Source organism: Weizmannia acidilactici (assembly GCF_008974225.1).
Lineage (GTDB): Bacteria > Bacillota > Bacilli > Bacillales > Bacillaceae_C > Weizmannia > Weizmannia acidilactici.
In genome coordinates this window covers 1-57671 of record NZ_BKZR01000001.1, presented here as the reverse complement: position 1 = coordinate 57671, position 57671 = coordinate 1, and the positions used below count along the sequence as shown (strand labels likewise).

Sequence of the window (57671 nt, the reverse complement as noted above, 5' to 3'; positions counted from 1 at the left end):
ATTCCACAAGCGCCCGGATGGAAAAAATCCTCTTTAGGCCGGCAACCGGATTGATTTTGTTTAAGTTTGGCCTCAGTCCTTCTCCGGTAAAAAGGATTCCAGTCTGTGCCAGGCTGCCGATAGCGCCGGCAAGCATCGCCACCCCCATAATTGGTAAAAGCATTGCAGCCATTTGTTTTACGATCTCTGTGAAAATTTTGCGGATGCTTTGCTCAGTAACATCCTGCAGCATATATTTTGTAAACGAATAATGGAGAAGTTCCATCATTGGGCCGCCGATAGAAGATGCACCGAAAGATAAAAACAGAAACACCGCGAGCAGGCTGATGGCCGTTATCACATCCTGGCTTTTCGCCGCCTGCCCTTTTTTCCGAGCTTCCCGCCGTTTTTTTGGCGTTGCTTTTTCTGTTTTTTCACCGGCAAAAAACTGCAAATCCAGCCAGAGGTAATTCAAGCAGATCCCCCCAAAAGCTCCATCACATTGCGCATTGTGTAAAACATCGTTTCAAACAAATGCTCCACGACGATATATACTGTGCCCATTGTGGCAGCCATAACAATAAAACCAACGGCGATCTTAACCGGAAAACCGGCCACAAAAATATTCAGCTGCGGAACAGTCCTAGCCACAATCCCAAACGCAACATCCACCAAAAAGAGAATCGCGACAACCGGCGCTGACATTTGAAAAGCGATCAAGAAAATCCGCGCCAGCAAAAGCGCCAAATATTTTGCAAGATTGGCAGAGCCCAGATGGATCCAAGGCTGGTCAATCGGAATAAACTGATAACTGTAATAAATGCCGTCCAAAATTAAATGATGGCCATTTAAGGAAAGAAGGAGCAGCAGTGCAAAACTGTATAAATATTGACTGGTAAGCGACGTCTGCGCCGCTGTATGCGGGTCAATCACATTGGCCAGCGAAAATCCCATTTGAAAATCAATAAATGTGCCGGCCATTTGGATGGCTGAGATAACCAAATAAGCGGCAAAGCCGATCAGCAAACCGACGAGCGCTTCTTTTATAATCAGCAGAAAATAGGATCCATAAAAGTCAAACGGCCGGACGTGGATCGTATAAGCTATGATAAGCGACATGAAAAAGCCGAGACCGATCCGAAACGGCGCAGGCACGCTCCGGTTGGAAAACAAAGGCATCATGATGAAGAATGTCGTCACCCTGACCAAGACGAGCAAAAAGATGCTGAATGACGGAATCAGTTCGTTCATCTTTTAACCTATATACTGGGTTAAATTCGTGAAAATTTCTTTCGTGTATGAAAGCATATGGCTCAGCATCCAAGGGCCCAATAAAATCAGGCCAAGCAGCACCGCTACAATTTTCGGGATAAATGCCAATGTTTGTTCCTGGATTTGCGTAGCAGCCTGGAACACGCTGACGATCACCCCGACAACAAGCGCGATCAAAAGCAGCGGCCCACAGACCAATAATGTCACCATGACGCCTTTTTCAGCCAACGAAATGACCATTTCCTCACTCAAATGATTCACCTTCTTTAAAAACTTTCAAGCAGCGACTTCACAACGAGATACCAGCCGTCAACAAGAACAAACAACAAAATTTTAAAGGGAAGCGAGATGGTAACCGGCGGCAGCATCATCATCCCCATCGACATCAGCACACTTGCCACAACCATATCGATCACCAAAAACGGGATAAAAATCATAAACCCCATTTGAAAAGCCGTTTTCAGCTCGCTGATGGCAAAAGCCGGAACAAGTGTCGTAATCGGGATATCCTGCACCGACTTTGGCTGTTTCTCGTGCGCATAATCCAAAAACAGCTGCAGATCTTTCTGCCGGGTCTGTTTTGCCATAAATTCCTTAAACGGCACCTGCGCTTTGTCGTACGCCTCCTCAAGCGTTATTTTATCCTTAAACAACGGCGTAAGGGCTTCTTTATTCACCTGCGAAAACGTCGGAGCCATGATGAAAAAAGTCAAAAACAGCGCCAGCCCGATGATGATCTGGTTCGGCGGGGCGGTCTGCATGCCGAGCGAACTCCGGACAAAAGACAGCACAATGACAATACGCGTAAATGAAGTCAACAATATCAGAATGCTCGGTGCCAATGAAAGAACGGTCATCAATAAAAGGATTTTGACGGAGACGGAAACCGTGTCCCCCGAAGTGCTGCTCAACGCGTTCATCAAATCATTCATCTTTCCGTTTCTCCTTTAGTTCCAGCTCTTTCATCGCCGCCGCCCGCTCCTGCTTCATGGCAAGGATTTGCGATTTCAGCAATTCCCCGAATGGCGTCTGCACTTTTGTCGTTTTCTGCATGTTTTTCAAATAATTCAGAAGCTTTGTGGCCACATCCCTCGGCTCCAAAGTCTGTTCCAATTTTTGATTGTATTGGTCGACAAAAGTCTTGACCTCTTCCTGGTCGTCGATTTCTTTTATGAGATGCACATCCTCACCTACGCCCAAAATCAAAATCCTGCGCCCCGCTTTTACGACTTGCAGGGATTTATTGCCGCCCAAAGGCGTTCCTCCAAAGTTCTGGATCAGTTTGCTGTTTTGATAGGATCGGCTTCTTTTGTTTATAAACTTTAAAACAACATATAATAAACAAATGACAAAGATAAGTGCGAAAATCATCCTGGCAATATCCCAAATCGTTACCACCGGGCTCGCCGATTCTGATCCGCTGCCGGACTGTTTGGATGATGTTTTTGCGTCCGTTTGTTGTTTTTCGCATTGTTTCGGATTTTCAATGCATTCTTTTACATTTCCGTTAAAGGAAGCGGCATGGGCATAGCCGGGCGTATACAGCCCGTATAATAAATACAGGAGAACGCCCAGAAACGTTAGTCCTTTACTGAATTGGCTTTGCAAACTGTTGTCACCTTCTTGCCGGTTTAACTCAATGTTTTTTGAATTGCTTCAATGACGCGGTCAGCCTGGAACGGTTTTACGATAAAGTCTTTTGCGCCCGCCTGGATGGCGTCAATGACCATCGCCTGCTGCCCCATTGCCGAACACATGATGACTTTTGCGTTCGGATCGATTTTTTTAATTTCCTTCAGTGCGCTGATACCATCCACTTCCGGCATGGTGATATCCATTGTGACGAGATCGGGGCGGTATTCCCGGTATTTTTCGATCGCCTGGGCGCCATCAGCTGCTTCAGCGACAACCTCGTATCCATTTTTCGTCAAAATATCTTTAATCATCATGCGCATAAATGCGGCGTCGTCTACAATTAAAATTTTATTTGCCATATCGTCGTCTCCCCCATTATTTCAATTTTTTTAGCCTGTCTTTCTGGCTTACAATGTCTGTCACACGCACACCGAAGTTTTCATCAATCACGACAACTTCCCCGATGGCGATTAATTGATGGTTAATGAGAATATCGACAGGTTCCCCTGCAAGCTTGTCCAGTTCAATGATTGAGCCCGGACCCATTTCCAAAATTTCCCTCACTGTTTTGGATGTTCTCCCCAGCTCGACCGTAACCTGCAGCGGAATATCAAGCAGCATATCAAGGTTTTTCGTTTCAATATGCGGCTCTGTTTCTTCAAAACTTGTAAATACAGCAGGCTGCACATTTTGGTACGTTTCCTGCTTTATGCTGTCTTTATTGGCATCTGCCTCCTGAACGGGAGAATGGACATGACCTGTACCGGCTTCTTCCCCGCGTTTTTCCTCCTGCCCGTTGCCTCCGGCTATATCGTCTGGCTGAATGAGGTCATGGGCAAGTTTTTTCGCGAATGTAAGCGGCAAAAGCTGCATAATTTGCGAATCAATTAAAGATCCGATCATAATCCTGAAAGATACTTTGACAAGCAGATCCTGATCCGGAAGCTTGTCCGTTCCTTCCCCTTCCAAAATATTTAAAACCGATACCGTCGGCGGGGAGATATCGATCCTTTTGTTGAAAATCGTTGACATTGAAGTCGCGGCGGAACCCATCATTTGATTCATCGCTTCCTGGACCGCACTTAAATGGATTTCATCAAGGTCGCTGCTTGGATTTTCCCCTGTGCCCCCCAGCATTAGATCCGCAATAATCGCCGCATCCGACTGTTTAATGACAAGCACATTAATCCCGGAAAAGCCTTCTGTATATTTCACTTGAATCGCAACATACGGATGCGGGAATTCATCCGCCAGATTATCGTGCCGGACTATGCTCACTTCCGGCGTCGTAATTTCAACTTTTTGTGAAAGCAATGTGGACAATGCTGTCGCGGAGCTTCCGAAAGAAATATTTCCGATTTCCCCGAGCGCATCCTTTTCCATTGAATCCAAATAATCTCCAACATCCAGGGATTTTGCGGCGCTTGTATCTTCCAGACTGGCATTGCCATTTAGAAGGGCATCGATTTCCTCTTGAGATAGCATATCACTCATACTTTTCTACTTCCCCTTCCTCTATGATGTCCATGATCTGGACAGCCATTTTCGAGCCTGATTTGCCCGGCTGTCCGAGAAATTTCGGGATTTTATCGACTTTAACGACTAAGGGCTCTTCAATTGTTTGGTTTAATCGGATACAATCGCCAATCTCCAAATTCAGAAAATCTTCTATTTTAATTGTTGTCGTACCGAGCTCCACGGCAAGCGGGACTTTCGCGTCTTTAATTCCTTCTTCCAGCAGCCGGATATTCTCCGGATCCGCCTGTTTATCGTTCTGCTGCATCCAGTAATGCCCGGACAGTTTTGGCATCATCGGATCCAGTACGACTTGTGGCAGGCACAAATTAATCATGCCGCTTGTATCCCCGATCGTTGTATTAAGGGAAATCACCACCACGGTTTCATTTGGGGAAATCATTTGCAGAAATTGCGGGTTCACTTCCAATTCCGATAAAAAGGGGGAGATGTCCACAATTTCACTCCATGCTTCCCTCAACTGGTCGATCATCTGTTCAAAAATCCTTGTCATAAGCTTTTTCTCAATTTCGGTGAGCTTTTCGATTTTATTAATGCTGTCCCCGTAGCCCCCCAACATCCGATCCATCATGGTATAAGCGATATTCGGATTGATTTCCATAATGATACTGCCCTCTAGCGGCGGAACGTCATAAACCGTCAAAATGGTCATTTTTGGAATGGACCGGATAAACTCTTCATACGGAATCTGGTCGGCCGATGCCACTGTAATTTGCACATATGTCCGGAGCTGGGCGGACAGGAAAGTCGTCAAGATCCTCGCGAAATTTTCATGTATTCTTGTCAGGCTTCTGATCTGGTCTTTTGAAAAGCGGAGCGCCCGTTTGAAATCATATACTTTGACTTTCTGTGTCTCTTCTTTTTTAATTTCTTCGGCCTTCATCTCGCCCGTTGACAATGCGGATAGCAGCGCATCGATTTCAGACTGCGATAAAATCTCCTCTGGCAAAACTCACCCTCCCTCCTTTAAAAACACAGGCGCCGAACCGGGATATTGAACGGCCCCTTGTTTCCTGCACAGACGCCGGCCTGGCATTATTGGATGACGTAAGAAGTAATGTAGACATTTACAACTTGGCCATCCTGCATGATTTTATTTAACCGGTTTTTTAAATCGGTTTTAAATTTTTCTTTCCCCTGGACGCCCTGCAGATCCTGCATCGTCATGCTGGAAAGTTCATCAATCATAATGTCTTTGATTTGAAAATCCCTTTTTGTCAGTTCTTCTTTTGCCTTTTTATCGTTTCCTTCAATTTTGAGTGCGATTTGGACAATATGGTTATCCTTTAAATTGGTTGTCATCGTATCGATATCAACCGAAGAGTTTACAACATCATCAATACTTGGCGATGTTGCTTGCGTTGCCTGATTCGATTTATAAATGACAATGATGGCAATAATGCCTGCGAGTAATATGACGGACATCATTACCAGCATGATACGCACCATTTTATTCATTCCGGCCCCACCTCCCCGGTATTTCTTCCAAGCAAAGAAACGGACCGGTAAAATGCGGTGATTTTATGTTCAACTTCTTTGCTTGATTCTTTCACAATGTAAGAATGGCCGTTTGTTAAGGTAATCTTTGTATCCGGCATACTTTCGACGGTTTCGATTAAGAGAGCGTTAATCAAAAATGCCCTGCCGTTTAATTTTGTCACTTCAATCACAAAGTGCGGGCCGGGGCTAAAGCCCTGGCCCCTGCCCCCTATCGTTTCAGATTGACAAGCTCCTGCAAAATCTCATCCGATGTAGTGATGATCCGCGTGTTCGCCTGGAATCCGCGTTCTGCAACGATCATATTGGTCAACTCTTCGGATAAGTCGACATTGGACATTTCAAGGTAGCCGGATTCGATTGTGCCATTGCTGCCGGAACCTGGAGTAATATTCGTATTTGGATTACCTGAGTTTATACTTTGCCTAAATAAGTTTCCGCCTACTCTTGTCAAACCGGCCGGGTTCGGGAAAGTTGCAATGCTAATGGTCCCAATTGTAGCACCGTTTTGATCTGTGATTGTTCCGTCAGATGCGATCGAAAAATTTGAAACTGTTGACGAATTGATTTGTATTGGATTCCCATTTGTCCCTAACACGCTGTAACCATCGGAATTAACAATATTACCATTGCTATCCAAATAGAAATTTCCGGCACGTGTGTAATAAATCTGCCCATCGTTGCCTCTGACTCTAAAATACCCGTCCCCGCTGATTGCCAAGTCGAGAGTACGGCCGGTCGATTCAAAGCTTGTTTCCGTATCGATTGTATCTATGGAACCGATTTGGGAACCAAGCCCTACCTGCTGGGCGCTTGTTCGGGCCGTTGCACCTTGCAGCGTCTGGCTGATCGCATCTTTAAACGTGACGCGGCTTTTTTTGTAGCCGTACGTGTTTACATTAGCGATGTTATTGCCGATCGTATCCAATTTCGTTTGGAAATTTTTCATTCCGCTAACGCCTGAGTATAATGAACGTAACATAAGATAACCCCTCTCACTTTTTGATTTAGCTGCTTCCGTCATTCGGCAGCTGCGGCTTCCATTACGGTCCAGCCTATGATTCTAAAATAATCGCCCCGTTAATATTGCTGAATATTTGGGAACCTGCTTCATTTCGGCCCATTGCAGTAATGACGGTCGAATTTTTCGCGCTGACAATCAATGCTGCATCATTTACAAGAACAAGCGTTTCATTCAACCCTTTTTGTTTTGCTTCCGCTACTTTACTGCCGATTTGCTTCCATGTTGAAGCATCCAATTTAATTCCGCGCTCTTGCAGCCTTTCGCTTGCATGTTTACTAATTTTCAAAGAAACAGGATTGGATGGTTCCATCAGCGCCTGCTGCAAATACCCTGAAAAGCTGCTTGCCTGATTCTGATTCTGCGCGGTTCGGCTTGTTCGACTAAAAGAACGAAAAGGCTCGGATTGCTGCAGTGGAATGGATGGATGCCATTTATCCATTCAATCACTTCCTAGTTTGCAATTTTGGAGAACTGCGCGATTGTAATTTTCTCCCCATTATCCAGTGTGAAGACCGCCGTCCCGTTTTGGATGGAAACAGCGCTTACCGCAGCGGTTTCCTCTTCTCCCGCATCATTTTTATAGGTTACTTCTTTTCCAATTAAATAGCTTGCCTGGATCAAGGCTGATTCAGTGGAAGTACCGCCAATGATTTTCTTAATATTGGAAGAACTGATTTCCGTCCCGTCATTTAACGTGAACGTCACGGAATGATCATCACCGAATGTAACACCGGTAATGGTGCCAGTTCCCGAAGAAGTGGACGTTGTGCCGTCATCCGCAGTCACTGTCTTGCTCCAGGAAACTTCCTTGCCGATGTAAGTTTGCTGTTCCGCTTCAATCAAATTTTCCATGTAGGGCGCTAAATTCGTCATTTGTTCCAATGTTGAAAATTGGGCCATTTGCGAAACGAATTCCGTGTCGTCCATCGGATTGGTTGGGTCCTGATTTTCAAGCTGCGCGATTAAAATTTTTAAAAAAGCATCTTTATCTAATGTATTGCTTCCACTGCTAGTGTTTTTGGAAGTTGAATGAGCGCTACTCAATAGCAGGCTTGTGTCAATAGAGGTCAACATGTTCACCTACGCTTCCGTTTCGAATATATTGCTTTGTAAAACAGCTGAAAATCGGCCTGATTCCTTTGCTTTTTGCCGCTTTTGTTGTTGAGGCTGCCGCCTTTCCTGCTCCCCCTGCATTTGCGGCTGGCTGTTTGCATTTTGTGTTACCTGATCTCTATTTAGAACATCCATTTTTGTTAACTGCACATGCTGCACGGCCAAAGCCTCTTTAAGTTGCTGCAGCTGGGAGTCGAGCAAATCTTTTGCTGCCCCGGTATTTGTAATAATTTTTGCTTCCAACCTGCCATTTTGTTCCAAAAGCTCCACCCTTAATGAACCTAAATGCTCTGGTTCAAGCCGGATCAGCAGTTTGGTTGTGCCTTTCTGGTTTGAATAAGCCGCTTTTTGGATCATATTTGTAAATTCCTGGACAAACTTTCGGTACGAAACCGGGCTGTCTTTTTCGCCGGCGGAGATTGCAATGGGTTCGAATTTGCCTGTATTGTTATAAGTTTGGGCAACAGGATCTATTTCCGTTTTTAAATCTGAATGGGGCCGGGCAATTTCCCCAGAATGCAATTCATCCCCGTGACTAGAACTGGCGTTTTTAACTGCCGGCAATCCGTTGGGATCCTGTACCGTGTTTACCGGCTGCTGCATGCCGGTGCCCTGTATCGAATCCGGCATGGTTTCCCGTAAAAATTCACCTGTCATATTCGGCCGGCTACCCCCCGGCTGTGTCGTTTTAACCTGCCCGGTGTTCTGTGTAATTTCCGGCAAAGCTTTTCCTGAAAGATCATTGAACGGTTTCCCTATGGTTTCCTGCCCGCTTCCCGCAGATTGGATCCCATTGCCGATTTGCAGTACGGCCCTTTGGGTGGTATTCCCTTCACGATTTAGCCGCCCTGCAAGCGGGATTCTGTTGTTCACGGAAGCGTTTTGCTCCGTATTTGAACTGCCGGAAGCTGCATTACTTTTTTCCAGTATTGGCCTGTCCAAAGTTTCCTCTGCAAACGGACCGCTGGCAGGCTTTCCATCATCAAAATCAGACCCATCCGAAAATCCGCCGGTGGCATGCAAATAAGCCGTTTTTAAAATTTCTTCTTTCTCCTGCATGCCCAATCGCGGCTGTTTCCCGGAAACGGTTTGGCCTTGGTCGGCAGCATTCTCTATATAGGTTTTTAAATAGCTATCAATTTTTTGGGATAGTTGGCTTAACTGCTCAGACATTTTTACAATTTTAATGCCCATTTCGATGGTGATGGGATATTCTTCCTCAATAGATTTTGCTTGCTCAAGCAGTGCTTCTATATCGGGCAGGCTCAGCTTTTGCAGTGATGCAACAGGCAAAATTCCCATTAAATTGACCATACTCACAACTGCGTCCGCTGAATCATGATTTTCCATCGCAGTCTTCGTTTCTTGCAATAATTTTTTGCTGTTCCCGTCAGCCGGATTGGCTAATTTGGCAAGCAGGTTAGAAAGTTTGGAAATCATTTCCATCCTTTTCCCACCCCCGCTTTCGCTGCTATCCCCATTTGATGGTGCACTTCCAAGGTCGGCTGCAGTTTGATCTAAAAATTCAGTAATCATTTGCTGAAGATTTTGATAAAAATCAATAACGGACAAATCACCCGCCATTTGGCTGCTATTCGCGTTCTGTGCTGCATTGAACAAGTTTAAAACGTTTAAAAAACCTGTTGATGGTTGCAGGGCGGCATTTGCTCCCCCTTGCGCCCCAATTGTCGAAATTAGCATGATTTGTTGCGCCAGGCCCACGTTCATGTATTTCACCTCCTTTCAAGTTTTGCAACCTGCATTATGACCCTTTTTGGGAAAGCAGTTGCGTGTATTTTGCCGCCTTACTGGCACTCATTTTCTCAAGCACGCCGGCAAGCGTTTCAGAGCTGAGCTGCGAAAGAATCTGCGTTGCTTCCGTATCGCTCATTTTCTCAATAATCGCCGCTGCATTATCCGGATTCATATTTTCATATGTGCTCGCAATTTCTTTTAATTTTTTCTTGTTTGCCGCCTGGGTTTGCTGCGCTTTCTTTAACTGCGACCGCAAATCCAAAACAGTTTGTTTCATTTTCAAGTTGTTTTGCTGGCTTTTGTCGAGCTCGGATTGTAGTTTGCTGATCTCCTTGTCTTTTTGTTCCATCTGCTTTTTTAATGAATCGATCTGACCGACGTACTGCTTTGCGGAATACGTCCCGCCCTGGTTTTGATTCTGCTCATCTTCGCCCGAACCGAAAATCCCGGCCACTTTATGCCCAATGCCGGCTGCTTCGCTTATGACATTTACACCCGAGAAGGTTGCAACAATCAGCCCCACCGCAATCGCAAACAGCAGCGGGATCAGGACGACGTAAAAAAACCACTGTAATTTGCTGCCGCTTTTCTTTTCGTCGATTGCTTCAATTTCTTCTTGCTTTTTGCCCATGTCATCACCCCGTTTCAGGACTTGCGGAAAAATGCCTGGGTGGAGATCTCATCCGCCTGTTTTTCTTCCAACATTTTTAACTTCTCAAGAAAACGGCTGTAATCTTTATCTCTCATTTTTTCGTATTTCTTGACTTCAATATTTTTTTCTTGAAGTTTTTGCTGGTACCAATTCATCTGGTTTCTTGCTTTCACAACGAGCTGTTGATAGTGATTGATCGTTTTTTCCATATCATCAATAAACTTTCGGTAATGCCTGATTTTCTGGACGGATAAGCCCGATGCCATTTTTTCTGCCTGGTACGATTCGAGGTCTTCTTTCTTTTTCAAAAGCGTGTAGAGTTCGCGGGCCACGTTTTCAAAAGCCCGAATAGCATTTTGATAAGCAGAAAGCGCCTGATCTTTTTCCCTTTCTTTTACATCCAGTATTTTTTCAAATTTATATTGGTAGTTCATGCCCAGTCACCTGTTTCCGCCAATTGGATTAAATCTTGAATGCTTTCTTCCATGCTGCATTTTTGCCCTGTGCTTTGTTTAATGAAAGAAATGATTTTCGGGTAACGTTCAATTGCCTCGTCAATTTCTTTTGAGGCCCCCGGTTTATAAGCACCGATATTGATCAAGTCTTCCGAATTTAAATAGGTGCTTAACTGTTCGCGGATTTTTTCCGCCGCTTTTTTGTGCGCATCGTCCACCAGCTGGCCCATCAGCCGGCTGACGCTTTTTAAAATATTGATCGCAGGATACTGCCCTTTATTGGCCAAATCCCTGTCCAATACAAAATGCCCGTCCAAAATCCCGCGCACCGTATCGGCAATGGGTTCGTTCAAATCATCAGCGTCAACCAGCACAGTGTAAATGCCGGTAATGGTTCCGGATTCATTTGTCCCGGTTCTTTCAAGCAGTTTCGGCAAAATCGCAAAGACAGAAGGGGTGTACCCTTTTGTTGCAGGCGGTTCCCCTGTTGCAAGCCCGACTTCGCGCTGCGCCATCGCAACGCGGGTAACCGAATCCATCATAAACATGACGTCCATGCCGCGGTCCCTGAAATATTCCGCTATCGCGGTTGCCGTATAGGCTCCTTTTATCCGCATTAGGGCAGGCTGGTCGGATGTTGCTACGACAACGATCGATTTTTTCAGTCCTTCAGGGCCGAGATCCCGCTCGATAAATTCTCTTACTTCCCTTCCCCGCTCGCCGATGAGGGCAATCACATTCAAATCGGCGTTCGTATTGCGTGCGATCATACCGAGCAACGTGCTCTTGCCGACGCCGCTGCCGGCAAAAATGCCGATCCGCTGCCCCTTACCTACCGTCAGCAAACTGTCGATTGCGCGAACGCCGAGTTCAATCGGCTCCCTGATCGGCGGCCGCATAAGAGGGTTCGGGGGCATGCGGTCGATCGGAATCGATTTTAAACCGGCTGGAAGCGGCGACGAATCAAGCGGATTACCCAAAGGATCAATCGTTTTACCCAACAGCTGGGGCCCTGCTTTTACCTGCATCGGTTTCCCGGTTGCTTCAACCAGGCTCCCCGGCGAAATTTCCTGAATATTGGTATACGGCATTAAAATAACATTTCCATCCCTAAAGCCGACTACCTCGGCAAGAATTTTTTTCGGATTTTGTTTGGTTTCAACGTGGATATAGCATACATCTCCAATCGAACTTTTAGGCCCAAGTGATTCGATCATTAAGCCAATCACTCTTTTTACTTTTCCGTAATGTTTAAATGTATGGATTTCGGATATATAATTCACGAGTTTGGCAGCTTTCAATTCGCATCATCCTCAAGCAGTTCCATCAGCCTTGCCTTCAATTCCGCCAATTGGCTGTCAAGACTTGCATCAATTCTGCCACTGCCGCTCTCGATAAAGACTTGGAACGGTTCAAGCGACTCGTCCGGATATACATAACATTTCGTATCATTCGGGAAAATAGCATCAATGTCTTCTTTGTTGTCCATCACAAAAGCATACTGCCCTGGGTGGACATGGAGATCAACTTCTTTATACCCGATCGCTTCTTTCAAAACGGATTTTACGATGGAAAGAATTTTTTCCGGCGAGGTTTCAATCGTGTCGTGCAAAATATGGCCCGCTGCTTTCATCGCAATGTCCAAAATTTCTTTTTCGGACGCTTCCAAATGCTTTTTATAAGCCTGTTTCGAGCGGTCAACAATTTGAACGGACGCACGGATGTTTTCCCGGAAGCTTTCCAACCCCTCTTTGCGGCCGTCGGCATAGCCGGCTTCAAACCCTTGGCGCCTCGCTTCCTCGATCAGTCTGGCTTTCTCTTCTTCCCAGGTCTTTTTTTCTTCTTCGATCTGCCGGCGGATTGCTTCTGCTTCTTTTTGGCTGTCTGCAAGCAGCTGTTCCGCTTCGGATTGGTATTTTGCGAAAAGTTTCTGTCTCAGTGCATGATCTTCTTCAGCGTTTCTACCGCCCGCCGGAAAAACAGGCAGCGCGCGCACGCCGATCAGTCTGGTTTGGGAAACAACATTTGCATTGCGCTTTGTTTTAATAATATTAGACAATGATATCGTCCCCTCCGTTTCTCGCAACAATGATTTCGCCGCTGTCTTCGAGCCTGCGGATAATGGAAACGATTCTCGACTGGGCTTCTTCAACTTCGCGCAGGCGCACCGGGCCCATATATTCCATTTCTTCTTTGATCGAATCGGCCATGCGGGTCGACATATTCCGGAAAATAATTTCCTTAACTTCATCGCTTGATGCTTTCAGGGACAAAATCAAATCTTCATTATCGCATTCGCGGATCACGCGCTGGATCGAACGGTTGTCCAAAGTCACAATGTCTTCGAATACAAACATTCTCTTCTTGATTTCTTCGGCAAGTTCCGGATCTTTCAACTCAAGCGAGTCCAATATCGTTTTTTCCGTGGCACGGTCGACACCGTTCAGGACTTCAACAACAGATTCAATTCCGCCCGTCTGCGTATAGTCCTGTGTCACGGTGGCCGACAATTTTCTCTCCAGGATCGATTCAACTTCGCTGATAATTTCCGGGGAGGTGCCTTCCATTAAAGCAATTCTTCTTGCGATGTCCCCCTGCATTTCAGGCGGAAGCTCGGAAAGAATCTGCCCCGCTTTTTCCGGATCAAGATACGATAAAATCAGGGCGATCGTCTGCGGGTGTTCGTCCTGGATAAAATTCAGGATTTGAGCAGCATCGGCTTTTCTTGCAAAATCAAATGGCCGCACCTGCAGGGATGATGTTAATCGGTTAATAATAGAGGCTGCCTGCTCCGGGCCGAGCGCTTTTTCAAGAATCGTTTTCGCGTAGCCGATTCCACCCTGGGAAATATAGTCCTGCGCTAAAGCGATATGATGAAATTCGTTTAAAACTTGTTCTTTCGTCTCGCTGTTCACTTTTCTTACAGCGGATATTTCCAGCGTCAGCTTTTCGATTTCTTCCTCCGTCAAATGTTTGTATACGGAAGCCGCCACATCCGGGCCGAGCGCAATCAGGAGAATGGCTGCTTTTTCTTTGCCGGACAAAGGTTTCTCTTTCGTGGCCATATCATCCCCCCCTATTCAGAAAGCCATGACCGCAATAGTTTTGCAAACTCATCCGGTTTTTCTTTCGCCAGTTTTTCGAGCTGCTTCCTTCGTGCTGTTGCTTCTGTTTCTTTTTCCTCATTCACGTCCGGAATTTCAATTGGAGTTGTCGTTTCGGCTGCTTCTTCCACAAATTCTTCTTCTTCCTGATCCGCTTTTCTTCTGCCGCGGACCATAAAGAAGACGAGTGCCGCAATGACGAGAAGTAGCGCTCCGCCAATTGCGTAAACCCACCATGGAATAGCGGATGACTTTGCCGTATTGGCCGTTGCGTTCGCTGCAAATGGCTGGACGGAAACCGATATTTTATTCGCTACCGAACGATTTGATAAATTCGTGCCGCTTGATTTATCAATTGAGGTACGCACAATCGTCGATAGCATTGTTTTAATATCTTTTAAACGCGATGCAGGCAGGGAAGACCGCTTTGTCCTGACCGGCGGTTCCACCATAACTTCAATGCCAAGGTCGCGAATTTTGTAAGGACTCTCCACGATTTTCCGTTTGATCCGGTTCACTTCATAATTAATTGTATCGGATGTTTTTGAATAAGTGCCGTTCCCGTTTGAACCGGAAATGTAAGAAGATCCGAGCGAATCCGAACTGCTGGAAGTTGTTCCGCTTGCGGCGCCGGTACCTTTATACGTTTCCTGAATTTTTTTGGCGCTGATTTCAATGCCTTTCATATTGGTTTTGTCGACCGGTTCAACCAGGTTTTCCTCGCGTTTTTCCTGGGTAAAATCAATATCGGCTGTTACATTGACAACCGCTTTTCCCGGCCCCATTAAAGTGGAAAGCATCGTTTGGACCTGCTGCTGGATATCACGTTCAATCTGTTTTTTGATTGATTGCTGCTGGGTATAAGCATTGCCGGAAGAATTTGAGGAATTTAAGTCATAATACTCAAAATCCTGGTTCATAATGACGATATTATCAGTGGGAAGATTTGGCACACTTTTTGACACAAGATTATAAACAGCTTTTACCTGGTTTTGATCCAATTCATAGCCGTTTTTTAACGTCAGCACAACAGATGCGGAAGCTTTGGCCTGGCTGTCGGTGACGAAAACACCCTGGTTCGGGAGGTTAATCATCACTTTTGCTTTTTCGACGCCGTTCATTTGTTCTATCAAGTTCTCAAGCTCGGTTTGCATTGCATCTAATTTTACAACATTAAATTCATTATCCGTCATGCCGAAACTGGCATTTTGGCTGAAAAAGGAATAATCGATGCTGCCGGTCTTCGGCAACCCTTTGGCAGCCAATTTTACTTTTAATTCATCAACCTGGTCTTCCGGAACTTCGATCGTTTTGCCGCCGTCTGTAACTTTCGACGGAATGCCTTCGTGATCCAGTTCGTCCTTGATCGATCCGGTTTCGGAGACGTCCAGCCCGCTGTAGAGCGGCGAGTATTTCGTTCTCGTCATAAAATACGTTACACCCGCAGCAAGCAATAGAACAAGGATAACGGCTGATATGCCGAGTGTTTTCTGTTTTTTGTTTCTGCTGTTCCAAAACCCTTTAAGGTTTTGGAACGATTTTTTTAACTTTTCATTCATCATTATCCCCCGGGATAAAAAATTCGCATTGTTTCATAAATAGAACAAATGGATTAATAATATCACAGCCACCCGTAATTTCGCCCTGCTTGTAAAACAAGCAATAAAAGCAACTTCGGACATTTTTATATAAGACTTGCAATTCTGCGGAGACTGGTTGCGCAAAAATACTTAGGATGGTTTTTTCACACCTGCATCCGCATGATTTCCTGGTATCCTTCTACCGCTTTATTCCGGATTTCCAGTGCCGTCTGCATTGAAATGTTCGCTTTTTGGGCAGCGATCATCACCTGGTAAAGATCGACATTTTCCCCGTTTGCAAGTTTTGTAATCAGGCTGTCGGAGTTGTTCTGCTCTTGGTTAAGCGCCTCAATGGACTGTTTAAGCACGCTGGAAAACGAGGCGGATCCATTTGCGGACGAAGAAGCATTTGTTGTTTTTTGGGACGGTCCGCTGAAAATATTGGTCACTGCCGAACTTACATTTTGAACAGCCATTTTTGTATCTCCTTCCTTTTCGGATCTTACTAAGGTTTATCACTGGCCGATTTCTAATGTCTTCATCAACATCGCTTTGGAAGCGTCAAGCGCCGTGACATTCGCTTCATATGAGCGGGTGGCGCCGATCATATCGGTCATTTCCTTTAAAATATCCACATTTGGTTCCGTGACATAACCATTCGCGTCCGCATCCGGGTCATCCGGATTATATACTTTCTTAAAATCGGAATTATCCTCTAAGATTCCGGCCACCTGGACGCCACTTCCGGCATCGGAAAGGCCAAGCTTCGACAGGAAAATGGAAGAAAAAGAACCCGAGCCTGTTGAAAGCACGACTTCTTTTCTGCGGTACGGCTGCCATTTCCCATTCACATATGTATCCCTTGTCGTATCGGCATTCGCAATATTCGATGAAATCACATCCATCCGCAAGCGCTGGGCCGACAGCGCTGAGGCAGAGATGTTCATTCCAGAGAACATAGACATCCTATTGTCCTCCTTTCACAACATTTACCAAGGATGAAAGCTTGCCTTTCTCTAACTCTATCAATGATTCGTAATAAATCTGATTGCTTGCCAGATTGGCCATTTCAGTGTCAACGTCGACACTGTTTCCGTTGTTATTGTATGTAACGTTTGGTTCTGTTACGATACTGGCGCCCGCAGTGTCTGTGGAAAAATCAAAGTGCCGGGGATCCGTCCGGTACGTTTTGATGGAATCGACCGAATCCTGAAGTACATTTTTAAAGCTCACATCCTGCGCTTTATAATTCGGCGTATCGGCATTCGCAATATTGTTGGAAATAACTTTCTGCCTCAAGGAAGCATACTGGAGGGCATTTTCAAGCGACGTAAACGTGGTTGAAAACAAGTTCATCTTCTGCACCTCTTTACCAGCACATGACAATTTTTTCTTTTATACGACAAATTGTTTGCTAACATTTATTTTAATTGTTTCAAATCGGGCTGTAAATGAAGATATTTATAAAATAAGTGAAAAATTTTAATCAAAAGTTTAAAATAGGCCTTTTGGATTAAAAGATAGGAAAGAAAGTTTTTCTTTCAACGAATCGGAGGAGGATACGGCGCCATTGATAGGCTGGCAGGAGTGAAAATTTTACTCATTTTTCCAATTCCCATTCGCGCATATTTATGCATTTTTTCTTTTTAATTTTAAGAGTTGGAATATTTTTCGATATTCCATAGAATTGGCAGATATTTATAGGATTTAGCATTTCTAGGGGAATGATGTCCGATCATGTCAATGGCTCCCAGTAAAAAAGGGATACAATTATTGTATCCCTTTTTTACTCATCTATATCATTTTGCAGGCAGGCGCAGCGAAGCCCGGAAGCGTTACCTGCAGGATATGCTTATCTCCGCGCCTGCAAAGACCGACGAACGTAAACTTAATTGGAACGGACTTTTTCCAGTTCAACCAGGAACTTATCGTTCAGCACTTTAATGTAAGTTCCTTTCATACCGAGCGAACGGGACTCGATTACTCCGGCGCTTTCCAGTTTGCGTAAGGCATTTACGATAACAGAACGTGTAATGCCGACGCGGTCTGCGATTTTGGAAGCAACAAGCAGCCCTTCTTTGCCGTTTAATTCTTCAAAGATATGTTCAATGGCTTCCAATTCACTGTACGACAAGGAGCTGATTGCCATTTGGACAACCGCTTTGCTGCGTGCTTCTTCTTCAATTTCCTCCGCTTTTTCACGCAAAATTTCCATGCCGACAACGGTTGCACCGTATTCAGCCAGCACGAGGTCTTCATCGTTGAATTCCCGTTCAAGGCGCGCCAAAATTAAAGTTCCGATTCTTTCGCCGCCGCCCACAATTGGAACAATGGTTGTCAAGCCTTTTGCAAACAAGTCTTTGTTTTCAACCGGAAATGCGGTGTACTCACTTTCAACCGTTAAGTTTGGCGATGTTTCAGTAATGTTAAACAGGCTGTTCGTATATTCTTCAGGGAACTGGCGGTCCTCAAATATTTTTTTCGTACGCTCATTCTCAATATGCTGGTTCGCCGCAAGCCCCAGCAGCTTGCCGCGGCGGCTAACAACATACACATTCGCTTCAATCACTTCGCTCAAAGTTTCAGCCATTTCCTTGAAATTCACCGGCCGGCCAGCAGCCTTTTGCAACATCGAATTAATTTTGCGTGTTTTATCTAACAAACTCATTCTAATTCCTCCTAGATCGATTCATTATCATAAATTGAATTACATTGAATTGCAAAGATGAATGCGTACCGCAGGAAAAGCCCTTTTCAACACTTTCTACCCTTATCAGGTTATAAAATATATTGGCTTAAATCTTTGTTCTGTGAAATGGTTCCGAGCTTTTCATCGACATATTGCGGGGTAATGGTCACTTTTTCCAAATGGATATCCGGCGCTTCAAACGATAAATCTTCAAGCAGTTTTTCCATAATGGTGTGGAGCCTCCTTGCCCCGATATTATCCGTGTTTTGATTAACCTCATAAGCAATTTCTGCAATCCTGGTAATAGCATCGTCAGAAAATTCTATTTGTATACCTTCAGTTTCCAATAATGCAATATATTGTTTTACTAACGCATTGTCCGGTTCCACCAGAATTTTGACAAAGTCTTCTACCGTGAGTTTGCCAAGCTCCACCCTGATCGGGAAGCGCCCCTGCAGTTCCGGTATCAGATCGGATGGTTTCGCCATATGGAACGCCCCGGCCGCAATGAACAAAATATAGTCTGTCTTAATCGACCCGTATTTTGTTACGACTGTGGAACCCTCCACAATTGGCAGAATATCGCGCTGGACGCCTTCCCTGGAAACGTCCGTGGAAGAAGCATTGCCGTTTTTGCTGGCGATTTTGTCGATTTCATCGATGAAGATGATCCCGGTTTGTTCCGCCCGATAAATGGCCTCCTGAGTCACTTCATCCATATCGATCAGCTTCTGTGCTTCATCCTGGGTGAGCACTTTTCTCGCTTCCCTGACCGGAAGCTTCCTTCTTTTTATTTTTTTCGGCAGTAAGTTGCCAAGGGCGTCCTGGACATTCATGCCCATTTGTTCCATTCCGGATCCTTGGAACAAATCAAACATGGAAGGGGCCTGCTCTTCGACTTCCACTGTAACGAGTTCTTCTTCCAGCTCGCCGTTTAAAAGTTTTTCCCTGATGCGCTGCTTTTGTTCCCTTTTTGACAGTTCGTCTTCATCATCATTTTGGATGGCAGCATCCTGTGTACCGCTTCCGAAGAGCATTTCAAAAGGGTTTTTAAAATTCGACTGTTTTTTCCGCACGGGAACGAGCAGGTCGACAAGGCGTTCATTTGCGTTTTTTTCCGCCTGTTCCAGGACCCCATTCATCTTTTCTTCTTTTACAAGCCTTACGGATGTCTCAACCAGGTCGCGCACCATTGACTCAACATCGCGGCCCACATAGCCAACTTCTGTGAACTTGGTGGCTTCCACTTTCACAAACGGGGCACCCACAAGCCTTGCCATTCTTCTGGCAATTTCCGTTTTGCCGACGCCAGTCGGGCCGATCATCAAAATATTTTTTGGAATGATTTCTTCCCGCAATTTTTCTGGCAGCAAGCTTCTCCTGTAACGGTTCCGCAGCGCGACGGCAACTGCCCGTTTTGCCTCTTTTTGCCCTACAATATATTGGTCCAGGCGCTCAACAATCTGCCTAGGCGTTAAACTTTTTGCGTTTCTCAACGTATTTGCCAAGCCGCTCACTCCTTTATGGAAATCATGCCGCTTCCGGCTTTCGGTTTTCGCTGTTGTTACAATTCTTCCACAATAATATTCGAATTTGTAAATACGCAAATTTCGGATGCAATTTCAAGCGATGCCTGCGCGATTTCTTTCGCGGAAAGGCTGTCGGAAGCATACCGCTTCAACGCACGGCCGGCAGCCAGCGCGTAATTTCCGCCCGAGCCGATCGCAAGGATCCCGTCATCCGGCTCAATGACTTCACCTGTTCCGGAAATAAGCAGCAAATTATGCTCATCCATCACGATCAACATGGCTTCCAACTTACGGAGGACTTTATCGCTTCTCCACATTTTGGCAAGCTCCACGGCAGCGCGTGTTAAATTTCCGTTATATTCTTGGAGTTTCCCTTCAAACATCTCGGATAGCGTAAAAGCGTCAGCAACAGATCCCGCAAAACCGGCAAGGACCTTTCCATTAAACAGCCTGCGTACTTTTTTGGCAGTATTTTTCATGACGACGGAATTTCCGAGTGTCACCTGCCCGTCTCCGGCCATTGCGCTTTTGCCGTTATGCCGGATGGCAAATATCGTTGTAGCGTGAAAATCGCCCATTTCAGCACCTCCTATGTAATCGAAAGCTCAATGAACCACGCATTTGCTATGCTCTTGGATGGAATGACATATACGTTTGCCGCAAATGCTCCTTAGTGACATGTGTATATACTTGCGTCGAAGACAAGCTTTCATGCCCAAGCAGGTCTTGTACTGTGCGCAAATCGGCCCCATGATTCAGCAAATGGGTTGCAAATGTGTGCCGCAGCATGTGGGGGTGGATTTTTCCGGTAAGCGCCGCTTTTTTGATAATCCCGTTCAAAATATAGCGGACACCATTTTCCGTCAACGGCCCGCCGCGCGCATTTACAAATAAATAAGGATGCCTTTCTTTTCCGTGCATCAAAGCTTTACGCGCATGCTCCATATAATCGGAAACCGCATTACTGGCAAAATGGCCGAACAGAACGATCCGTTCTTTGCTGCCTTTACCTTTTACATGAATCGTTTCAAATTCAAAGTCAATATCCTGCAATTGAATATTCACGCATTCGCTGACACGGATGCCGGTCGCGTAAAGGATTTCAAGCAGCGCACGATTACGGGCAGATAAATCATCCTCCCCTTCACAGGCGTGGAACAACTGCTCCATTTCATCTTCATAAAAAAATTTAGGTAAGCGCTTATGTTGTTTTGGCTGGGATAAAAGTGCAAATGGATTTTCTTTGACAAGATGCTCCCGCAGCAGAAATTTAAAAAAACTGCGGATGCTCGATATTTTTCTCGCTACGCTTGCCCGGCTGTATTGGCGCTCGTAAAGTTTCGTTAAATACAGCCTCCCGTCCGGATATACGACTTCATCCAGCGAGGCAATTCCCTGTTCGGACATAAACGCAAAAAAATCTTCCAAATCCTGGCGATAATAACGGACGGTGTACGTCGAAAAGTTTTTTTCAACCTGCATGTACTCCATAAAAGAATGCAAATAGCCGGACAGTTCACCATTCATCTGTTTAACACCTCACAAGGGCGATTAAATCATAACATACTTTGCACCGGGATTGCAACAAATGTTACAAATTTTTCACAAAGTTTTGAATTATCTAAGATACATATGAAACATACCTACAAAAGCCCTTTGCAGGATTCGGAACGGCATTTAAACACCCCGCTGCAAGCCCTTGGCGTCTACTTTTAGGTGATTATGTCGTTTTTTGTCATCTTTGCCCTCTAGCATTTTACACCAGGATGCACAAGAAGTAAAAGAATAAGTTATATTTTCTCGTAAAAATTTAAATTTTCTTTTTTATAGACTCCCCAGTTGATTATGCAACGATTTTACCGTGGCAGGGGAGCGGACTTTCAGGCCCGTTCCCCCGTATAAAACATTTTCGTCAGTTAGGAAATGTCCTGAAATCGTGCATTCCCTTTATGATTCGGCAAAAACCCAAAAATATAAAGTGGTGCAGCCATTTTTATTCCACCGATTGTTCTTTATAATCACAATTAACGCACTGGATCTGCGTGCCTTTTTTCAGTTTTTTCTCCACGAGCATTTCACAGCATTTCGGGCATTTTCTGCCGACCGGCTTATCCCAAGAAACGAAATCGCACTCCGGATAACGGTCACAACCGTAAAAAATACGGTTCTTTTTCGTTTTTCTTTCAATGATTTCGCCTTTTCCGCATTTCGGGCACGCCACTCCGATTTTTTTGACAATTGGCTTTGTATTGCGGCATTCCGGGAAATTACTGCAAGCCATAAATTTGCCGTAGCGCCCCATCTTATACACCATCGGGTTTCCGCACAGCTCGCACATCTCCCCGGTTTCTTCATCCTTGATTTCAACTTTTTCCATCTCAGCTTCGGCTTTTTTCAAACTAACCTCGAAATTCTTATAAAACTCATCAATGATTTTGACCCAGGCAACTTTTCCTTCTTCAATACCGTCAAGGTCTTTTTCCATTTCCGCAGTAAATTCAACATCGATAATTTCCGGAAAAAATTCCTTGATCAGTTCCAGCACGATCTCACCAAGCTCAGTCGGTACGAATCGTTTGTTTTCAAGGGCAACATACCCGCGCTTTTGGATTGTATCAAGCGTTGGCGCATAAGTGGACGGCCTTCCGATACCGAGCTCCTCCAGCGTTTTTACGAGACGCGCTTCCGTATAGCGCGGAGGTGGCTGTGTAAAATGCTGTTTCGGTTCGATGTTTTCAGAAGAAATGGTATCGCCGTTTTCCAAATGCGGCAAATAACTTTCCCCTTCTTCCTGCTGGTCGTCGGTTCCTTCCACATATACTTTCATAAAACCGGGGAAGTTGATTTTCGAACCGGAAGCGCGGAATACAACCGTTCCGTTTGTGAGGGTCACACTCATTGTATCCAGCACAGCAGGCGACATTTGGCTTGCCGTAAAACGTTCCCAGATCAATTTATATAATTTATACTGGTCCCTGCTAAGGTATTGTTTTACCGAAACCGGATCGCGGAAAATGCTCGTCGGCCGGATCCCTTCGTGTGCATCCTGGGCGTTGGCCTGTTTTTTCTCTTTCCTTTCTTCCTGACGCAAATACTTTTCCCCAAATTTTCCAGAAATATATTGCTTAGCTTCTGCTTTTGCAATTTCCGATATACGGGTCGAGTCAGTCCTCATATAAGTGATCAGCCCGACACTCCCTTCTTTTCCGAGATCAATCCCTTCATACAGCTGTTGGGCCACCATCATCGTTTTCTTTGCCCTGAAGTTGATTTTACGGGCGGCTTCCTGCTGTAAAGATGAAGTCGTAAACGGCGGCGCCGGATTTCGTTTCTTCTCTTTATGGGTTAAAGATGTGACGGTAAACTGGTCGTTTTTGATCATGCCAAGTATTTTTTTTACATCTTCTTCAGATTTGAGCGGCATTTTTTCGCCGTCCACTCCGTAAAAGGAAGCCTGGAACGTATCTTTCCCTTTTTTGAATGTGCCCGTGATCGTCCAGTATTCTTCCGGAACAAATGATTTGATCTCATTCTCGCGGTCAATGATCAGACGGACTGCAACGGATTGCACTCTACCCGCGCTCAATCCTTTTTTCACTTTTTTCCATAAAAGCGGGCTGATGTTGTAACCGACTAAACGGTCCAGTATCCTTCTTGCCTGTTGCGCGTCCACCAGATCCATATTGATCGGGCGCGGATGTTTGAAAGATTCTATGATCGCATCTTTTGTAATTTCGTTAAACACAACGCGGCAGTCCGAATTGACATCAAGATCAAGGCTGTTGGCCAGATGCCATGCGATCGCTTCCCCTTCGCGGTCAGGGTCGGCCGCCAGATAAACTTTCTTTGCTTTTTTGGCCGCGCTCTTCAATTCTTTTAATACAGGGCCTTTTCCCCTTATCGTAATATATTTCGGTTCAAAATGGTTCTCAATATTGACCCCCATTTGGCTTTTCGGCAAATCGCGTACATGCCCCATGGAAGCTTTCACTCTATATTTTTTTCCCAAATATTTTTCAATGGTTTTCGCTTTTGCGGGTGATTCCACAATTACTAAGTAGTCTGACATTCAAAATCCTCCCCGGAGAGCATATACCCTCTCTTTGCAACAACTTTACGCGTATTTCTGTTTTTTAACTTAAAGGTTGTGTTCGTAAAACAATGTTGATGACCACGAAATCCGCTTCGCACATGTCTATCCCGCGGGACTTTATGACGAAGTCCCGGAAATGGGCTGCCACCAACAATGAAATTTAATAGAGTCAACTTAAAATCATTTGTAAATATTAGCCTTGAAGCCCGCATTTGTCAATTTTAACAGCGTTGTCGCAAAAAAACAAATATGGCAAACGGTTTCATTTGTAATATTTTATCTTTTCTTTCTCTATTTTATATACATCATATCCAAAAATCATGAGTTTTTTCATCGAAATGGAAAATTCTTCATCCATTTATGAATTTTTATTTACAATTTGCCCTTTGTACCCCGATACAGGGAAATTTTTTTCAGATGCGCAGTTCTTCCAAAATATCGGAGCTGTTAGCCACAAGTTTCGCTCCCTGCTGGATTAAATGGTTTGTGCCTTCCGACAGGCTGTCCAAAACGTTTCCGGGTATGCTGAATACTTCCCGTCCCTCCTGAAGCGCAAAATCAGCGGTGATCAGCGAGCCGCTCCGCCTTTCCGCCTGGATGACCACCACCCCTTCGGAAATGCCGCTAATGATCCGGTTTCGTTCCGGAAAATGCCATTTTTGCGGGCGTGTAAAAGGGGGGTATTCGGACAACAGCAAATGATTCTGCTTGATCTTTTCAGCCAGCACTGTATTTCCCCGCGGATAAATATGAAAAAACCCGCTGCCCAAGACTGCAATCGTTTTTCCGCCGAATTTCATGGCGGCTCGGTGGGCGATTGTATCAGCTCCCTTGGCCAGCCCGCTGACAATGACAAAATTTTTTTCGATCAGGTCCGGAAATAACCGGTCCACCACTTTTTCGGCATAGGTACCGGACTTTCTTGAACCGACAACTGCGAGGCACCTGCGTTTCAATAAAGAAATATCCCCCATGGAGTATAATACAATAGGCGGCTCGTACGTTTCTTTTAACAGCGCGGGATATTCCGGTTCAAAGGCTGCGGTGGCCCGGATTCCTTTCTTTTTATAAAGCGCTAAATATGGTTTGAGTTCAAGATGATGGAGATCATTATAAAAAGTGTCGAAAGCGTTACGATTCATGCGGAGCAGCGTGCGGAGGGCTTCGCGGGGCATCCGGTAGAGTTTTTCAAGCTGCGGGTCAAATTGTAGAATGTGCATTTTTTGCCTAAGGCTTAATCCCCGGCAATGGTCCAAATGGATATACTTTATTTTTAGTGGTTCCATATCACTCCTCGCTTCCTATAAAAACGGCTTTAGCCGAAAAAACATAAACCGAATAGACCCGGCCGGCACGTTTTACAGCATCGCATGGCCGGATCCGGTCCGGTTTATTTACACGGCATTATAGGTTTTTACATTTTTCGTATAAACCTCTTTCTTTGAGGACGCGGATCAGTGTTTCGCCAATGACAGCTGGTGTTTCCGCCACCTGGATGCCACATTCATTCATCGTGCGGATTTTTTCGGCTGCGGTCCCTTTGCCGCCGGAAATGATCGCGCCGGCATGGCCCATCCGTTTTCCTGGAGGTGCTGTAACACCGCCGATAAAGCCGACGACAGGTTTCTTCATGTTTGCCTTGATCCAGCGTGCCGCTTCTTCTTCCGCCGTTCCACCAATTTCGCCGATCATGATGACAGCTTCCGTATCCGGGTCGTTGTTAAATTCTTTCAAAACATCAATAAAGTTTGTCCCGTTAACTGGGTCGCCGCCGATTCCGATCGCATTGGACTGGCCGATGCCCGCCTGGGTGAGCTGATGGACAGCTTCATAAGTCAACGTGCCGGAGCGGGAGACAACGCCGACATGGCCTTTTTTATGGATGTAACCAGGCATGATGCCGATTTTACATTCATCAGGCGTGATGATGCCAGGGCAGTTCGGGCCGATCAGGCGGGTTTTCTTCCCTTCCATGTAACGTTTCACTTTGACCATATCCAAAACTGGAATATGCTCTGTGATGCAGATGACAAGGTCGAGTTCCGCATCGACAGCTTCCATAATGGCATCCGCCGCAAACGGGGCCGGGACGAAAATGACCGATACGGTGGCGCCTGTCGCTTTTACAGCTTCTTCCACCGTGTTAAAAACCGGTACGCCTTCCACTTCTGTTCCACCTTTTCCCGGAGAAGTCCCGCCGACAATTTTTGTGCCGTACTCCAGGCATTGTTTCGTATGGAAAAGCGCTGTTTTCCCCGTAATTCCTTGAACAATGACTTTTGTATCTTTATTTACATAAATACTCACTTTTTTCCCCTGCCTTCTTTATTCAAGAATGTTTGTTCGTATTCATAACACTGACATGCGCATTGAATCAGCTTACGAGTTCAACAATTTTTTGCGCGCCGTCCGCCATCGATTCGGCCGCAACAATTTTAAGCCCCGATTCATTTAAAATTTTCTTTCCGAGTTCAACATTCGTCCCTTCCAGACGGACAACGAGCGGAATGTCAAGGCCTACCTGTTTCGTAGCCGCAACCACACCGGCCGCGATAACATCACATTTCATGATGCCGCCGAAAATATTGACGAAAATCCCTTTTACTTTTTCATCGGAAAGAATAATTTTAAACGCTTCCGTAACTTTTTCTTCTGTTGCGCCGCCGCCGACATCCAGGAAGTTGGCAGGGTCGCCGCCGTAATATTTAATAATGTCCATCGTCGCCATCGCAAGGCCGGCGCCGTTTACCATACATCCGATATTCCCGTCAAGAGCGACATAGCTCAAATCGTATTTCGATGCTTCAACTTCTTTCGGGTCTTCTTCATCCAAATCACGATATTCCAAAATATCCTGCTGGCGGTACAATCCGTTTGAATCGAAATTCAATTTGGCATCGAGCGCCATGACTTTCCCGTCGCCAGTCACGACAAGCGGGTTGATTTCCGCAATCGAGCAGTCTTTTTCAACAAATACTTGGTACAAGCCCATCATGAATTTAACAGCTTGGTTTACAAGTTTAGCAGGAATATTGATATTGAAAGCAATGCGGCGCGCTTGGAACGGCAACAGTCCGACTGCCGGATCGATCGTTTCCTTGAAAATCTTTTCCGGTGTTTTGGCCGCCACTTCTTCGATTTCCGTCCCGCCTTCTTCAGACGCCATCAGCACAACCCTTGAAGAAGCGCGGTCCAGCACAAGGCCGACATAGTATTCTTTTTGGATATCGCATCCTTCTTCAATCAACAGACGTTTCACTTCTTTTCCTTCTGGGCCTGTTTGATGCGTAACAAGCGTTTTCCCAAGCAGCTCCTGCGCGTATGTACGAACTTCATCCAAATTTTTCGCTACTTTGACGCCGCCCGCTTTTCCGCGGCCGCCGGCATGGATTTGCGCTTTTACAACACATACCTCTGTACCGAGTGCTTTCGCCGCTTCCACCGCTTCATCCACGGTGAAGGCAACTTTCCCTTTCGGCACAGAAACCCCATATTTTCTGAGGATCTCTTTGCCTTGATACTCGTGAATATTCATGTTCCATCCTCCTATCAAACTGTTCAAAAAATTAACTGCGCTTTCATTTTAATAAACATCAGAAAATATGTCTACCATAATGAACTGAAACCGCTATTATTATTTAAAAATATTTTTTTGTTCGTTTTCAAAAGATTGGTCAAGCCTATAAATAAACGCAAACACCTCGGCAACGGCAGCATAAAGTTCTTCCGGTATCGTTTCATTAATATTGAGCTGCCCGAGCAACGCAACCAGATCCCGGTCTTTTTGTATCGGGACATTTGCTTCGAGTGCTTTTTCGATGATCCGCTCGGCAACTTCGCCTTTTCCTTTCGCCTTTACAACCGGCGCAGAATGAATTTCCGACCGGTATTGGAGCGCAACGGCTTCTCTTATCTCTTTCTCTTTTCCGTTCATATCCGTATATCCACCCCTTTATAGGAAGAATCCGCCTGATATGCCGCATTCCGCACGCTTTTTCCCTTCACTGTCCGGAAATGCACGCCGGACAGCTTATAATTGAGTTCATCCAGCCCTTCCTTTAATGCGGGGACAAACGGCGCACAAACCGCCTGCAAATCTTCTTTGGCGCTTGCAACTTGAACCGTGACAACACGGTTCTGCACATTCATCTCCACCAATGTTTCTTTTAAAAACTGCAAATTCAAATAAAAAATGATTTTACAATAATCGCTGTCAATTTTTCCGTTTTTTTTCTGCCTGCCCGACCACTGCATCACCGCGTTTGTTTGAAAATGAGGAAAAGACAGCGGGATTTCCATCCAGATGTGCTGGACCGCTGCATCCGGGACAGAAAGCAGCTGCTGGCCGTTCATTTTCTGTATAATTTGGTCCGCAATTTCTTTTGCTTCTGGGGAACCGCCTTCTTTTTGCAGAAATTCAACAAGAAGCGCCTTTAAAGGCAGTTCGCTTTGTTTTGTCAGCCCATCGTTTTGCAAAATTCTGCCTTCGTAAAAAATCCCTAATTTCTGTACCGTCTCCTGGATTTGCGCACGCAACATATCGCCTGTCACGTGATCCCCGCCCGTCATTTGAAGATCCTGAAGGCTGCTTAACAGCTGTTGGACGAGCGGTGTTGGATGTTCCGCCCCGAGCGCCGCCTGCAGACGGTTCAGGAGGTTTGTTGCCGGCTCGCCCTGCCCGGCCGAAAGAAGAGCGGTAAGTATTCTTTTTGTTACAGGAAGGTCTTTTGACAACATAAAACCCGCTGCTTCTAATCCTTTTTCAAGGTCCGGCACCTGTTTCAGCCAGCCGCCGATTTTAACGGCCATGTTTTTCGTAAACGGGATGCCCCGTTCTGCCAAATAGGAAACAAGGGATTGGTATGTTTTTTCGGAAGGCAACTGCATTTGCGTTAATAGGGCTTTTTCGTGTGAGCCTGCTGCGGCATCTTCCGCGGCAAGCATTTTCAACTGTATGCCGCCTTCCGTTGAAACAGTTTGGAACCAGTAGCCTTTCCCGGTTTCAAGCGGAATTTGAAGTTTGGCGGCAAAAGTGCGCCCGCCTGCCTGCACTAGAGCCGTATCATTCGGAAACAGTTTTTGAATGGTGCCGAAAAAAATCTGTCCCGTTTTAAATTCAAATGCGCGGATTTTTGAGCCGGAAAGCGCGGAAAGGGCCTGCTCCGTAATGGAAGAAAATTGCATATATGCCCCCTGCCTTATAACTGTCTCATTTTTTCTATATTTGTTATCGTCAAAATGCCGGCCAATTTTTAACCGGTGCAAACGTTTTTCTATGTATTGGGCATGGTCCGTGCCGTTTCAGGGCTTCCAAATGCTCTTTCGTCCCGTACCCCATATTTTTGGCAAATCCGTATTCAGGGTATTTTTTATCCATTTCCTGCATCAAACGGTCCCTTGTCACTTTGGCGATGATGGATGCGGCCGCAATTGAAACGCTCTTTGCATCGCCTTTTATTATGGAAGTTTGCGGATAAGGGGCAGGAATTTCCATCGCATCGATCAGCAAATGGTCTGGTTTTTCCAGCAAGTTTTCCACAGCCAGCATCATCGCTTTTTTGGCTGCCTTGTAAATATTGATTTTATCAATTTCATCCGCATCCACAATTCCAACCCCAATATAGCCGGCTTTTTCACAAATTGCGGAATAATACTTTTCCCTCTGCTTTCCGGACAGCTGCTTAGAGTCGTTCAAGCCGGCCAGATAAAAATCCTCTGGGAGGATGACCGCCGCCGCCACGACCGGCCCGGCAAGCGGCCCCCTTCCCGCTTCGTCAATGCCGGCGATCAGGCGATACCCTTCCAGTCGCAATGCATTTTCATAGCGCATCATTTCCCGGAACTTTTCAAGCGCCTGATGCTCTTTTTCTAATTTTCTCTTCCATTTTTCAAGTGCTTCTTGTGCGCCTTTCCTCCCGTCTTTTTGCAAGGCCAATATAAACGGATTGTCCGGGTCTTTGACAACCGCAAGCCGTTCTTCAATTTCACTGATTTTCACTTTCATCCACCCCTTAAAAAAATAAGCCCTCCAGAAAAGGGGAGAGCTTACAATGTATCGAATGTCAAAGGACCGAGCTTTTGCCCGCGGATATCGCGGATGATGATATCAGCCGTTTTGTCGTAATCAATTTCCCCCCCGGCTCTTAAGCACCCGCGCAGGCGCCCGATATGGTCAAAAAGCGCAACGATATCTTCAGGGATCTCATCCAGCTTGTAACGCGCCTTTAAGGCTTCAGTGTAATGTGCCTCAAGAAAGCGGAGACTGAATACCGCGACATCCTGCAGATTGAGAATCGTATCCTTAATCGCACCGGTCAGAGCAAGCTTGTAACCGACTTCTTCATCTTCAAACTTCGGCCATAGGATACCCGGCGTGTCCAACAGTTCCATCGATTTGCCGACTTTTATCCAAGCCTGCGCTTTTGTGACACCGGGTGTATTGCCGGTTTTTGCGATGTTTTTTCCGGCAAGCCTGTTAATCAAGGTCGATTTTCCGACATTTGGAATCCCGACAATCATCGCCCTGATTGCACGCGGTTTAATGCCCTTCGCACGCTTTCTCTCCCACTTTGGCTGCAAAATTTGTTCAGCGAGTTTCACCATCTTGTCCAGGCCCTTTCCGCTTTGCGCATCAATGGCCAGCACAGATGTGTTTTCGCCCGAAAACTTGTCAAGCCAGCGGGATGTCATTATGGGATCCGCCATATCCGCTTTGTTCAATAGTTTGATACGCGGCTTTTGCTGGATGATTTCATCGAGCATCGGGTTTGCAGATGAAACGGGGATTCTGGCATCAAGCAATTCAAAGATGATATCCACCAGCTTCAATTTTTCGGAAACTTCTCTCCTTGCCTTGGCCATATGCCCCGGAAACCATTGTATTGCCATCGTGTGTCAACTCCAAATCTCTCGTTCTTCCGCTTATAACGGCCCTGACCCCAGACAGCCATTGAAATGTCTAATGATTGACAACATGGGCATCTTTCAGCGGCCAGTAAACGAAATTGGTTTCGCCGACGACTTTGCTCAGCGGAATCGTGCCAATCTGGCGGCTGTCTTTGCTGTAGCGACGGTTATCGCCCATGACAAAGATTTGGCCCTTCGGCACGGTGTCCCTGCCAATGATGTCTTTTAACGTAAAATCTTCCGTCAGTGGTCCGTCGGCAACCGCTTTTTTATACTTGTCAAGGTAAGGCTCTTTATATGCTTTTCCATTAATGTACAAGACGTCATTCTTATATTCAATCCGGTCGCCGGGCAGCCCGATGACCCTTTTTATATAATCCTTGCCTTCGGGAGCATGGAAAACGACTATATCAAAACGTTTCGGCGTTCCGAGCTTATTGACAATCATCCGGTCCCCGTTTTTCAATGTCGGCATCATGGAAGAGCCGTCGACAATGATCGGGGCAAAGAAAAAGTAGCGGAGAATCCCGGCAAGTGCCACGGCAATCAGCAGCGCCTTCACCCATTCCCAAAGCTCATTTTTCGGTTGTTTCTGTTTTGCCATTCTCACACCGCCTCATCAATACAAGTTTCCATCGCGTGTATTCCTTATTATCATATTGCATTATAACTGGTTTGAATCATGTTTTAAAATCGGGTTTTGCGATGACCATAGCCATTAAAAACCGCACGGAAATTTTGTATAATATGAAGAAAAGGGGCCTTTGGAAGGAGCCCCTTTTCGAACCTGTCATTGCTGCATCAGCGGATTTCTTTAATACGGGCGGCTTTACCGCGCAGATTACGCAGGTAGTAAAGTTTCGCACGGCGAACTTTACCGCGACGCACGACTTCAATCTTCGCAATTTTAGGTGTATGGAGAGGGAATGTACGTTCAACGCCTACACCATAAGAAACTTTCCGTACCGTAAATGTTTCGCTGATCCCGCCGCCGCGGCGTTTGATCACAACACCTTCAAAAACCTGGATACGTTCGCGGGAGCCTTCAATAACTTTTACATGCACGCGAACCGTATCACCCGGGCGGAAATCAGGAAGATCAGTGCGAAGTTGATCTTTTGTAATTTCATCAATAATATTGTGCATCGTATTCAACTCCTTCCAACAGATGCTCTTGCAAACCTTTTAACATTTTGCAGCGGAACATCGTTTTACGGTGGTTTGCAGCAACAAACCACAAGTGAAATCATAGCATAAACGCCTTGTGATTGCAACAGCTAATCGCGGCTTTCTTCCCATTCTTTCAGCCATGCTTTTTGCTTTTCAGAAAGCGGATAACTGCGCAATAAATCCGGCCTTCTCGTATATGTTCTGTACAAGGACTGCTTTTCGCGCCATTCTTCAATCAGCTTATGGTTGCCTGACAGCAGCACATCCGGGACCTTCATGCCGCGGAAATCGGCCGGCCGCGTATAGTGCGGATATTCCAAAAGCCCGGTCGAAAACGAATCCGTAACAGGCGATTCTTCATTGCCCAACACACCCGGAAGAAGGCGGACAATGCTGTCGATCATCACCATGGCGCCGAGCTCCCCGCCGGTTAACACATAGTCACCGATTGAAATTTCATCTGTCACAAGATGTCCCCGGATCCGTTCATCATAGCCTTCGTAATGGCCGCAAATAAAGACAAGATGCTCTTCTTTTGCAAATTCCTCCGCTTTTTTTTGTGTGTATGTTTCGCCTTGGGGGCAGAGCAGAATAATGCGCGGTTTCCTTCCGTCCTCTTTTTTCAAAAGATCTTCAACCGCATCGAAAACAGGCTGTGGCTTCAGCACCATGCCCGCGCCGCCACCGTACGGGTAGTCGTCGACTGTTTTATGCTTATTGTCGCTGTATTCGCGGAAGTTTATAAGATGATAGCTAGCAATCCCTTTTTCGCTTGCTTTTTTCAAAATGGAAGAACCGAGAACGCCTTCAAACATTTCCGGAAATAGCGTTAAAATATCGATTTTCATGACAGCAAACCTTCCATTGGTTCAATCACAATTCTTTTTTCAGCAGGATCCACTTCTTTTACCACATCTTCTATAAAAGGGATCAAATACTCTTTTTGGTGTTCCGCCTGCACAACCCAGACATCATTTGCACCCGGCGTTAAAATTTCTTTGACGACACCAACTTTGTCACCTGCAACAGTCCAAACTTCACATCCGATGATTTCATGGAAATAATACTCGTTTTCGCCGAGCTCCCCCAGCTGTTCTTCAGAAACTTTCAAAATGCCGTCTTTCCATTTCTCGACTTCCTGAATCGAATCATACCCTTCAAATTTGAGCAAATCAAATTGCTTATGTGGGCGGCTCAACTCAATTTGTAGCTTGAGCGGCTCCTTTTCGCCGGGAAGGAATAAATAAAGCGTATTGCCGGGTTTGTAGCGTTCCTCCCTGAAATCCGTCATCGATATGACCCGCACTTCTCCGCGGATGCCGTGTGTGTTGACAATTTTTCCGACGTTAAACCATTGTGCCATGTTCTCACCTCTCGCGAATTTCGTGGATGATGCCATCTTTTACGATAATCGTTTTTTCTTTTGACACCGCGTCCCAATCATCGCCTTCATGGATATCCACGACGGCCTGGATTTCTGTTTCTTTCAGTTCCGTACCGAGCGGCAGCAAAAGCAGCTGTTCGATTTGGAAATCGACAAGCTTTATTTTTTCCTGCCTGCTGTTGATTTCTTTCTCAAAATGCATTTTTAAGCTCGTTCCGGAGTACTTTTTTGTTTTTTCCAGCCTTTTCGATTCAAACCGCAGCTGGTCGCATTCTTTCTGCAGCTGCTGTTTTGTTTGTCGGTATGTACTCAGCAACGCTTCCTTGCTCTTTTCGGTAAGGATTTGCTTTACCGTGACTTTCTGAAGAATTTTCAAATTTTCCCGCCCCCTTTGGCTAATCGATTTATCACTTAAAAGAGTCTTTGTTCCATAAAACTGTACCACGTCCAGTACGGGTTGCCTGTATCAGATAAGGCCGACAGAAAAGAAAGCAGCCGGAAAGGAGTATGTAAATCAGTTTTTTGTGCAAGCTTTTTCAAAAGAAGTTATGTAAAAAGGGAGGCATACTCCTCCCTTTCTCCGGTGTTCTATCACAAGTCTGTTTTTTAATCGGCAATTTCGAGATGGATTTTCTTATGTCCATGCGCGCCGGCCGCAGCATAAACGACCGTTCGGATGGCTTTTGCGGTGCGCCCTTTTTTGCCGATTACCTTACCGATGTCATCCGGGTGGACAAACAGCCGGTAAATGGTTTCTGTTTCCTCTTCATTCCATTCCACCCGTACATCATCCGGATGGCCGACAATAGGTCTGACGATCGCCAAGATTAATTCATCCATATTGCCCACGATTATTTGACGTATTTTTCGTTATGGAATTTTTCCATAATCCCTTGCTTCGAGAACAAGTTGCGTACCGTATCAGACGGCTGCGCACCGTTTTTCAACCATTTGAGTGCAAGTTCTTCATCAATTTTTACTTCGGCAGGATCTGTAACCGGGTTGTACGTTCCTACTGTTTCAATGAAACGGCCATCTCGCGGTGAGCGGGAATCAGCTACAACGATACGGTAAAATGGGGATTTTTTCGCACCCATGCGTTTTAAACGAATTTTAACTGCCATTAAAAATAGCACCTCCGATTAAGTTTCTCACAAGACAGTATCATATCAAAAAAACAACATGGTGTAAAGTCTTTTTTCTTAACACCATATTTTTCTTACATAAACGGGAACCTAAAGCCTTTTTTTCTGCCTTTCTGCGTCAGCCCCTGCATTTGCTTCATCATCTTTTTCATTTCTTCAAACTGCTTTAAAAGCCGGTTTACTTCCTGCACCGGGCGGCCGGAACCTTTCGCGATCCGTTTTTTCCGGCTCGCATTGATGATTTCGGGATGCAATTTTTCCTGTTTCGTCATCGACTGGATGATCGCTTCGACATGGGTAATCTGTTTTTCGTCAATCTGGAGATTATCCATCCCTTTAATCCGGTTTGCGCCCGGGATCATTTTCAGCAAATCGCCGAGCGGCCCCATTTTGCGCACCTGGCCAAGCTGCTCCAAAAAGTCTTCCAACGTAAAGGACAAATCGCGCATTTTCTTTTCCAGTTCGCGCGCTTTTTCTTCATCAACCGTTTCCTGTGCCTTTTCGATGAGCGAAAGGATATCGCCCATGCCAAGAATACGCGAGGCCATTCTTTCCGGGTGGAACGGCTCGAGCGCATCCATTTTCTCGCCCATCCCGGCAAATTTAATCGGTTTATTGGTTACAGCGCGGATAGACAATGCCGCCCCGCCGCGCGTATCACCGTCGAGTTTCGTCAATATAACGCCGGTAATGCCGAGCTGGTCGTTAAAGCTTTGCGCGACATTGACAGCATCCTGCCCGGTCATAGCATCGACAACAAGAAAAATCTCATCAGGATGCACAAGTTCCCTGATTCCTTTTAATTCATCCATCAGCTCGCTGTCAATATGAAGGCGGCCGGCGGTATCGATAATCACATAATCATGATGGTCTTCTTTAGCCTTTTGGATGGCTTCTTCGGCAATTTTCACCGGGCTGACCTTATCCCCGAGCGAAAAAACCGACATACCGAGTTGTTTGCCGAGCGTTTCAAGCTGTTTAATTGCAGCCGGCCTGTATATATCGGCCGCGACAAGCAACGGATTGCGGTTATATTTTTTCCGCAACAGGTTCGCCAGCTTCCCGGTTGTTGTCGTTTTCCCGGCACCCTGCAGCCCGACCATCATAATAACTGTCGGCGGGCGTTTCGCAACGGCAATCTGGCTCTGTGACCCGCCCATCAAGTTGGTTAGTTCTTCCTGAACGATTTTAATGACCTGCTGCCCCGGCGTCAAGCTTTTTAGCACATCCTTCCCGACAGCCCGTTCACCCACTTTTTTTACAAAATCTTTCACGACTTTAAAGTTGACGTCCGCTTCCAGAAGCGCGAGGCGGACTTCCCGCATCATTTCTTTTACGTCGCTTTCCGTAACTTTGCCTTTGCCTCGGATTTTCCGCATTGTCCCCTGCAGGCGCTCAGCGAGTCCTTCAAATGCCATTTTTACGCCCCCTATTCCAATTTTTCAAGCGCATCGAGTAAGCGTAAAAGTTCCGGATCGACGCTATCACCCAATATTTCCCGCATCGATTGGAAAATTTGCTTGCGCGCCTGGAACTTTTCAAATAAACCCAGTTTTTTCTCGTATTCTTCGAGCATTTGTTCAGTGCGTTTAATATTATCGTAAACCGCCTGGCGGCTCACCCCATATTCTTCGGCAATTTCGCCAAGCGAAAAATCGTCCAGGTAATAGAGGGACATATAGCTGCGCTGCTTTGGAGTCAACAACGACTGGTAAAAATCATATAAATAGTTCATTCTCGTTGTTTTCTCAAGCACGGCTTCTTCCCCCTGTTAAGTGAAATGTCTTTACATAATGTTAGAATACAAAGGTTCCTGCTTTTTGTCAATGGAACGATTCGTTTTCAAGCTTCTTCCGCATGCTCCTGCTCGATCAACTCGGAAAACAGCCCATATACATATTTTTCGGCATCAAACGGCTGGAGGTCATCCATTTTCTCACCGAGCCCGACAAATTTTACAGGGATTTGGAGTTCGTTGCGGATCGCGAGCACAATCCCGCCTTTTGCCGTTCCGTCCAGTTTCGTCAGGACAATCCCTGTTACATCCGTCGCTTCTTTAAACGTCTTCGCCTGCACCATCGCGTTCTGCCCGGTTGTAGCATCCAAAACAAGCAGCACTTCATGCGGCGCGCCCGGAATTTCCCGCCCGATCACGCGTTTTACTTTTTCCAGTTCTTTCATTAAATTGACTTTGTTTTGCAGACGGCCGGCGGTATCGCACAGCAGAACATCCGCTTTCCGGGCTTTGGCTGCCTGGATGGCATCGTACATGACGGCGGCCGGGTTGGAACCTTCCGTATGCTTAATGACTTCAACGCCAACCCTGTCGCCCCACACTTCGAGCTGTTCGATCGCGCCGGCACGGAATGTATCGCCGGCAGCCATCATCACTTTTTTCCCTTGCTGTTTCAACATATAGGCAAGCTTGCCGATCGTTGTCGTTTTACCGACGCCGTTGACACCGACAAAAAGGATAACCGTGAGCGACCCTTCCTGGATATTGAGCCGGTTTGGAGATTTCTCGCCGGCGGTATAAATTTCCACAAGTTTTTCGGAAATAGCGGACTGGACTTCCGATGGTTCCTTAATGTTTTTCCTTTTGACTTCCATTTTCAATTCGTCAATCAACCCCATTACGGTTTGGAAGCCGACGTCCGCCTGGATTAAAATTTCTTCCAGTTCTTCAAAGAAGTCTTCGTCAATTTTCCGGTAGCGCGCCACAAGATTGTTCACTTTCACCGTAAAATTGTCTCGCGTTTTCGTTAATCCGCTTTTAAATTTATCTGTCACCGCATCTGTGGACTGGGTGAATTTTTCTTTTAGTTTTTTAAAAAAGCTCATTTGCACACTTCCTTATACATCTTAAGTTTGGCCGACAAGATCGGCCGATTCCTCGAGTTTTACCGAAACAAGTTTGGAAACGCCGGATTCCTGCATCGTGACGCCGTAAAGGACATCGGCTTCTTCCATCGTCCCTTTCCTGTGCGTAATCACGATAAACTGCGTTTCTTCGCTGAACTGTTTCAAATATTTGCTGAACCGGTATACATTCGCCTCATCCAGCGCCGCTTCCACTTCATCCAAAATACAGAACGGCACCGGGCGCACACGTAAAATCGCAAACAACAGGGCAATTGCGGTGAGCGCCCTTTCCCCGCCGGAAAGTAAACCGAGATTTTGCAGCTTCTTGCCAGGCGGTTGTGCAACAATTTCAACCCCTGTGTTCAGAAGGTCTTTCGGGTCTGTCAGCCTTAAGTCGGCCCGGCCGCCGCCGAAAAGTTCCCTGAATACCGGTTCAAATTCATTCCGGATCGCCTTGAACGTCTCATCAAAGCGCCGGATCATTTCACCGTCCATTTCAGTAATGACCTGGTCGAGCGTTTCTTTCGCTTCCAGCAGGTCGGTTTCCTGTTCTTTTAAAAACCGGTAGCGTTCCGAAATACGGTCGTATTCTTCAATAGCGCCGAGATTGACAGTACCGAGCTCATCAATCGCAAGCTTGATCAGTTTCACTTTTTTCCTCGCTTCTTCAAGCGGAACCGGAAGCGTATAAGCTTCTTTTGCCGCCTCAAAGGTGAGCGTATACTCTTCGCGGAGACGGCTGAGCCGGTTTTCCAGTTCAACGTCAAGCCGGTTTGCCCTTACTTCTTCGTCTTGGATCGCTTGCTGCAACCCTTTTTGCTGCCGTTTTAGTTCCTTTATGCCGAGTTCAAGGTCTTCGATTTCAGCCTGCAGCTGTACCCTTTCTTCCCTGCGTATGGAAATAAATTCAATTGTGTCGTTTTTATCGCGCGCTTTTTGTTCGGCAGCCTCAACCAGCTCGCTTTCCGACATATGGTGCCGGCTTTCTTCATCCGTCAGCAGGCGGTACTGTTCCTCATAACTTTCTTTGCGTGACCGCCACTCCCGGATACTTTCACCAAGACGCCCAAGTTCTTCGCGGTTCCGGTCCCATTGTTCCATTTTAACGGCAAGTGATGCTTTTAAATCGCTCAATTCAGCCTGGAGCTTCGATCTCGCTGTGGAATCATCATTTTTCTTCTCCGTCAGCGTTTCAATTTCCGACTCAAGTTTTTTGGCTTTTTCCCCGTTTTCGGCTAAAATCCCTTCCAGTTCGCGGATCCGGTTCCGTGCTGAACGATTCTGTTCTTCCGCTTCCGCTTTTTCCATATCATAGACGAGCAGATGCTCATTCATATTTTTTTCTTCGATTTCAAGCCTTTCGAGTTCCGATTTTGCCTGCTGCTCCCGGAGCCGGAGACTCTCCCCATTTTTTCTCGTTTCCTCAAGTTCCTGCGACATCCAGGCCGCTTCAGCTTTTATTCCTTTTACATCCGATTCCAGCTGCAGCGTTTTTGCTTCCATATCCGCCAATTTTTCTTTTAATGCTTCCAGTTCGCTTTTCCGGCCAAGGAGCGACGTGCCGTTCTGTTTCGATGCGCCGCCTGTCATTGAACCGCCCGGATTTACAATATCCCCGTCGAGCGTTACGATGCGGTAGCGGTAACCGAGCATCTTTGCAATTTGGTTTGCGCTTTTCAAGTCGCGGACAACGAGAACATTGCCGAGCAGGTTAGAAACAATCGTACGATAACGGCTTTCGGATTGGACAATATCCCCGGCAATACCGATATACGCTTCCTCGTTTTGGAGAGGGGCAAGCTGAGAAGCAGGAATTGTTTTCGGCTTCATAATATTGAGCGGCAAAAATGTCGCCCTTCCTGCATTGCGCTGTTTTAAAAACGCGATGGCGCGCCGGCCGTGATGTTCCGTCTCCACGACAATATGCTGCATCGAAGCGCCCAGAGCCGTTTCAATCGCTTTTTCGTATTGTGAAGGAACACGGATCAGTTCGGCCACGGCACCCTCAATACCATCCAGCTGTTTGCCGCGGGCTTTCAGGACTTCCCGTACGCCCTGGTAAAATCCGGTAAAATCCTCTTCCATTTCTTCCAGTGTTTCTTTTCGTGATTTTGCTTTTTGCAAATATTGGTATGCCTTATAAAGATTCGACTCCTGCTTTTGATAACGGTTGTTTAATATTTCAAGCTTCCGCTTTTTTTCCACGAATGCTGCGGCCGCTTCTTCCAACTCCTGCTGAATCTTTTCAAGCTGCTCTCCCGCCACTTTTTTCTTCTCTTGGATTTTTTCCCTTTCCTCCACGTATTTCCGGTTGTCGGCGTCAAGACGCTCGATGCGGTGCCCGAATTGTTTCAGCTGTTGTTTCAAATAATTTTTTTCGTTTTTCGCACTTGCCTGCCCGTTCAACAGTTCAATGTAATCGCTTTTTAGCGACTCGATTTTTTCTTCCAGATTCGTGCTGAGCAGGGCAAGCTGCTCTTGTTTTTCCTTTACGCTGTTTCTTAATGAAGCAACGGCTTTTTCGTTCTCCCCGACTTCCCGCAGAAGCTTTTCCTTTTGTGCCGCCAAGGCTTCAAGCGTATTCGCGGATTCTTTTATATTTCTTTCAAGCTGCGCTTTGTTTTGGCCTGCGTTTTTTTTGCGCTCTTTTAAAACTTCTTTTTGCCCTTCCAGTTTTTCCAATTCTTCCGTCGTGGCCAGCAGCACATTTTGCAGCGCGCTGATCGATTCATCGAGCGCATCCAGCTGATTGCGTTTTTCTTCAAGATGCGCTTCCTGCTTCCGGATTTCGGAAGCAAGCCCGGCTTCCTTGTCCCGGTGTTCCGCAAGCTGCGTTTGGAGTAACTCCCATTTGCCATGCAAATCTTCTATTTCGTGCACCATCACGGCAATTTCATAGTTTTTTAACGCCTCTTTCTGTTCCAGGTAATCTTTTGCAATCGACGCCTGGATTTGGAGCGGTTCAATCTGGCTTTCGAGTTCATAAAGAATATCGCTGACACGGTTTAAGTTTTCCTGCGTTTCCGCAAGTTTCGTCTCAGCTTTTTTCTTGCGGGTCTTGTATTTTAAAACACCGGCAGCCTCCTCGAAAATCGTCCGGCGCTCCTCCGCTTTACTGTTCAGGATTTCTTCCACTTTCCCCTGGCTGATAATGGAAAACGCTTCTTTTCCAAGGCCCGAATCCATAAACAGCTCAATAATGTCTTTCAAACGGCATTGCTGTTTGTTGATGAAAAATTCGCTGTCACCGGAGCGGTAGACCCGCCGCGTCACGCTGACTTCCTGATAATCGATCGGAAGCGCATGATCCCCGTTATCAAGCGTCAGCGTCACTTCAGCAAAGTTCAACGGCTTTCTTGCGTCGCTGCCGGCAAAAATGACATCCTCCATTTTCCCGCCGCGCAAGTGTTTTGCCGATTGTTCGCCGAGTACCCAGCGGACCGCATCAATGACATTGCTTTTTCCGCTGCCGTTCGGCCCGACAACCGCTGTAACGCCCGGGACAAATTCGATCGATATCCGTTCTGCAAAAGATTTAAATCCAATCACATCCAGACGTTTAAGAAACAATCACTTCCCCCTCCATTCTTTCACTTCTTTACTGTTTTTCTTTTTTCCGCAAGTTGGATAAAGCCGTTTGCGCAGCGTGTTGCTCCGCCTCTTTTTTGGAACGTCCTTTTCCGGTGCCGAGCTCTTCGTCATTCAGCGACACGCGTGAGACAAATTCCTTGTCGTGCGCCGGGCCGCGTTCATCCAATATCGTGTATTCCAAAACGCCGGATGACGTTTTTTGAATATATTCCTGCAATTTGCTTTTGTAATCGGTCGTATGCGAAAACATGCCCTCCTCAATTTTTGGAAAAACAATTCTCTCAAGCAGTGAAACGACTGCCGCCAAGCCCTGGTCCAAAAATAATGCCCCGATAAACGCTTCAAACACATCAGCCAACAGTGCTGGGCGCGTCCTGCCGCCGGTCATTTCTTCTCCTTTTCCAAGAAAAATATACTCGCCGAAATGCAGTTCATTTGCAAAAATAACAAGTGAAGGCTCACAGACAACTGAAGCGCGCAATTTCGTCATTTCCCCTTCAGTCATCGATGGGAACCGTTTAAACAAATAGTGCGAAACGGTCAGTTCCAGCACGGCATCGCCCAAAAATTCGAGTCTTTCATTGTCGTTCTGCCGCTTTTCCGGATGTTCGTTAACATAAGAGGAATGCGTAAATGCCTGCTTTAAGAGTTCTGGATTTTTAAAACGGATATGGATGCTGTCCTGCAGCTTGCGGAAATGGTCAAGTGCAACATATTCATAGTCCGGTTTTGATTTTTTTGCCATGATTAAACCACCCGTATCTTTTTAGTTTCAGCTTAACTTAAGTGTATAGAAAAATGCCCGTGAACGCAAAGGCATTCTTGAAATCCGAACGGTCGTAAATGCGCAAAAAAGTTGCGTTTTTACGCATTTACCATCGCCAGGTTTCAGCCTGAATACTTTCAAAAATCAAAAAGAAGCATCCGGAATGAGAAAAATGCCCCGCCACCAAAGCGGGACATTTACCATCAAGACGCTTACTGCTGATTCTGTATGTAATTCACAGCGTCACCCACTGTTACAATTTTTTCAGCATCCTCGTCTGAAATTTCCATTCCAAATTCATCTTCGAGTTCCATCACCAATTCTACCACATCCAGTGAATCGGCGCCAAGATCTTCTTTGAATTTCGCATCAAGTGTAACTTTGGATTCTTCGACTCCAAGGCGGTCAACGATGATCTTCGTCACACGTTCTAATACGTCTGCCATACGGTTCACCTCCCCTCAAGGTATTATAGAGGATTTTCCATAAATAATAAAGTAAAACTTGAAAACAAGCCGTTCTGCTGCGGCACGCCGCTACATCACCATTCCACCGTCAACATGGATGGTCTGTCCCGTGATATAGCCGGACCAGTCGCTTGCCAAAAACAAGGCAATTTTAGCCACATCCTCCGGCCCGCCAAAACGGGAGAGAGGAATTTGGCTTAACATGCTTTCTTTGATGTCTTCATTGAGTTTATCCGTCATATCGGTTTGGATAAACCCCGGGGCAATCGCGTTTACGGTAATGCCACGGCTTGCCATTTCCCGCGCCGACGTTTTGGTAAGGCCGATCACCCCTGCCTTGGCGGCAACATAATTGGCCTGTCCAGGATTGCCGCTGATGCCAACAATGGAAGCGATGTTGATAATTTTTCCGTTCCGCTGTTTCATCATCGGACGCGCGGCCGCTTTTGTGCAAAGGAAAACGCCCTTCAAGTTCGTATTGATGACATCATCCCATTCAGATTCTTTCATCCGCATTAATAGATTATCGCGGGTAATGCCGGCGTTATTCACCAAAATATCAATTTTTCCGAACTTTTCAAGCACCTGCTTGAACATGCCCTGGACTTCCGCTTCGTTTGAAACATCTGCTTGAACGGCTAACGCTTCAACGCCGAACGAGCGGGCGGAAGCGGCAACTTCTTCAGCTTTTTCGGCGCTGCCGGCATAATTGATGACAACATGTGCGCCGTTTTCAGCAAACTCAAGCGCGATTTCGCGGCCGATTCCCCGCGATGCGCCGGTAATCAGCGCTACTCTGTCTTTTAACAGCATCGGGTTCCCTCCTATTATCTGATCCATTATTTTTGCAATGCATTGACAGCCGCTTCAAGGGACTCCATATCCTGAACAGCGAATGTTTTTACGTTGCGGTCAATTTTCCGAATTAAACCGGAAAGCACTTTTCCGGGGCCGACTTCAACAAACGTATCAACGCCGAGGCTGATCATTTTCACAACAGAATCTTCCCATAATACAGGGGAATACAGCTGTCGGATCAGCTTTACTTTAATGTCTTCCGCGTTTGTCTCCGGCTCGGCGTCGATATTCGCGATAACAGGAATTTTGGCATCCCGGATTGGGATATGATCCAACACCGCTTTGAATTTTTCCGCCGCCGGCTCCATCAGCTTCGAATGGAATGGCCCGCTCACCTGCAGCGGCAGCACCCGTTTGGCGCCTCTTTCTTTTGCAAGGGCGCCCGCCTTTTCAATGCCGGCCGCCGTCCCTGAGATCACGATCTGGCCGGGGCAGTTCAAATTGGCCAATTGGACCGTTTCGCCTTCCTTCGTGATTTCGTCCGCGGCTTCGGAAAGCGCGCCCCGGTCCATCCCGAGCACGGCCGCCATCGCACCGGCGCCGTTTGGAAACGCCTCATCCATATATTCGCCGCGTTTTCGCACCGCATAAACAGCATCTTCAAACGTTAAAGCTCCTGCTGCCACCAGTGCCGAATACTCGCCCAAGCTGTGCCCGGCCGTATAATCCGCTGTGATGCCGGCATCTTTTAACACCTGCAAAATCGCCGTGCTGACCGTCAAAAGCGCCGGCTGGGCATTTGCGGTGTGCGTCAGTTTTTCCTGCGGCCCGTTTTGGATGATATCCGTCAAAGCAAATCCGAGTTTTTCATCCGCTTTCTTAAACACTTCCGCCGCTTTTTCATTTGCATCGGCAACGGACTGCCCCATGCCGACAGTTTGGGAACCCTGCCCCGGAAAGACAAACGCAATTTTTCCCATCCTTTTTCCTCCATCATCCTTAGTTTATTTTAAGCGATTGGATCGCTGCTTTGATTTTGCCGGTAACGTCCGACTGCACCATTTCGCGCGCCTGCCGCACCGCATTGTAAATGGCATTGGCATTTGAAGAGCCATGCGCTTTAATGACCGGCGCATTCAGGCCCATTAACCCCGATCCGCCGTATTCGGAGTAGTCGAGCATATTTTTCAGGCCCGTTAATTCCGATTTGATCATGGCAGCGGCAATCTTCGTCTTTATATTGGATAAAAAGACTTTTTTGATCATAGAAAATAACGAACCGGCTGTTCCCTCAATCGTTTTCAGCACCATATTGCCGGTAAATCCGTCCGTAACGACGACATCAGCCGGCCGTTCCAACAGGTCGCGCGCCTCAACATTTCCGATAAAATTCAAGTCCGCATTTTTTAACAACTGGAACGTTTTTTTCGTTAATTCATTACCTTTCTTTTCTTCTGTGCCGATATTTAAGAGTCCGACACGCGGGCTTGCGATGCCCCTTACTTTTTCGGCATACAGCGAACCCATGATGGCAAACTGCAGCAAATGCTCCGGCTTAGCATCCGCGTTTGCACCGAGATCGAGCATAACGAAGCCTTTTCCGTCCATTGTCGGAAGCACCGGGGACAGCGCTGGCCTTTCAATGCCTTCGATCCGCCCGACGACAAAAAGCCCGGATGCCATTAAAGCGCCCGTATTCCCCGCTGAAATGCACGCATCCGCTTCACCGTCTTTCACGGCCTGGGCCATGCGGACCATCGAAGAATTTTTTTTGCGCCGGACTGACCGCACCGGTTCATCGGTTCCGGCGATCACTTCATCCGTATGGACAATGGTGATGCGCCCGGAGGCTTCCAAATACTCCCGAATTTTCGTTTCATTGCCATAGAGAATAAATTCAATATCCGGAAACGCTTTTGCCGCCCGGTTGATGCCAAGCACGATTTCTTTCGGGGCATAGTCCCCGCCCATTGCATCGATTGCTAATTTCATTCTGTTCAGCCCCGTTTCTAACCTGTTCACACTTTTCCGCCAAGAAGAGCGACATTTTCCATGTTATTCATCTTTTCCGGCATGATTTCGGTACATTTCAAATTCGCCCTTAAACACAAGATCATGCCCTACATAACTTTCAACAAGCACCGTAGTCCGGTCGATTTCTTTATTAACATTTACGACTTTTGCCTTGGCCACAACGCGGTCGCCTTCTTTTACGGACCGCAAAAACTGGATATTTGCTTTTGCCGTTAACGCAAGTTCTTCATCGATTACGGCAACGGCAAGCGAATTCGCCTGCGCAAACAAATGGTGGCCGCGGGCGATGGAATTGCGCTTAAAGACATGTTCTTTTTTAACATCAAAAATGGAGATGGCGCTTTTATCCAGTTCAATATCAATAATTTCCCCGATGACTTCGTCGATCGGCAGCGCTTTGACCTCATCCGCAAATCGCTTCTCGGCTACATTTTTTATTCTTTCCCGGAGTTCCGGAATCGAAAGCTCCATGCGGTCGAGGCGGATCGTCTGTACGCTGACATGGTATTTTTCCGCCAGCTCTTCATCCGTGATGAAAGGATTTTTCCGTATTGTTTCCTGCAAGCTTCTCTGCCGATCTTTTTTCTGCATTCTCATGAAAAGAAACACCATCCAAAACTTAGGACTTGGTACTAACAGTAGTATATAGAAAGAAAAAGAAGTTTGCAAGATTTGCCAACAGGCGGCTGTACCTCATCTTCCGCATTGCCGGCAAAAAACAAACTTCTTTAGTCGAGTTTTTCCCCTGCAAGCACCCCGGATTTTTCGAGTTGGCGGCGCAAATGCCGGTACTCGGCGGCCTTCCAGAATTCATCCGAATCAATCAGCTTTTGCGCATCTTGCCTGGCCGTTTCCAATGCGCGGAAATCATGGACCATATCGGCAACTTTAAATTCCGGAAGCCCGCTTTGCTTTTTCCCGAAAAAATCCCCCGGCCCGCGCAGTTCAAGGTCTTTTTCGCTCAAAACAAAACCGTTATTGGTTTCCGTCATGATTTTCATCCGCTCTTTGCCGATGTCGGTCTTCGGATCGGCAAGCAAAATGCAGTACGATTGCGCGTCCCCCCTGCCGACCCGGCCGCGCAGTTGGTGGAGCTGGGCAAGGCCGAATCGTTCGGCATCGTATATTACCATTATCGTTGCATTCGGGACATTGACCCCGACTTCAACTACGGTCGTCGAAACAAGAATCTGGATTTCGTTGCGGCTGAACGCTTTCATGACCGCTTCCTTTTCTTCGCCCGGGAGCCGGCCGTGCATCAGCCCCGCTTTATACTTGCCGCCGAAATAAGCATTTAAAACCGTATAAGCATCAATGGCGTTTTGTACATCAAGCTTGTCCGATTCCTCAATGAGCGGGCAAATGACGTACGCCTGCCTGCCCTTCCGGAGTTCTTTTTCAACAAAACCGAGCACCCTTTCCAGCATGTTATGTTTGACCCAGTACGTCTCAATTTTTTTCCTTCCCGCCGGCATTTCATCAATGATGGAAACATCCATTTCACCGAACACTGTAATGGCGAGCGTCCGCGGAATCGGGGTGGCCGTCATAAATAAAACATCGGGGTCAACCCCTTTTTCACGGAGGACCCTTCTCTGCTCCACGCCGAAGCGGTGCTGCTCGTCCGTGATCACAAGGCCGAGGCGGCGGAATTCAACATCTTCCCGGATTAATGCATGGGTTCCAATCAAAATATCAATTTCGCCGTTTCCGAGCTGTTCCAAAAGCTCTTTCCTCCGTCTTCCTTTTACCGAACTCGTCAGCAGGGATACATGAACGCCGTGCGGTTCGAGCAGTTGATACAGCGATTCTGCATGCTGTTCCGCAAGTATTTCGGTCGGGACCATCAGCGTCCCCTGGAAGCCTGCCGTCACCGCCGCATAAAGCGCGATCGCCGCCACAACCGTTTTTCCGGATCCGACATCACCCTGCAAAAGCCGGTTCATACGGTACGGAGATTTCATATCAGCGCAAATTTCATTGACAACCCGCTTTTGCGCGTCCGTCAGCCGGAAAGGAAGAGAGTCGATGAAATTCCTTAATTTCTGAAGGTCATAGTGGACCGCCTGCCCGCGCGAATGCTCGCGCTCAAATTTCCGCAAAGCCTGCATTTTCAGCTGGAAAGCCAAAAATTCTTCATATACTATTGTTCTTCTCGCCATCTTTACTTCCCGTTCCGAAGAAGGGAAATGCATGGCGTACATCGCCCGGCGTTTCGGAAGCAATTTATATTTTGCAAGCATGGCTTCCGGCAGGGCGTCTTCAATCGCATTGCCGAACGCCGTGAAAGCGGATTTGATATATTTCCGCAAATTTTTCACAGTGATTTTTCCTTTAACGGAGTAAACAGGTTCAAAACCGGAAGAACGCTCCGCCGGGCCCGCTTTCAAACTTTGCGCGGTGATCATCTGCCGGTGTATGTCCCATTTTCCGGTAACGGTTATTTCATCATGAATTTGGATTTTCTTTTTCAAAAAAGGCTGGTTAAAACATACAACAGTGATTAAAAAGTCCCCGACAAGCACTTTCATCGACAGCCGCGAACGCTTCCTAGAGTAAAAGATAAGAGAAGGTTCGCTGTGAACCCTCCCTTCCACCGTCACCCTTTCGTCATGCCGTACTTCCTGCAAATCTTTCAGCCTGTAATCTTCATACCGGAATGGAAAATATCCGAGCAGATCACCGACTGTATAAATCCCCATCTGCCCGAGGACGTTTTCCGTTTCTTCCCCAATGCCTTTTAATACGGATACCGGCTGGTTCAGCGGGCTATTCATGCACATCAAGCGGCATGCCGAATATTTTTGCTTCCAATTTCCTTGCTGTCGGCGTGTCCGCCAATCCCCCTTGGGCCGTTTCCTTCAGCGCAGCCGGCATCCTTTGCCCGACACGGTACATCGCATCAATCACTTCATCGCACGGAATCCTGCTTTTAATCCCCGCAAGCGCCATATCAGCCGCGACCATTGCATTGGCCGCACCCATCGCATTTCGTTTGACGCAAGGGACTTCTACAAGGCCGGCAACAGGATCGCAAACGAGGCCTAGCATATTTTTCAAGGTAATGGCCATCGCATGCGCGCTTTGCTCCGGTGTTCCGCCTGCCATTTCGACGATCGCTGCGGCAGCCATGCCGGCAGCCGAACCGACTTCAGCCTGGCATCCGCCGGCTGCGCCAGAAATAAACGCGTTATTGGCAACAACGAAACCGAATGCCCCTGCTGTGAACAAAAAACGCACCATCTGCTCACGCGTCGGATTCAGTTTGTTTTTTACCGCAAACAATGTTCCCGGGACAACACCGGCGGAACCGGCAGTCGGCGTTGCACAGATCAAACCCATGGCCCCATTGACTTCATTGGTAGCGACCGCTTTGCTCACCGCATCTAAAATCGTTTCGCCCGATAAAAAATTTCCTTTCTCAATATATTTTTGCAGGAGAACGGCATCTCCGCCGGTAAGCCCCGAATAGGAGCGGACGCCGGCAATGCCTTTATCCACCGCTTTTTCCATAACGGCCAGATTTTCCTCCATTTTTTTCATAATCTCTTCCCGGGATCTGCCGGTCACTTCTATTTCCTGTTCGATCATGATCTCCGAGATTTTTTTGTTCTGCTGTTCGGCTAATGCCACCAACTCAGCAACGTTCCGAAACATATTTTTCCTCCTTACAAACCGAAAGAAAGCGATACCATCGCCCTACACCGGCCCAGTCAGGCAAAAGGCACCGCCAAAATTCCAATCCTTAATCTACAACTCTCGCAACTTGCGAGATATTCGGCAAACGCTGGATTTCTTCCACGATGGCATCATCCAGATTCTGGTCGACTTCGATCGTCATCAGCGCCATTTTTCCTGCTTCTTTGCGCGACACTTCCATATGGCCGATATTGATCTTGTGTTTCGATAAAATATTGGACACTGCCGCAATTGCGCCATAGCGGTCCTGATGCACGACGAGAATCGCCGGGTGATGCCCGGACAAGCGCAGCTCAAATCCGTTTAATTCAATAATTTCGATTTTCCCTCCTCCGATCGAAATGCCGACAAGCTCCAAATCGCCGGAGTCGTCACCAATTTCAATTTTAACCGTATTCGGATGGTCGGGGACCGCTTTTTCCTCGAAAAATTGCACCGCAAGCCCAAGCTGCTTTGCAAATTCAAGCGAGGATTTGATCCGCTCGTCATATGTGTCAAAATCAAGCAGCCCCCCGACAACCGCCACATCCGTCCCGTGCCCTTTATAAGTGCTCGCAAACGAACCGTAAAAATGGATGTTGGCCCATTTCGGCTGCCGCCCGAATAAACTCCTTGCCACCCTGCCGACGCGGGCGGCGCCGGCTGTATGCGAACTTGACGGCCCGATCATCACCGGGCCGATAATATCAAAAACGCTTTTATACTTCACCTTACCACACACCTAAACCTTCTTATGCAGCGCGGAGTTTTTTTCTCTACTCCACTGCAAAAATAAAAGAATATAACTGCTGCCTGCCATCATGGACTTCAATTTCCACATCCGGATAGCGGCTTTCAATATATGAAACGAGCTCATCCACCTGGGAGGAGGCGACATCCTTGCCGTAAATGACCGTCACAATCTCATCCTCTTCACCAATCATTTGACCTAGCAGCTGCTTGGAAGCCTCCAGCAATGCCGGACTTGTTTTGACGATTTTGCCTTCAAAAATACCCATATAATCGTCTTTTTTTATGGAGATCCCGTCAATATTCGTATCCCTGACAGCATACGTCACCTGCCCGGATTTTACGCGCCCGAGCGCTTCTTCCATTGCTTGCATATTTTTCTCAAGCGGCTGCGAAGGATTGAACGCCAAAAGCGCCGCCATTCCCTGAGGCACCGTTTTGGAAGGGACGACCACCACTTTCGCTTCCGCCAATTCGGCAGCCTGTTCACTTGCCATTACGACGTTTTTGTTATTCGGAAGGATGATGATTTGTTCTGCATTTGCCTCTTCAATCGCCTTTAAAATATCTTCCGTGCTCGGGTTCATCGTCTGTCCGCCTTCAATGACGACATCCGCGCCGATACTTTTAAACATTTCGGCAATCCCGTCCCCCATTGCTACGGTAATGACCCCGTATGCCTGCTTTTCTTTTTTCACTTCTTTTTTCCCGCTGACGAGCGTATGCTGGGTTTCTCCGACAATCGCGCTGTGCTGTTCGCGCATATTGTCCACTTTCAACTTAATTAAACTGCCGTACTGCTGGCCATAATTCAGGACATCACCTGGGCGTTCAGTATGGACATGGACTTTGACGATATCGTCATCGGAAATGACAAGCAGCGAATCCCCCAAATGGCTTAAATCCTGCCGGAACCGGTCCTCGGAAAAAGCTTTACCTGCCGGTATAGAGCGGTTCAGCCTTACCATAATTTCCGTACAATACCCGTATTTGATATCTTCCGTATTCATAAAATCCTGCACATGTTTATGGTGTTCGGCGCTCACAAGCTCGTCCATTGACGGGATGGCAGACGGTGTATCCGGCAACTCTTCCCCTTTCAATTCGGCAAGAAACCCTTCATAAATAAAAACAAGCCCCTGACCGCCGCTGTCGACGACGCCGACTTCTTTTAAGACCGGTAGCATTTCCGGCGTCCGGCTCAACGTCTTCTTCGCTTCATCCAGGATTTCCTCCATCACGGCGGCGATATCTTTTTCCGTTTTGGCTACTTGCACGCCTTTTTTTGCTGCTTCTCTTGCAACGGTCAATATCGTCCCTTCGACCGGCTTCATAATTGCTTTAAAAGCGCTCTTGATTCCGGCCTGAAAAGCTTCCGCGAACTCTATGGCCGAAATGCTCGCTTTTGCTTCAATCGATTTGGAAAATCCGCGGAAAAGCTGTGAAAGGATCACGCCGGAATTGCCCCTTGCCCCCATCAGGAGCCCCTTCGCAAAAGCCGCGGAAAGGGCACCGATATGCTCCTGGACATTTTTTTGCACTTCCTTTGCGCCGGAAGTCATAGTTAAGTTCATGTTTGTCCCCGTATCACCGTCTGGAACGGGAAAAACATTCAGGGCATCAACCGTTTTCGCGTTTGCCGCCAGGTGGTTCGCCCCTTGTATAATCATTTCTGCAAATCGTTTTCCATCCAATGATGTAACCACAAAAATTTCCTCCTCGTTACGGGTTCGTCACGCGGACACCCTGAACGTATATGTTGATGGCGTCAACCGATAAGCCGACCATTTTATTGAGCGTATATTTAACTTTTTGCTGGACATTGTGAGCGATCTCGGAAATTTTTGTCCCGTAGCTCACAATGATGTACATATCAATTTCTACTCTTTCATTCTGTTGACGCACAATAACGCCCCTCGAGAAGTTTTCTTTGCGCAGGATTTCAGTGATACCGTCTTTGATCTGGTTTTTCGAAGCCATCCCGACGATACCGAAACAGTCGATGGCAGCACCTCCCGCAATCGTTGCAACCACTTCATTCGATATATCAATTTGACCGTAACGCGTATTCATTTCAATCGGCATATAACGCTCCCCCTTACTGCAATGTGCCAAACTGGATTTGGCTGCTACCGCCATTGTACTATAAGATAGAAAACATGGAAAGCCGGAGTTGAATAAGCAAAAACCGGCCCGTATTGTTATAGTTTACCACAAAACAGGGCGGCATGCAGAAATGCGCGCCGCCTGTTTTACGGAACCGGCTGGGGAACAGTTCTTGCATTGTGATGTTCAATATGATAAATTATTATAGTAATTTTATGTGGAAAAATGAAGTAATGAAAGCATAAATATGTTCTATTTCTGCTTCGTAACAGGAGGAGGGAATAAAATGCCGAAAAAATGTGTGGTTACCGGCCGTAAAACCGTTTCGGGCAATAAACGTTCTCACGCGATGAACGCAAATAAACGCACTTGGAAAGCAAACCTGCAAAAAGTGCGCATCATGGTTAACGGTAAACCTAAACGCGTTTGGGTTTCTGCCCGCGCATTGAAATCCGGAAAAGTGGAACGTGTATAATTTTCCAATCCAGATAAGAAACCGGCCGGGCCGGTTTCTTTTTTTCGAAGGGCAAAACCCCACAAAAAAAATCGGCGGATCCGCCGATTTTTTATGATTACCCTTTTTTAAAAGTCCCCAGCATTGCTCTGACAATCCCGCCTAAAAATTTTGGCAGTTTGATTGTATAAAATTTCATATGTGTCCCTCCCCTATACAATAACAATCCGGTCTCCCGCATATTATATTCATGTGTATGCGATAAGTATACAGCTCTGTTCGTTCATGATAAAGAATGGTTAATCATGGCTTCTTACCATCATTAATATGCCGCTAGAAAAAGAAAAAGTACCAAAATCCCGGATAAGTTCATTGCTGACGCAGAGCGTTGTCCCTCTTTCCACACGGCAGTTTAGCAGCGGATATTTAAATCCGCTCAATGTTAAATTTTCTACCGTTTCCGTAATCGGCAGAAAAGAAACATACGGGAAGGACTCCATTTTTTCGATTGTATAGGAGCCGGGTTTCAGCATGGTAATTTCGTTCTTTCGGTCGATGATTTCAATTTTTCCTTTAAATTGAAGGCATTTTTCATGCGCCAATAGCAGTATATTGGTAAAAGCATGGTCGGCCCGCCCGCCGGTTGCCCCGAAAATGCGGATTGTCTCCGGTTCCTGGCTTATGGCCCACATGAGTGCCAGTTCCATATCGGTTTCATCTTTTTCCGGCTGGGACTTCCGGATATTCTCAAGCCGGCTTCTAATCATCATCCATTCTGCTTCACTAACGGAATCAAAATCACCAAAGGCAATCCGGGGTATAATGCCTTGCTCCAACAAATGGAATACACCCCTGTCAACGCCGGCCCATACGGCTTCTTTATCGTTTGCATACTCGCCGAGGTCCGGAACATTTTCCACCGGTCCGCCTGCCAAGATATAAATTTTCTTTTCCATAGCTGCTTCCCCTTTTGTAAATAAAAGGGGCAGTCCCAAAATAAACTGGGCAAAAGGGGTGCCCGTTTTAAATGATCGTGAAATTTGCTTCTTTTTCTCACGCGTCGCGAGCCTTCCCGCAGGAGTCTCAGAAATTAACGATCACGAATTTTCCCGGTTTTTAAAGGCTTTTGGGACAGCCCCATTTCTTTTTCTTACTGCCCAAATTTTAAAGCTTGGATGGCTTTTTTGCGGCTTTTGCTTTTGTACACGTTGGAGCCCGCTACAAGCACCGTTGCACCGGCATGTTTACATTTTTTGGCCGTTTCCGGATTAATGCCGCCGTCAACTTCGATTTCAAGCTTCAACCCCTGCTCTTCTGCAAGGCTGCGTACTTGCGCGATTTTGGGCACCACCGATTCGATAAACGCCTGGCCACCAAAGCCCGGATTCACTGTCATGAGCAGGACAAGATCGACATCCTGCAAAATGGGGGCAATCCATTCCACCGGCGTAGCTGGATTGATCACGACGCCCGGCTTTACCCCTAGGGACCGGATATGTTGGATCGTGCGGTGAAGATGCCTGCAGGCTTCCGCATGCACAGAAATATAATCCGCTCCTGCTTTGGCAAAAGCTTCTAAATATTGGTCGGGATTTTCAATCATCAAATGGACATCGAGCGGAAGTTTCGTGACCGGACGGACCGCTTCGACTACGAGCGGGCCCATCGTAATGTTCGGGACGAAATGTCCGTCCATCACATCAATATGGATCCAGTCCGCCCCGCCGGTTTCCACATCTTTTATTTCCTCCCCCAATTTTGCAAAATTTGCAGATAAAATAGAAGGCGCGATTTTCACCATGGTCAATACCTCGGCTTTCTGTTTTTAATTTCCTGAAGAAATTGGATGTAATGGTTATACCGGAAAGATGCAATTTCGTTTTGGCCTAAAGCCGCTTTGACCGCGCAATTCGGTTCGTTTTCATGCAAGCAACCACGGAATTTGCATGTGCCGGATTTTTCGCTGATTTCCGGAAAGCAACCTCCCAAATCCGGAGCTTCCAAATCATTGAAATCAAGCGAACTGAACCCGGGCGTATCCGCCACAAGGCCGCCTGCAACCGGCAGCAATTCGACATGGCGGGTTGTATGCCTTCCCCTGCCGAGATGCGTTGAAATTTGGCTCGTTTTTAAGTTCAGGTTTGGATCGAGCCGGTTGAGGATGGAAGTTTTTCCAACCCCCGATTGGCCGCACACCACTGAAATTTTTCCGTGCAGTTCAGCTGCCAGTTCATCGATGCCTGTTTGTTCTTTAGATGAAGATAAAACGACCGGATAGCCGATATTCCGGTAGACTTCAAGCTTCGACGACAGCTCCCCTTCTTCATTTGGTTTAAGCAAATCGTATTTTGTAATCAAAATGACGGGCTGGACAAGGCTCGCTTCAACGGAAACCAAAAAGCGGTCCAACAGCAGTGTATGAAAATCCGGCTCTTTTGCGGAAAAAACCAAAATGGCTTGATCGACATTGGCAATCGGCGGACGGACCAGCTCATTTTTCCTTTCACGGATTTGCAAAATATACCCTTCGCGACCGTTTTCTTTTTTATATTCCACATCATCCCCGACAAGCGGAGTGATTTTGTTTTTTCTAAAAACGCCCCTGCCCCTGCATTGGTATATTTCTCCGTCTTCACGGTCCTCTACATAGTAAAATCCGCTTAAAGCCTTTAAGATTTTTCCTTCCGGCATACATCCACTTCCTTATTGTAAAATCGTATCATTCCGCCGCCTGCACTGGAGCCGGCGGAACTAGAGAAATCCCCCATATACAGGTACCGTATTATTTCGGGTAAGGAACCGTTTCTTCGGTGATGACGGTGCCGTTCCTTACAATTTTGTATGTGGCTTCTTTCCCGTATTCAATCGTGAATTCCAACTGTTTTTTGACCGTTTTTGTGATCTCGAAAGTTTCCGCCGGTTCCGACATCGTGTGGTTCATATCTTCAATGTAAATTTGAACTTCCTGCTTCGTTTTTTCCTGGTCGGCTGTTGTTGAATTTGTTGTGCCTGTTGTAGTATTGTCCGTTGCATCCCCTGTATGACCGTCTGGCTGGCTGCCCTGACCCGAAGTTGTACCGCCGCTGTTATAGCTGCCCCCATCTGTCTTTTCGCTTGAACTGTTGTACGGCTCATAAGGAATGGTGACTTCTTTTGTAACGGTTTTCGGCGGAAGTTCTTTCGGGCCTTTGCTGAATGTGACTTTAATGGTTGCGCCCTTTTCAAGTTCGGTTCCGGCTGCCGGTGACTGCGAGATGACATGGTTTTTTTTGACCGTATCCGAATATTCTTTTCCTAAAATTTCAATTGAAAAACCGGATTCCTTTTCATACTGGTCGAGCTGTGATTTTGAAAGACCGGTTAAGTCCTGCACGGTTACGGTTTCCGGGCCTTTGCTCACTGTAAATGTAATGATCGTATCTTCGGGAACAATTTTTTTATCCGGCGCCGGGTCCTGTGAGAGAATGGTTCCGGCTATACTGTCATCATACACTTCTTCTTTTTTGATGTCTTTAAAATGCTCCCCGCTTAACAACTTGACAACGTCATTGAACTGCCTGCCTGTATAATCGGAAAGTGAAAACTTCTCTTTACCGGCGCTGATATAAAGCGATACTTCCGAGCCTTCTTTTATTTTTTCCCCCGCACCGGGATCGGTTTTGATGATCTGCCCTTTTGGTACTGTTTCGCTTGTCTCCTTGAGTTTTTCCCCGATTTTCAAACCGTGCTCAGCAAGCACTGCAGCCGCCGCATCGGCACTTTTCCCTGCCACATCCGGCACGCTGACGGTTTTCGGTCCTAAAAACGACGGCAGAAACAAAGCTGCCAGCCCCGCTAACACGAGAAAAAAGAAAAGGATCCCTAAAACAACCGGCCATTTTCTCCGTTTCTTTTCCTTCCTGTCCCGCTTGCTTTCCTTTTTTTCCTCCTCATTTTCGTCAGCAGGGTTTACGACGATCGTTTCGTCATTGAGGCCGGGCCCCGCAGCCGTTTCGGAAAAGACCGGCATGATTTTCGTCTGCTCATCGTCATCCGGAATTTCAAATTTCGGTTCATCCAGCCTTTCCGGATTGAGCGCCGTCCGGATATCCTCCCCCATCTCATCAGCACTGTTGTACCGGTAAAACGGGTCTTTGGCGGTTGCCTTTAAAACAATATTTTCAACGCTCTGGGGAATGTCCGGATTCCATCGTTTCGGGGACGGCGTTTCACTCTGCAAATGCTTTAAAGCAATCGAAACCGCGGACTCCCCTGAAAACGGCAGCCTACCCGTCAATAGTTCGAACATGACAATGCCGAGCGCGTATATATCCGATTTATAAGTGGCCATGCCGCCCCGCGCCTGCTCCGGAGAGAGGTAATGGACCGAACCGAGCACCGCATTCGTCTGGGTGATCGAAGTTGCCGACAATGCCATGGCAATGCCGAAATCTGTAATTTTGACGACCCCGTCATGGCTGATTAAAATGTTTTGCGGCTTAATATCGCGGTGGATGATATGGTTCTGGTGGGCGTGCGAGATCGCCGCTGTCAGCTGTCCCATGATATCCAGCGTTTTTTCAACGGAAACCGGCCCGTTTTGCTGTATGTATTGTTTTAACGTCATGCCATCCACATTTTCCATGACGATATAATTTAAATCGTCCTCTTCGCCGATGTCATAGATGCTAACAATATTCGGATGCACAAGGCTCGTCGCCGACTGGGCTTCCCTGTGGAAACGCTGGATAAACTCGGGTTCATTTGCACAATCTAGACGCAGCACTTTTACGGCAACATCACGGTCCAAAATCATATCGCGGGCCAAATAGACGTTTGCCATTCCGCCGCCGCCGATCAGACTTTTTACTTTATAGCGGCCGCTGATCCGTCTTCCGATTAACATTAACCGCACCCGCCTTCATTCCTGCCAAACGCCATGAGGGCAATGGTGATATTATCTTCCCCGCCGTTTTCATTGGCGGCATTCACCAGCATTTCCGCTTTCCGTTCGAGCGGCAGGTCTTTCTCCAGCACTTCTTTCATCACTTCCGTCGGCACTTTATTCGACAGCCCGTCAGAACAAAGCAGCAGGTAATCATTTTCCTCAAAAACAATCGTTTTTAAGTCGGGGGAGATGGCGGCTTCCGTTCCGAGCGCCTTCAGGATCACATTTTTATGGGGATGGTTCTCGGCATCTTCTTTGGAAATTTGACCGGTTTTCACCAGTTCATTCACCAATGAATGGTCTTCCGTCAGCTGCTGGAAGCCATTTTCATTGAAAATATAGCCGCGGCTGTCGCCAATATTGGCAATCGAGATAAAACGGTTGGTGCAGACGGCCGCAACCAATGTCGTGCCCATCCCTTCACATTCCGGGTGATTTGCGGCATGTTCAAACAGACGGGTGTTCACATCCCGAATTGTTTCGGAAAGCCACGCCTCAGCAGTTTCCGCATCCGCAATCGGCCCGATTTTTTCAAATTCCTCTTTGAAATACTGCACTGCCATTCCGCTTGCGATATCACCCGCGCGGTGGCCGCCCATCCCGTCCGCAACGACGGCAAGACGATCCCCTTCGGCATTTTTAAAAATTCCCCCACTGTCTTCGTTATGCTGCCTTACTCTGCCTTTATCCGTTTTATAGACAGATTCCATTGTACCCCCA

Annotated in this window: 64 protein-coding genes (1 of these 64 running past the window's edge); 1 reads left to right on the top strand and 63 read right to left on the bottom strand. The window is 46.7% G+C overall.

Annotated elements, in window-relative coordinates:
• The 57 genes from flhB to GBH70_RS00040 all read right to left on the bottom strand — a co-directional run.
• On the bottom strand, window positions 1-454 hold the 5' end (the start) of the coding sequence (gene flhB / locus GBH70_RS00320; RefSeq protein ID WP_151679148.1) for a flagellar biosynthesis protein FlhB. The gene continues 629 nt to the left of window position 1, outside the view; only the first 454 of its 1083 coding nucleotides appear in the window; it begins with the start codon at window positions 452-454; the stop codon falls past the left edge of the window.
• The gene (gene fliR / locus GBH70_RS00315) at window positions 451-1230 is read right to left on the bottom strand and encodes a flagellar biosynthetic protein FliR (protein ID WP_151679147.1); all 780 of its coding nucleotides are present in this window, start codon (window positions 1228-1230) and stop codon (window positions 451-453) included. Before fliR ends, flhB begins: the two co-directional genes overlap by 4 nt.
• A 3-nt stretch (window positions 1231-1233) precedes the next feature.
• Window positions 1234-1503 (bottom strand): flagellar biosynthesis protein FliQ, encoded by a 270-nt coding sequence (gene fliQ / locus GBH70_RS00310; protein WP_151679146.1) that lies wholly within the window; start codon window positions 1501-1503, stop codon window positions 1234-1236.
• Between the two features lie 14 nt (window positions 1504-1517).
• Complete coding sequence (fliP, locus tag GBH70_RS00305; protein ID WP_151679145.1) at window positions 1518-2183, bottom strand: flagellar type III secretion system pore protein FliP; 666 nt, start codon at window positions 2181-2183, stop codon at window positions 1518-1520.
• A complete protein-coding gene (locus GBH70_RS00300) occupies window positions 2176-2859 on the bottom strand; it encodes a flagellar biosynthetic protein FliO (protein ID WP_151679144.1) in 684 nt (227 codons plus the stop codon). The genes fliP and GBH70_RS00300 overlap by 8 nt, the downstream gene beginning before the upstream one ends.
• 23 nt (window positions 2860-2882) lie before the next feature.
• Window positions 2883-3245 (bottom strand): response regulator, encoded by a 363-nt coding sequence (locus tag GBH70_RS00295; protein ID WP_151679143.1) that lies wholly within the window; start codon window positions 3243-3245, stop codon window positions 2883-2885.
• 16 nt (window positions 3246-3261) lie between these two features.
• Entirely contained in the window at window positions 3262-4380 is a 1119-nt protein-coding gene (fliY, locus tag GBH70_RS00290; RefSeq protein WP_151679142.1) for a flagellar motor switch phosphatase FliY, read from the bottom strand.
• Complete coding sequence (gene fliM / locus GBH70_RS00285; protein WP_151679141.1) at window positions 4373-5371, bottom strand: flagellar motor switch protein FliM; 999 nt, start codon at window positions 5369-5371, stop codon at window positions 4373-4375. Before fliM ends, fliY begins: the two co-directional genes overlap by 8 nt.
• An 86-nt stretch (window positions 5372-5457) precedes the next feature.
• Window positions 5458-5880, bottom strand: coding sequence for a flagellar basal body-associated protein FliL (fliL, locus tag GBH70_RS00280; RefSeq protein ID WP_151679140.1), 423 nt, complete (start codon window positions 5878-5880; stop codon window positions 5458-5460).
• A complete protein-coding gene (locus tag GBH70_RS00275) occupies window positions 5877-6092 on the bottom strand; it encodes a flagellar FlbD family protein (RefSeq protein ID WP_151679139.1) in 216 nt (71 codons plus the stop codon). The genes fliL and GBH70_RS00275 overlap by 4 nt, the downstream gene beginning before the upstream one ends.
• A gap of 38 nt (window positions 6093-6130) precedes the next feature.
• Window positions 6131-6901 (bottom strand): flagellar basal body rod protein FlgG, encoded by a 771-nt coding sequence (gene flgG / locus GBH70_RS00270; protein WP_151679138.1) that lies wholly within the window; start codon window positions 6899-6901, stop codon window positions 6131-6133.
• Between the two features lie 73 nt (window positions 6902-6974).
• Window positions 6975-7382 carry a TIGR02530 family flagellar biosynthesis protein gene (locus tag GBH70_RS00265; protein ID WP_151679137.1) on the bottom strand — a complete coding sequence of 136 codons (408 nt, stop codon included), beginning with the start codon at window positions 7380-7382 and terminating at the stop codon, window positions 6975-6977.
• Window positions 7383-7393: 11 nt separating this feature from the next.
• Window positions 7394-8017 (bottom strand): flagellar hook capping FlgD N-terminal domain-containing protein, encoded by a 624-nt coding sequence (locus GBH70_RS00260; protein WP_253693294.1) that lies wholly within the window; start codon window positions 8015-8017, stop codon window positions 7394-7396.
• 6 nt (window positions 8018-8023) lie between these two features.
• The gene (locus GBH70_RS00255) at window positions 8024-9784 is read right to left on the bottom strand and encodes a flagellar hook-length control protein FliK (protein WP_151679136.1); all 1761 of its coding nucleotides are present in this window, start codon (window positions 9782-9784) and stop codon (window positions 8024-8026) included.
• 34 nt (window positions 9785-9818) lie between these two features.
• Entirely contained in the window at window positions 9819-10442 is a 624-nt protein-coding gene (locus GBH70_RS00250) for a MotE family protein (RefSeq protein WP_151679135.1), read from the bottom strand.
• A gap of 14 nt (window positions 10443-10456) precedes the next feature.
• Window positions 10457-10897: a flagellar export protein FliJ gene (gene fliJ / locus GBH70_RS00245; RefSeq protein WP_151679134.1), complete on the bottom strand. Its 441-nt coding sequence runs from the start codon at window positions 10895-10897 to the stop codon at window positions 10457-10459.
• Window positions 10894-12219 (bottom strand): flagellar protein export ATPase FliI, encoded by a 1326-nt coding sequence (gene fliI, locus GBH70_RS00240; RefSeq protein WP_151679133.1) that lies wholly within the window; start codon window positions 12217-12219, stop codon window positions 10894-10896. Before fliI ends, fliJ begins: the two co-directional genes overlap by 4 nt.
• On the bottom strand, window positions 12216-12977 hold the full coding sequence (gene fliH / locus GBH70_RS00235) for a flagellar assembly protein FliH (protein ID WP_151679132.1): 762 nt from the start codon (window positions 12975-12977) through the stop codon (window positions 12216-12218). The genes fliI and fliH overlap by 4 nt, the downstream gene beginning before the upstream one ends.
• The gene (gene fliG / locus GBH70_RS00230; RefSeq protein WP_151679131.1) at window positions 12970-13983 is read right to left on the bottom strand and encodes a flagellar motor switch protein FliG; all 1014 of its coding nucleotides are present in this window, start codon (window positions 13981-13983) and stop codon (window positions 12970-12972) included. Before fliG ends, fliH begins: the two co-directional genes overlap by 8 nt.
• A gap of 11 nt (window positions 13984-13994) precedes the next feature.
• Window positions 13995-15581 carry a flagellar basal-body MS-ring/collar protein FliF gene (fliF, locus tag GBH70_RS00225; RefSeq protein ID WP_151679130.1) on the bottom strand — a complete coding sequence of 529 codons (1587 nt, stop codon included), beginning with the start codon at window positions 15579-15581 and terminating at the stop codon, window positions 13995-13997.
• A 185-nt stretch (window positions 15582-15766) separates the two neighbouring features.
• Window positions 15767-16078 (bottom strand): flagellar hook-basal body complex protein FliE, encoded by a 312-nt coding sequence (gene fliE / locus GBH70_RS00220; protein ID WP_151679129.1) that lies wholly within the window; start codon window positions 16076-16078, stop codon window positions 15767-15769.
• 39 nt (window positions 16079-16117) lie between these two features.
• The gene (gene flgC, locus GBH70_RS00215; protein ID WP_151679128.1) at window positions 16118-16567 is read right to left on the bottom strand and encodes a flagellar basal body rod protein FlgC; all 450 of its coding nucleotides are present in this window, start codon (window positions 16565-16567) and stop codon (window positions 16118-16120) included.
• A gap of 1 nt (window position 16568) precedes the next feature.
• On the bottom strand, window positions 16569-16958 hold the full coding sequence (gene flgB / locus GBH70_RS00210) for a flagellar basal body rod protein FlgB (protein ID WP_151679127.1): 390 nt from the start codon (window positions 16956-16958) through the stop codon (window positions 16569-16571).
• A 532-nt stretch (window positions 16959-17490) separates the two neighbouring features.
• Window positions 17491-18270, bottom strand: coding sequence for a GTP-sensing pleiotropic transcriptional regulator CodY (codY, locus tag GBH70_RS00205; protein ID WP_151679126.1), 780 nt, complete (start codon window positions 18268-18270; stop codon window positions 17491-17493).
• A 110-nt stretch (window positions 18271-18380) separates the two neighbouring features.
• On the bottom strand, window positions 18381-19799 hold the full coding sequence (gene hslU, locus GBH70_RS00200; RefSeq protein ID WP_151679125.1) for an ATP-dependent protease ATPase subunit HslU: 1419 nt from the start codon (window positions 19797-19799) through the stop codon (window positions 18381-18383).
• 56 nt (window positions 19800-19855) lie between these two features.
• Entirely contained in the window at window positions 19856-20398 is a 543-nt protein-coding gene (gene hslV / locus GBH70_RS00195) for an ATP-dependent protease subunit HslV (protein WP_151679124.1), read from the bottom strand.
• A gap of 46 nt (window positions 20399-20444) precedes the next feature.
• Window positions 20445-21347: a tyrosine recombinase XerC gene (gene xerC, locus GBH70_RS00190; RefSeq protein ID WP_151679123.1), complete on the bottom strand. Its 903-nt coding sequence runs from the start codon at window positions 21345-21347 to the stop codon at window positions 20445-20447.
• Window positions 21348-21813: 466 nt separating this feature from the next.
• Window positions 21814-23889, bottom strand: a complete 2076-nt coding sequence (topA, locus tag GBH70_RS00185; protein ID WP_151679122.1) for a type I DNA topoisomerase — start codon at window positions 23887-23889, stop codon at window positions 21814-21816.
• Between the two features lie 437 nt (window positions 23890-24326).
• Window positions 24327-25199 carry a DNA-processing protein DprA gene (dprA, locus tag GBH70_RS00180; protein ID WP_151679121.1) on the bottom strand — a complete coding sequence of 291 codons (873 nt, stop codon included), beginning with the start codon at window positions 25197-25199 and terminating at the stop codon, window positions 24327-24329.
• Window positions 25200-25317: 118 nt separating this feature from the next.
• On the bottom strand, window positions 25318-26220 hold the full coding sequence (sucD, locus tag GBH70_RS00175) for a succinate--CoA ligase subunit alpha (RefSeq protein WP_151679120.1): 903 nt from the start codon (window positions 26218-26220) through the stop codon (window positions 25318-25320).
• A 67-nt stretch (window positions 26221-26287) separates the two neighbouring features.
• Entirely contained in the window at window positions 26288-27448 is a 1161-nt protein-coding gene (sucC, locus tag GBH70_RS00170; protein ID WP_151679119.1) for an ADP-forming succinate--CoA ligase subunit beta, read from the bottom strand.
• Between the two features lie 99 nt (window positions 27449-27547).
• Entirely contained in the window at window positions 27548-27847 is a 300-nt protein-coding gene (locus tag GBH70_RS00165) for an EscU/YscU/HrcU family type III secretion system export apparatus switch protein (RefSeq protein WP_151679118.1), read from the bottom strand.
• Window positions 27844-29097: a TP0910 N-terminal domain-containing protein gene (locus GBH70_RS00160; RefSeq protein ID WP_151679117.1), complete on the bottom strand. Its 1254-nt coding sequence runs from the start codon at window positions 29095-29097 to the stop codon at window positions 27844-27846. Before GBH70_RS00160 ends, GBH70_RS00165 begins: the two co-directional genes overlap by 4 nt.
• A 49-nt stretch (window positions 29098-29146) precedes the next feature.
• Window positions 29147-29917, bottom strand: coding sequence for a ribonuclease HII (gene rnhB, locus GBH70_RS00155; protein ID WP_151679116.1), 771 nt, complete (start codon window positions 29915-29917; stop codon window positions 29147-29149).
• Between the two features lie 41 nt (window positions 29918-29958).
• Window positions 29959-30801 (bottom strand): ribosome biogenesis GTPase YlqF, encoded by an 843-nt coding sequence (gene ylqF / locus GBH70_RS00150; protein ID WP_151679115.1) that lies wholly within the window; start codon window positions 30799-30801, stop codon window positions 29959-29961.
• A gap of 70 nt (window positions 30802-30871) precedes the next feature.
• Complete coding sequence (gene lepB / locus GBH70_RS00145; protein ID WP_151679114.1) at window positions 30872-31423, bottom strand: signal peptidase I; 552 nt, start codon at window positions 31421-31423, stop codon at window positions 30872-30874.
• A gap of 197 nt (window positions 31424-31620) precedes the next feature.
• Window positions 31621-31965 (bottom strand): 50S ribosomal protein L19, encoded by a 345-nt coding sequence (gene rplS / locus GBH70_RS00140; protein WP_151679113.1) that lies wholly within the window; start codon window positions 31963-31965, stop codon window positions 31621-31623.
• A gap of 131 nt (window positions 31966-32096) precedes the next feature.
• Window positions 32097-32837, bottom strand: coding sequence for a tRNA (guanosine(37)-N1)-methyltransferase TrmD (trmD, locus tag GBH70_RS00135; protein WP_151679112.1), 741 nt, complete (start codon window positions 32835-32837; stop codon window positions 32097-32099).
• A complete protein-coding gene (gene rimM, locus GBH70_RS00130; protein ID WP_151679111.1) occupies window positions 32834-33352 on the bottom strand; it encodes a ribosome maturation factor RimM in 519 nt (172 codons plus the stop codon). Before rimM ends, trmD begins: the two co-directional genes overlap by 4 nt.
• Before the next feature lie 4 nt (window positions 33353-33356).
• Complete coding sequence (locus tag GBH70_RS00125; RefSeq protein ID WP_151679110.1) at window positions 33357-33749, bottom strand: YlqD family protein; 393 nt, start codon at window positions 33747-33749, stop codon at window positions 33357-33359.
• Between the two features lie 230 nt (window positions 33750-33979).
• The gene (locus GBH70_RS00120) at window positions 33980-34213 is read right to left on the bottom strand and encodes a KH domain-containing protein (protein WP_151679109.1); all 234 of its coding nucleotides are present in this window, start codon (window positions 34211-34213) and stop codon (window positions 33980-33982) included.
• 11 nt (window positions 34214-34224) lie between these two features.
• Window positions 34225-34497, bottom strand: coding sequence for a 30S ribosomal protein S16 (gene rpsP, locus GBH70_RS00115; protein WP_151679108.1), 273 nt, complete (start codon window positions 34495-34497; stop codon window positions 34225-34227).
• A gap of 95 nt (window positions 34498-34592) precedes the next feature.
• Complete coding sequence (gene ffh, locus GBH70_RS00110; RefSeq protein WP_151679107.1) at window positions 34593-35936, bottom strand: signal recognition particle protein; 1344 nt, start codon at window positions 35934-35936, stop codon at window positions 34593-34595.
• Window positions 35937-35947: 11 nt separating this feature from the next.
• The gene (locus tag GBH70_RS00105; protein ID WP_253693291.1) at window positions 35948-36253 is read right to left on the bottom strand and encodes a putative DNA-binding protein; all 306 of its coding nucleotides are present in this window, start codon (window positions 36251-36253) and stop codon (window positions 35948-35950) included.
• A gap of 107 nt (window positions 36254-36360) precedes the next feature.
• Window positions 36361-37359, bottom strand: a complete 999-nt coding sequence (ftsY, locus tag GBH70_RS00100; RefSeq protein WP_151679105.1) for a signal recognition particle-docking protein FtsY — start codon at window positions 37357-37359, stop codon at window positions 36361-36363.
• 21 nt (window positions 37360-37380) lie between these two features.
• A complete protein-coding gene (smc, locus tag GBH70_RS00095; RefSeq protein WP_151679104.1) occupies window positions 37381-40950 on the bottom strand; it encodes a chromosome segregation protein SMC in 3570 nt (1189 codons plus the stop codon).
• Between the two features lie 28 nt (window positions 40951-40978).
• Window positions 40979-41716: a ribonuclease III gene (rnc, locus tag GBH70_RS00090; protein ID WP_151679103.1), complete on the bottom strand. Its 738-nt coding sequence runs from the start codon at window positions 41714-41716 to the stop codon at window positions 40979-40981.
• A 233-nt stretch (window positions 41717-41949) separates the two neighbouring features.
• A complete protein-coding gene (acpP, locus tag GBH70_RS00085) occupies window positions 41950-42183 on the bottom strand; it encodes an acyl carrier protein (RefSeq protein WP_151679102.1) in 234 nt (77 codons plus the stop codon).
• Window positions 42184-42273: 90 nt separating this feature from the next.
• A complete protein-coding gene (fabG, locus tag GBH70_RS00080; RefSeq protein ID WP_151679101.1) occupies window positions 42274-43017 on the bottom strand; it encodes a 3-oxoacyl-[acyl-carrier-protein] reductase in 744 nt (247 codons plus the stop codon).
• A 26-nt stretch (window positions 43018-43043) separates the two neighbouring features.
• A complete protein-coding gene (fabD, locus tag GBH70_RS00075) occupies window positions 43044-43982 on the bottom strand; it encodes an ACP S-malonyltransferase (RefSeq protein ID WP_151679100.1) in 939 nt (312 codons plus the stop codon).
• Between the two features lie 19 nt (window positions 43983-44001).
• Window positions 44002-44994 (bottom strand): phosphate acyltransferase PlsX, encoded by a 993-nt coding sequence (gene plsX, locus GBH70_RS00070; RefSeq protein WP_151679236.1) that lies wholly within the window; start codon window positions 44992-44994, stop codon window positions 44002-44004.
• Window positions 44995-45057: 63 nt separating this feature from the next.
• Entirely contained in the window at window positions 45058-45633 is a 576-nt protein-coding gene (fapR, locus tag GBH70_RS00065) for a transcription factor FapR (protein ID WP_151679099.1), read from the bottom strand.
• Window positions 45634-45764: 131 nt separating this feature from the next.
• On the bottom strand, window positions 45765-47813 hold the full coding sequence (gene recG, locus GBH70_RS00060; RefSeq protein ID WP_151679235.1) for an ATP-dependent DNA helicase RecG: 2049 nt from the start codon (window positions 47811-47813) through the stop codon (window positions 45765-45767).
• On the bottom strand, window positions 47806-48693 hold the full coding sequence (gene sdaAA / locus GBH70_RS00055; RefSeq protein WP_151679098.1) for an L-serine ammonia-lyase, iron-sulfur-dependent, subunit alpha: 888 nt from the start codon (window positions 48691-48693) through the stop codon (window positions 47806-47808). Before sdaAA ends, recG begins: the two co-directional genes overlap by 8 nt.
• 88 nt (window positions 48694-48781) lie before the next feature.
• Window positions 48782-49444 (bottom strand): L-serine ammonia-lyase, iron-sulfur-dependent subunit beta, encoded by a 663-nt coding sequence (gene sdaAB, locus GBH70_RS00050; RefSeq protein ID WP_151679097.1) that lies wholly within the window; start codon window positions 49442-49444, stop codon window positions 48782-48784.
• A gap of 46 nt (window positions 49445-49490) precedes the next feature.
• Window positions 49491-51170 (bottom strand): DAK2 domain-containing protein, encoded by a 1680-nt coding sequence (locus tag GBH70_RS00045; RefSeq protein ID WP_151679096.1) that lies wholly within the window; start codon window positions 51168-51170, stop codon window positions 49491-49493.
• Between the two features lie 16 nt (window positions 51171-51186).
• A complete protein-coding gene (locus GBH70_RS00040; RefSeq protein WP_151679095.1) occupies window positions 51187-51549 on the bottom strand; it encodes an Asp23/Gls24 family envelope stress response protein in 363 nt (120 codons plus the stop codon).
• A 307-nt stretch (window positions 51550-51856) separates the two neighbouring features.
• Here GBH70_RS00040 and rpmB point away from each other — a divergent pair, with 307 nt between their 5' ends.
• Window positions 51857-52045 (top strand): 50S ribosomal protein L28, encoded by a 189-nt coding sequence (gene rpmB, locus GBH70_RS00035; RefSeq protein WP_151679094.1) that lies wholly within the window; start codon window positions 51857-51859, stop codon window positions 52043-52045.
• A gap of 97 nt (window positions 52046-52142) precedes the next feature.
• On the opposite strand, the gene spoVM is transcribed toward rpmB, so the two are convergent.
• From spoVM to GBH70_RS00005, 6 genes are all read right to left on the bottom strand, one after another.
• Complete coding sequence (gene spoVM / locus GBH70_RS00030; RefSeq protein ID WP_017551496.1) at window positions 52143-52223, bottom strand: stage V sporulation protein SpoVM; 81 nt, start codon at window positions 52221-52223, stop codon at window positions 52143-52145.
• 100 nt (window positions 52224-52323) lie between these two features.
• Entirely contained in the window at window positions 52324-52980 is a 657-nt protein-coding gene (locus GBH70_RS00025; RefSeq protein WP_151679093.1) for a thiamine diphosphokinase, read from the bottom strand.
• 194 nt (window positions 52981-53174) lie between these two features.
• Window positions 53175-53825 (bottom strand): ribulose-phosphate 3-epimerase, encoded by a 651-nt coding sequence (gene rpe / locus GBH70_RS00020; RefSeq protein ID WP_151679092.1) that lies wholly within the window; start codon window positions 53823-53825, stop codon window positions 53175-53177.
• Window positions 53826-53827: 2 nt separating this feature from the next.
• A complete protein-coding gene (gene rsgA, locus GBH70_RS00015) occupies window positions 53828-54715 on the bottom strand; it encodes a ribosome small subunit-dependent GTPase A (protein ID WP_151679091.1) in 888 nt (295 codons plus the stop codon).
• Window positions 54716-54806: 91 nt separating this feature from the next.
• Entirely contained in the window at window positions 54807-56909 is a 2103-nt protein-coding gene (gene pknB / locus GBH70_RS00010; RefSeq protein WP_151679090.1) for a Stk1 family PASTA domain-containing Ser/Thr kinase, read from the bottom strand.
• Window positions 56909-57661, bottom strand: coding sequence for a Stp1/IreP family PP2C-type Ser/Thr phosphatase (locus GBH70_RS00005; protein ID WP_151679089.1), 753 nt, complete (start codon window positions 57659-57661; stop codon window positions 56909-56911). The genes pknB and GBH70_RS00005 overlap by 1 nt, the downstream gene beginning before the upstream one ends.
• Between the last annotated feature and the right edge of the window lie 10 nt (window positions 57662-57671).

Bases quoted from the DNA above. Each gene is read 5' to 3' on its own strand.
- rplS (WP_151679113.1), bottom strand. From the start codon at position 31,965: ATGCACAATATTATTGATGAAATTACAAAAGATCAACTTCGCACTGAT.
- GBH70_RS00105 (WP_253693291.1), bottom strand. From the start codon at position 36,253: ATGAACTATTTATATGATTTTTACCAGTCGTTGTTGACTCCAAAGCAG.
- topA (WP_151679122.1), bottom strand. From the start codon at position 23,889: ATGTCAGACTACTTAGTAATTGTGGAATCACCCGCAAAAGCGAAAACC.
- fliF (WP_151679130.1), bottom strand. From the start codon at position 15,581: ATGAATGAAAAGTTAAAAAAATCGTTCCAAAACCTTAAAGGGTTTTGG.
- lepB (WP_151679114.1), bottom strand. From the start codon at position 31,423: ATGGCAAAACAGAAACAACCGAAAAATGAGCTTTGGGAATGGGTGAAG.
- rpsP (WP_151679108.1), bottom strand. From the start codon at position 34,497: ATGGCAGTTAAAATTCGTTTAAAACGCATGGGTGCGAAAAAATCCCCA.
- rnhB (WP_151679116.1), bottom strand. From the start codon at position 29,917: ATGAAAGTGAAAATCAGTGAAATTGAAGAACGGCTTGCGGTTGTCAAA.
- GBH70_RS00250 (WP_151679135.1), bottom strand. From the start codon at position 10,442: ATGGGCAAAAAGCAAGAAGAAATTGAAGCAATCGACGAAAAGAAAAGC.
- hslV (WP_151679124.1), bottom strand. From the start codon at position 20,398: ATGGGCGATTTTCACGCTACAACGATATTTGCCATCCGGCATAACGGC.
- rpe (WP_151679092.1), bottom strand. From the start codon at position 53,825: ATGGTGAAAATCGCGCCTTCTATTTTATCTGCAAATTTTGCAAAATTG.
- fliJ (WP_151679134.1), bottom strand. From the start codon at position 10,897: ATGAACTACCAATATAAATTTGAAAAAATACTGGATGTAAAAGAAAGG.
- xerC (WP_151679123.1), bottom strand. From the start codon at position 21,347: ATGAATGGTGAACTGTCCGGCTATTTGCATTCTTTTATGGAGTACATG.
- trmD (WP_151679112.1), bottom strand. From the start codon at position 32,837: ATGAAAATCGATATTTTAACGCTATTTCCGGAAATGTTTGAAGGCGTT.
- flgG (WP_151679138.1), bottom strand. From the start codon at position 6,901: ATGTTACGTTCATTATACTCAGGCGTTAGCGGAATGAAAAATTTCCAA.
- ffh (WP_151679107.1), bottom strand. From the start codon at position 35,936: ATGGCATTTGAAGGACTCGCTGAGCGCCTGCAGGGGACAATGCGGAAA.
- fapR (WP_151679099.1), bottom strand. From the start codon at position 45,633: ATGAGAATGCAGAAAAAAGATCGGCAGAGAAGCTTGCAGGAAACAATA.
- dprA (WP_151679121.1), bottom strand. From the start codon at position 25,199: ATGGAACCACTAAAAATAAAGTATATCCATTTGGACCATTGCCGGGGA.
- fliL (WP_151679140.1), bottom strand. From the start codon at position 5,880: ATGAATAAAATGGTGCGTATCATGCTGGTAATGATGTCCGTCATATTA.
- acpP (WP_151679102.1), bottom strand. From the start codon at position 42,183: ATGGCAGACGTATTAGAACGTGTGACGAAGATCATCGTTGACCGCCTT.
- spoVM (WP_017551496.1), bottom strand. From the start codon at position 52,223: ATGAAATTTTATACAATCAAACTGCCAAAATTTTTAGGCGGGATTGTC.
- GBH70_RS00165 (WP_151679118.1), bottom strand. From the start codon at position 27,847: ATGAACGGAAAAGAGAAAGAGATAAGAGAAGCCGTTGCGCTCCAATAC.
- fabG (WP_151679101.1), bottom strand. From the start codon at position 43,017: ATGCTGTTAAAAGACAGAGTAGCGCTGATTACCGGCGCATCGCGGGGA.
- rpmB (WP_151679094.1), top strand. From the start codon at position 51,857: ATGCCGAAAAAATGTGTGGTTACCGGCCGTAAAACCGTTTCGGGCAAT.
- GBH70_RS00265 (WP_151679137.1), bottom strand. From the start codon at position 7,382: ATGGATAAATGGCATCCATCCATTCCACTGCAGCAATCCGAGCCTTTT.
- ylqF (WP_151679115.1), bottom strand. From the start codon at position 30,801: ATGGCAATACAATGGTTTCCGGGGCATATGGCCAAGGCAAGGAGAGAA.
- sdaAA (WP_151679098.1), bottom strand. From the start codon at position 48,693: ATGTTTCGGAACGTTGCTGAGTTGGTGGCATTAGCCGAACAGCAGAAC.
- GBH70_RS00025 (WP_151679093.1), bottom strand. From the start codon at position 52,980: ATGGAAAAGAAAATTTATATCTTGGCAGGCGGACCGGTGGAAAATGTT.
- fabD (WP_151679100.1), bottom strand. From the start codon at position 43,982: ATGGGAAAAATTGCGTTTGTCTTTCCGGGGCAGGGTTCCCAAACTGTC.
- flgB (WP_151679127.1), bottom strand. From the start codon at position 16,958: ATGAACTTGTTTTCAACCACGTTTACGTCGCTTGAAAATGCCCTCCAG.
- codY (WP_151679126.1), bottom strand. From the start codon at position 18,270: ATGAGTTTGTTAGATAAAACACGCAAAATTAATTCGATGTTGCAAAAG.
- rsgA (WP_151679091.1), bottom strand. From the start codon at position 54,715: ATGCCGGAAGGAAAAATCTTAAAGGCTTTAAGCGGATTTTACTATGTA.
- fliE (WP_151679129.1), bottom strand. From the start codon at position 16,078: ATGGCTGTTCAAAATGTAAGTTCGGCAGTGACCAATATTTTCAGCGGA.
- sucC (WP_151679119.1), bottom strand. From the start codon at position 27,448: ATGAATATTCACGAGTATCAAGGCAAAGAGATCCTCAGAAAATATGGG.
- fliY (WP_151679142.1), bottom strand. From the start codon at position 4,380: ATGAGTGATATGCTATCTCAAGAGGAAATCGATGCCCTTCTAAATGGC.
- fliR (WP_151679147.1), bottom strand. From the start codon at position 1,230: ATGAACGAACTGATTCCGTCATTCAGCATCTTTTTGCTCGTCTTGGTC.
- GBH70_RS00005 (WP_151679089.1), bottom strand. From the start codon at position 57,661: ATGGAATCTGTCTATAAAACGGATAAAGGCAGAGTAAGGCAGCATAAC.
- GBH70_RS00295 (WP_151679143.1), bottom strand. From the start codon at position 3,245: ATGGCAAATAAAATTTTAATTGTAGACGACGCCGCATTTATGCGCATG.
- rimM (WP_151679111.1), bottom strand. From the start codon at position 33,352: ATGGCACAATGGTTTAACGTCGGAAAAATTGTCAACACACACGGCATC.
- fliP (WP_151679145.1), bottom strand. From the start codon at position 2,183: ATGAATGATTTGATGAACGCGTTGAGCAGCACTTCGGGGGACACGGTT.
- rnc (WP_151679103.1), bottom strand. From the start codon at position 41,716: ATGGCAAAAAAATCAAAACCGGACTATGAATATGTTGCACTTGACCAT.
- pknB (WP_151679090.1), bottom strand. From the start codon at position 56,909: ATGTTAATCGGAAGACGGATCAGCGGCCGCTATAAAGTAAAAAGTCTG.
- ftsY (WP_151679105.1), bottom strand. From the start codon at position 37,359: ATGAGCTTTTTTAAAAAACTAAAAGAAAAATTCACCCAGTCCACAGAT.
- GBH70_RS00255 (WP_151679136.1), bottom strand. From the start codon at position 9,784: ATGAACGTGGGCCTGGCGCAACAAATCATGCTAATTTCGACAATTGGG.
- GBH70_RS00120 (WP_151679109.1), bottom strand. From the start codon at position 34,213: ATGGATGAATTAATCTTGGCGATCGTCAGACCTATTGTCGGCCATCCG.
- plsX (WP_151679236.1), bottom strand. From the start codon at position 44,994: ATGAAATTAGCAATCGATGCAATGGGCGGGGACTATGCCCCGAAAGAA.
- flgC (WP_151679128.1), bottom strand. From the start codon at position 16,567: ATGTCTATGTTCTCTGGAATGAACATCTCTGCCTCAGCGCTGTCGGCC.
- GBH70_RS00160 (WP_151679117.1), bottom strand. From the start codon at position 29,097: ATGCAATTTTCTTCCATTACGGAGCAGGCCCTTTCCGCGCTTTCCGGC.
- GBH70_RS00260 (WP_253693294.1), bottom strand. From the start codon at position 8,017: ATGTTGACCTCTATTGACACAAGCCTGCTATTGAGTAGCGCTCATTCA.
- fliG (WP_151679131.1), bottom strand. From the start codon at position 13,983: ATGGCCACGAAAGAGAAACCTTTGTCCGGCAAAGAAAAAGCAGCCATT.
- GBH70_RS00040 (WP_151679095.1), bottom strand. From the start codon at position 51,549: ATGCCGATTGAAATGAATACGCGTTACGGTCAAATTGATATATCGAAT.
- recG (WP_151679235.1), bottom strand. From the start codon at position 47,813: ATGAATAGCCCGCTGAACCAGCCGGTATCCGTATTAAAAGGCATTGGG.